General features: G+C 62.6%; 43 protein-coding genes, 1 pseudogene and 2 riboswitches. Of the genes and pseudogenes, 24 read left to right on the forward strand and 20 right to left on the reverse strand.

Translation table 11 applies throughout. The features are described 5' to 3' along the window. Window positions 1-132: 132 nt before the first annotated feature. A complete protein-coding gene (locus tag VI26_RS22360) occupies window positions 133-1,326 on the forward strand; it encodes a hypothetical protein (RefSeq protein WP_048411962.1) in 1,194 nt (397 codons plus the stop codon). 383 nt (window positions 1,327-1,709) lie between these two features. On the opposite strand, the gene VI26_RS22365 is transcribed toward VI26_RS22360, so the two are convergent. From VI26_RS22365 to VI26_RS22395, 7 genes are all read right to left on the reverse strand, one after another. Then, window positions 1,710-5,201: a hypothetical protein gene (locus tag VI26_RS22365; protein WP_048411963.1), complete on the reverse strand. Its 3,492-nt coding sequence runs from the start codon at window positions 5,199-5,201 to the stop codon at window positions 1,710-1,712. 576 nt (window positions 5,202-5,777) lie between these two features. Then, entirely contained in the window at window positions 5,778-6,215 is a 438-nt protein-coding gene (locus tag VI26_RS22370) for a hypothetical protein (RefSeq protein WP_048411964.1), read from the reverse strand. Window positions 6,216-6,651: 436 nt separating this feature from the next. Beyond that, window positions 6,652-6,819, reverse strand: a complete 168-nt coding sequence (locus VI26_RS24750; protein ID WP_156184004.1) for a hypothetical protein — start codon at window positions 6,817-6,819, stop codon at window positions 6,652-6,654. A 351-nt stretch (window positions 6,820-7,170) separates the two neighbouring features. Next, window positions 7,171-8,016 carry an aminoglycoside 6-adenylyltransferase gene (locus VI26_RS22380; protein WP_048411966.1) on the reverse strand — a complete coding sequence of 282 codons (846 nt, stop codon included), beginning with the start codon at window positions 8,014-8,016 and terminating at the stop codon, window positions 7,171-7,173. Between the two features lie 158 nt (window positions 8,017-8,174). After that, the gene (locus VI26_RS22385; RefSeq protein WP_231462594.1) at window positions 8,175-8,909 is read right to left on the reverse strand and encodes a trimeric intracellular cation channel family protein; all 735 of its coding nucleotides are present in this window, start codon (window positions 8,907-8,909) and stop codon (window positions 8,175-8,177) included. 199 nt (window positions 8,910-9,108) lie between these two features. After that, window positions 9,109-9,321: riboswitch (glycine riboswitch) on the reverse strand. A gap of 1 nt (window position 9,322) precedes the next feature. Then, a riboswitch (glycine riboswitch) is annotated at window positions 9,323-9,409 on the reverse strand. Between the two features lie 135 nt (window positions 9,410-9,544). Beyond that, window positions 9,545-12,028: a DUF3141 domain-containing protein gene (locus tag VI26_RS22390; RefSeq protein ID WP_082151214.1), complete on the reverse strand. Its 2,484-nt coding sequence runs from the start codon at window positions 12,026-12,028 to the stop codon at window positions 9,545-9,547. 149 nt (window positions 12,029-12,177) lie between these two features. Beyond that, window positions 12,178-13,104, reverse strand: coding sequence for a LysR substrate-binding domain-containing protein (locus tag VI26_RS22395; RefSeq protein WP_048411967.1), 927 nt, complete (start codon window positions 13,102-13,104; stop codon window positions 12,178-12,180). 109 nt (window positions 13,105-13,213) lie between these two features. Here VI26_RS22395 and VI26_RS22400 point away from each other — a divergent pair, with 109 nt between their 5' ends. Further along, the gene (locus tag VI26_RS22400) at window positions 13,214-13,822 is read left to right on the forward strand and encodes an FMN-dependent NADH-azoreductase (RefSeq protein WP_048411968.1); all 609 of its coding nucleotides are present in this window, start codon (window positions 13,214-13,216) and stop codon (window positions 13,820-13,822) included. 80 nt (window positions 13,823-13,902) lie between these two features. On the opposite strand, the gene VI26_RS22405 is transcribed toward VI26_RS22400, so the two are convergent. The 5 genes from VI26_RS22405 to VI26_RS22425 all read right to left on the reverse strand — a co-directional run bounded on the left by VI26_RS22405 (window position 13,903) and on the right by VI26_RS22425 (window position 18,667). Next, window positions 13,903-14,526 carry a histidine phosphatase family protein gene (locus tag VI26_RS22405; protein ID WP_048411969.1) on the reverse strand — a complete coding sequence of 208 codons (624 nt, stop codon included), beginning with the start codon at window positions 14,524-14,526 and terminating at the stop codon, window positions 13,903-13,905. 70 nt (window positions 14,527-14,596) lie between these two features. Further along, the gene (locus VI26_RS22410; RefSeq protein WP_048411970.1) at window positions 14,597-15,379 is read right to left on the reverse strand and encodes an ABC transporter substrate-binding protein; all 783 of its coding nucleotides are present in this window, start codon (window positions 15,377-15,379) and stop codon (window positions 14,597-14,599) included. Between the two features lie 81 nt (window positions 15,380-15,460). Next, window positions 15,461-16,246, reverse strand: a complete 786-nt coding sequence (locus VI26_RS22415; RefSeq protein ID WP_048411971.1) for an ABC transporter substrate-binding protein — start codon at window positions 16,244-16,246, stop codon at window positions 15,461-15,463. A 79-nt stretch (window positions 16,247-16,325) separates the two neighbouring features. Beyond that, window positions 16,326-17,813, reverse strand: a complete 1,488-nt coding sequence (locus VI26_RS22420) for an aldehyde dehydrogenase (RefSeq protein ID WP_048411972.1) — start codon at window positions 17,811-17,813, stop codon at window positions 16,326-16,328. Window positions 17,814-18,121: 308 nt separating this feature from the next. Continuing rightward, complete coding sequence (locus tag VI26_RS22425) at window positions 18,122-18,667, reverse strand: cupin domain-containing protein (RefSeq protein WP_048411999.1); 546 nt, start codon at window positions 18,665-18,667, stop codon at window positions 18,122-18,124. A gap of 211 nt (window positions 18,668-18,878) precedes the next feature. Here VI26_RS22425 and ald point away from each other — a divergent pair, with 211 nt between their 5' ends. The 11 genes from ald to VI26_RS22480 all read left to right on the forward strand — a co-directional run bounded on the left by ald (window position 18,879) and on the right by VI26_RS22480 (window position 31,359). Continuing rightward, on the forward strand, window positions 18,879-20,003 hold the full coding sequence (gene ald, locus VI26_RS22430) for an alanine dehydrogenase (protein WP_048411973.1): 1,125 nt from the start codon (window positions 18,879-18,881) through the stop codon (window positions 20,001-20,003). 19 nt (window positions 20,004-20,022) lie between these two features. Then, complete coding sequence (locus tag VI26_RS22435; protein WP_048411974.1) at window positions 20,023-20,817, forward strand: gamma-glutamyl-gamma-aminobutyrate hydrolase family protein; 795 nt, start codon at window positions 20,023-20,025, stop codon at window positions 20,815-20,817. A 23-nt stretch (window positions 20,818-20,840) separates the two neighbouring features. Further along, complete coding sequence (locus tag VI26_RS22440; RefSeq protein WP_048411975.1) at window positions 20,841-22,175, forward strand: glutamine synthetase family protein; 1,335 nt, start codon at window positions 20,841-20,843, stop codon at window positions 22,173-22,175. Window positions 22,176-22,314: 139 nt separating this feature from the next. Continuing rightward, on the forward strand, window positions 22,315-23,697 hold the full coding sequence (locus VI26_RS22445) for an aspartate aminotransferase family protein (RefSeq protein ID WP_048411976.1): 1,383 nt from the start codon (window positions 22,315-22,317) through the stop codon (window positions 23,695-23,697). 228 nt (window positions 23,698-23,925) lie between these two features. Next, on the forward strand, window positions 23,926-24,783 hold the full coding sequence (motA, locus tag VI26_RS22450; protein ID WP_048411977.1) for a flagellar motor stator protein MotA: 858 nt from the start codon (window positions 23,926-23,928) through the stop codon (window positions 24,781-24,783). A 14-nt stretch (window positions 24,784-24,797) separates the two neighbouring features. Next, window positions 24,798-25,727, forward strand: coding sequence for a flagellar motor protein MotB (motB, locus tag VI26_RS22455; RefSeq protein ID WP_048411978.1), 930 nt, complete (start codon window positions 24,798-24,800; stop codon window positions 25,725-25,727). A 10-nt stretch (window positions 25,728-25,737) separates the two neighbouring features. Continuing rightward, entirely contained in the window at window positions 25,738-26,487 is a 750-nt protein-coding gene (locus VI26_RS22460; protein WP_231581090.1) for a class I SAM-dependent methyltransferase, read from the forward strand. Then, on the forward strand, window positions 26,474-27,799 hold the full coding sequence (locus VI26_RS22465) for an HDOD domain-containing protein (protein ID WP_048411979.1): 1,326 nt from the start codon (window positions 26,474-26,476) through the stop codon (window positions 27,797-27,799). Before VI26_RS22460 ends, VI26_RS22465 begins: the two co-directional genes overlap by 14 nt. A 5-nt stretch (window positions 27,800-27,804) precedes the next feature. Continuing rightward, window positions 27,805-28,605 (forward strand): RNA methyltransferase, encoded by an 801-nt coding sequence (locus VI26_RS22470; RefSeq protein WP_048411980.1) that lies wholly within the window; start codon window positions 27,805-27,807, stop codon window positions 28,603-28,605. 123 nt (window positions 28,606-28,728) lie between these two features. After that, on the forward strand, window positions 28,729-29,283 hold the full coding sequence (locus VI26_RS22475) for a DUF2867 domain-containing protein (RefSeq protein ID WP_048411981.1): 555 nt from the start codon (window positions 28,729-28,731) through the stop codon (window positions 29,281-29,283). Window positions 29,284-29,376: 93 nt separating this feature from the next. Next, complete coding sequence (locus tag VI26_RS22480) at window positions 29,377-31,359, forward strand: rhomboid family intramembrane serine protease (protein ID WP_048411982.1); 1,983 nt, start codon at window positions 29,377-29,379, stop codon at window positions 31,357-31,359. 12 nt (window positions 31,360-31,371) lie between these two features. Here the strand turns inward: VI26_RS22480 and VI26_RS22485 are convergent, their stop codons facing one another. The 7 genes from VI26_RS22485 to trkA all read right to left on the reverse strand — a co-directional run bounded on the left by VI26_RS22485 (window position 31,372) and on the right by trkA (window position 40,087). After that, window positions 31,372-32,490: a 2-methylaconitate cis-trans isomerase PrpF family protein gene (locus VI26_RS22485; RefSeq protein ID WP_048411983.1), complete on the reverse strand. Its 1,119-nt coding sequence runs from the start codon at window positions 32,488-32,490 to the stop codon at window positions 31,372-31,374. 1 nt (window position 32,491) lies between these two features. Further along, entirely contained in the window at window positions 32,492-33,715 is a 1,224-nt protein-coding gene (locus tag VI26_RS22490; protein WP_048411984.1) for a multifunctional CCA addition/repair protein, read from the reverse strand. 15 nt (window positions 33,716-33,730) lie between these two features. Next, entirely contained in the window at window positions 33,731-34,678 is a 948-nt protein-coding gene (locus tag VI26_RS22495; RefSeq protein WP_048411985.1) for a complex I NDUFA9 subunit family protein, read from the reverse strand. A gap of 202 nt (window positions 34,679-34,880) precedes the next feature. Then, window positions 34,881-36,776, reverse strand: coding sequence for a lytic transglycosylase domain-containing protein (locus VI26_RS22500; protein WP_231581091.1), 1,896 nt, complete (start codon window positions 36,774-36,776; stop codon window positions 34,881-34,883). Between the two features lie 84 nt (window positions 36,777-36,860). Further along, entirely contained in the window at window positions 36,861-38,315 is a 1,455-nt protein-coding gene (locus tag VI26_RS22505; protein ID WP_197081572.1) for a TrkH family potassium uptake protein, read from the reverse strand. 3 nt (window positions 38,316-38,318) lie between these two features. Then, window positions 38,319-38,711: a VOC family protein gene (locus VI26_RS22510; protein ID WP_048411987.1), complete on the reverse strand. Its 393-nt coding sequence runs from the start codon at window positions 38,709-38,711 to the stop codon at window positions 38,319-38,321. Between the two features lie 2 nt (window positions 38,712-38,713). Beyond that, entirely contained in the window at window positions 38,714-40,087 is a 1,374-nt protein-coding gene (gene trkA / locus VI26_RS22515; protein ID WP_048411988.1) for a Trk system potassium transporter TrkA, read from the reverse strand. A 185-nt stretch (window positions 40,088-40,272) separates the two neighbouring features. On the opposite strand from trkA, the gene VI26_RS22520 reads away from it, so the two are divergent. The 3 genes from VI26_RS22520 (at window position 40,273) to VI26_RS22530 (ending at window position 43,438) form a co-directional block, all read left to right on the forward strand. Further along, the gene (locus tag VI26_RS22520) at window positions 40,273-41,004 is read left to right on the forward strand and encodes a glutathione peroxidase (RefSeq protein ID WP_048411989.1); all 732 of its coding nucleotides are present in this window, start codon (window positions 40,273-40,275) and stop codon (window positions 41,002-41,004) included. Window positions 41,005-41,153: 149 nt separating this feature from the next. After that, window positions 41,154-42,548 (forward strand): dihydrolipoyl dehydrogenase, encoded by a 1,395-nt coding sequence (locus VI26_RS22525; protein ID WP_048411990.1) that lies wholly within the window; start codon window positions 41,154-41,156, stop codon window positions 42,546-42,548. A 230-nt stretch (window positions 42,549-42,778) separates the two neighbouring features. Further along, window positions 42,779-43,438 (forward strand): hypothetical protein, encoded by a 660-nt coding sequence (locus tag VI26_RS22530; protein ID WP_156184005.1) that lies wholly within the window; start codon window positions 42,779-42,781, stop codon window positions 43,436-43,438. 97 nt (window positions 43,439-43,535) lie between these two features. Here the strand turns inward: VI26_RS22530 and VI26_RS22535 are convergent, their stop codons facing one another. Further along, window positions 43,536-44,879 (reverse strand): MFS transporter, encoded by a 1,344-nt coding sequence (locus VI26_RS22535; RefSeq protein ID WP_156184006.1) that lies wholly within the window; start codon window positions 44,877-44,879, stop codon window positions 43,536-43,538. A 62-nt stretch (window positions 44,880-44,941) separates the two neighbouring features. Here VI26_RS22535 and VI26_RS22540 point away from each other — a divergent pair, with 62 nt between their 5' ends. The 8 genes and pseudogenes from VI26_RS22540 to VI26_RS22575 all read left to right on the forward strand — a co-directional run. Further along, window positions 44,942-46,333, forward strand: coding sequence for a DUF3404 domain-containing protein (locus VI26_RS22540; RefSeq protein WP_048411992.1), 1,392 nt, complete (start codon window positions 44,942-44,944; stop codon window positions 46,331-46,333). Beyond that, complete coding sequence (locus tag VI26_RS22545) at window positions 46,311-46,955, forward strand: response regulator transcription factor (RefSeq protein WP_048411993.1); 645 nt, start codon at window positions 46,311-46,313, stop codon at window positions 46,953-46,955. Before VI26_RS22540 ends, VI26_RS22545 begins: the two co-directional genes overlap by 23 nt. Next, entirely contained in the window at window positions 46,955-47,734 is a 780-nt protein-coding gene (locus VI26_RS22550) for a DUF2861 family protein (protein WP_053074588.1), read from the forward strand. Before VI26_RS22545 ends, VI26_RS22550 begins: the two co-directional genes overlap by 1 nt. Window positions 47,735-47,819: 85 nt before the next feature. After that, entirely contained in the window at window positions 47,820-50,090 is a 2,271-nt protein-coding gene (locus VI26_RS22555; protein WP_048411994.1) for a glycoside hydrolase, read from the forward strand. A 412-nt stretch (window positions 50,091-50,502) separates the two neighbouring features. Then, window positions 50,503-53,094: a TonB-dependent receptor gene (locus VI26_RS22560; protein ID WP_082151217.1), complete on the forward strand. Its 2,592-nt coding sequence runs from the start codon at window positions 50,503-50,505 to the stop codon at window positions 53,092-53,094. A gap of 597 nt (window positions 53,095-53,691) precedes the next feature. Further along, window positions 53,692-56,289, forward strand: coding sequence for a TonB-dependent receptor (locus VI26_RS22565; protein ID WP_053074590.1), 2,598 nt, complete (start codon window positions 53,692-53,694; stop codon window positions 56,287-56,289). Window positions 56,290-56,386: 97 nt separating this feature from the next. After that, window positions 56,387-57,043: a hypothetical protein gene (locus tag VI26_RS22570; protein ID WP_048412005.1), complete on the forward strand. Its 657-nt coding sequence runs from the start codon at window positions 56,387-56,389 to the stop codon at window positions 57,041-57,043. A 49-nt stretch (window positions 57,044-57,092) separates the two neighbouring features. After that, window positions 57,093-57,376, forward strand: a pseudogene (locus VI26_RS22575) (MotA/TolQ/ExbB proton channel family protein); the annotation flags it as partial.

The raw sequence follows: 57,376 nt of genomic DNA on the forward strand, positions 1-57,376 counted from the left end.
GAGTGAGGGGGTAGGGGCGGAGCTGAGGGCAGAGGAGGTAGGTGCTGTCTACCTACTCTCCACCTGCTTGGCTGACTGAGTGTGCTGCGTCACAATATATCTTTATCATTCAAATGCCGTAGAGCCCCATGCATGGACACTCAGCCGGACTTCGAAAAAATCATTACCCTTCCCAAGCGTGTAAAGTTTGTTTTATTCATCCTCTCCATCTCCGTACTCATTTTTTTGCTTGGTTGGGCTGGTGATGCCGATACGGTCATCAAGGTTGCGGCCTATGTTCTTCTGCCCTTGCTTGAAGTATGCATTATTGATGTGCTTGTGTTTGAAAAAACGATAGTCAAAAAAGATGAGATAGTTATTAAGAGTGTCTTGTTCGAAAAGACAATAAAAACTGCTGATATCTGTGGGTATAGAGTCGAGAGGGTGAAACAAGAGGAACGTATAACTTTCTATGGGAGTGATGAGGGGGTGCCGCTTTTTTCATGGCCATATAAATATGTGGAAAAATACGCGCTTCATGATTTTCTCAATCAATACGCCAATCTCAAGTTTAATGATGAGAGGGCTATCCAAGATTTGATTGCATCCAATGCCGACTATGGTGCTAGCCCAGCGGAAAGAAGGAAAACGCTGCGAGTAATCAAGGCTGTTAACCTAGCTATATTGATTACACTTTTTGCTCTGACTCTGCTGTCCATATATCCATTGTACCCCTCGATATACTCAGCCATCGCCATCTTTGTTGGAGGTGGCGCTATTTTATTGCCGGCAATTTCTACAAAATTTTTCGGCGTGTCCCTGCTGGACAAAATGGAGCATGCAATCAAGATTAATTGCGCTGTCATTTTGTTGTTTTCGATTGCTATTCTATACCTGCTCTTGTCCTCGGCAGCCAGCGAGTACCACTATTTCTTGCCATCCTCTCCAGGGCGTTACATGGCAATATGGATTCTGTTGGCGGCACTCGCTTTTGCGCTGCTTCAGTTTATTTCAATAAGGAACAGACAGGGGCGCAGTAAAAGTTATTTCTTTGCCTTCGTCATTTTCACTTATGCCGCATTGACTGCCATCATGCTCAACGGTGTATTCGACCATGCGCCCTTCACTACCGATAAGTTCATCGTGCAGGATGTCCAGGTCACGTCAGGCAAGAGCGCAAGCTTTGCGCTACATACCAAATCCATTGACCCTCACAGCAAGGAAGAGCTTGTCATCCACGTCCCCTTGCGCGGCGACCTGAGCTTTTTCAAAGGCGATATTGTCTGCAGGGAACGGCATCAGGGCTGGCTCTCCATGGCCTGGGAATACCAGGGCGAATGCCGCTAACGCGACCAGTTCTCCGTGCGGTATGCAAGAACAGACGTCACACAAGTCCTGAGCTACAAATTCAGACCTGTATTGTGTATTGCCTTGTATGGCGAACTAGGCTGACTTCAACCATTGCTGCCAAAATCTATTCGCTTTGTCGTTATTGCGTATGTACAGCTCACGTCGTCGCGCATTTTTGCTAATTTGGGCATATCAGAAACTCGGTGTGAGCCGCCCGTTGGCTATCAGTCTGTCGAAAGTAGCTTTGGTGGGGTTGGTGTCTTCCTAGTGAAGATTTGGCAGGTAATCGGCCAGAGCTGTCGGTCATTTACTCGAAGGGAAATGGCTGGTTCTGGTTACAGACCGGCCATCCGTGCTTAGACGAGATCGACATCATAGTTTCACCTGTCTCTAATCAATTCAAGCACCTTCGTGATCGGTTCGAGTGGCAGGAAATGCCCCCTGCGCCATAGCTCCAGAAGCGTTCGCACTTTTTCTGTTGTTTTGGGATGCACCAATAAGACGGCATAGATCACCGGCCAGTTGTCTCCTGAGTGACGAAGGAGTTTCTCAGTCATCATACTCACTGCCTTAATCGTTCGGTTTTCCTCAAACCACGAATCAACAATTTGGCTCAGGAACTCGGCCATGACATTTATGTGAGATGGCCAGTCTGGGGTCTTTCCGCCGATGCAATTAGCCAGTTGGGAAAACTGCTCCAGAGACTCTGTTGTGTCGCCTTCAAATGCTGCCACAAGGGTAGCTGCGTCGACCGACACATATTCGTGCTGAAACGAAGCCAAAGAAGTGATAGCACCGGAGTATTCCATGCGAGTAATTATTTTGGCTTCTACCGCATACTTCAGAATAGCCTGAAGCCACGCATGGTGGAGATTGGGAAATATCAACCCGACCCATTGTCGATAGAACAGATCCTCAGATAGCAGCAAGTTATTTCCGCCCGCAGCAAGGTATGCCGCGTCAAAGATATGAGGAGACCTGACTGCGTCTATCATTTTTTGCACCAATGGAGCTGGCTTTTCCTTCCAATCCACCGGCACGACTTTGCATGCGTTGCACAACTCATCGATCCGCTGTCGAATAACTAGACCTTGCGTTTTCAATTGCTCAGGTGTGAAAGTGTCGCGATAGAACTGTCCATCTGCCCACCCCAAATACATGCGATCTGTGTCATGTGCAGCATCGAACTCAGAATGCAATTTCAGGAGTTGATCAACAACACTCCGCGGCACCGCCAATATTGGGAAAATACGGGCGAGTATTGGCAACATCCCGCTGCAAACAACCGACCATGCGGTGTATGTATCAAAGACTACGAGCTCAAAGTCAGAGACATCCAGCACCCTAATTGCTGACTCAAGATCACTAAGCCGCCCAGTATTAGAGATGATTGGATTGCCAGAATGCCGAATCCTGCTGGCGAGATTTAGGACATCAAGCCCCAATATCGATGCCACGACAGGCATTGGCAAGTGCTTTTCAAGATAGAGGTCGAGATTAGATCTGTCGCGCTCTGATTGCTCCTTAATAATGTCCAGCAAGCCAGAGATATCACCCTCGCTCTTACCAACCTTCACTGACCAAAGGCCGGGGTGATTGGGAAAACGACGTTCGTAGTTCTCCATCACGTCCTGCATAGCGCGAACGTGCTTGTCGAGGATTTGCTGGACTATCCATTGAATTGGTGAGCCAATTCTTCGCTCTTCCTTAAAAGACTCACCTGCACGGAGCCCCATTGCGCCAATGGCTAGCGGGTGGTCGAGTGACACCCGCTCATTACGATAGTCCGGCCCGTTATCATCGAGGCAGAATACAGCGGACCCCTGATCCTGATTTTCCAACCGAACCCAGCAACCCGGACCCACGACATCGGGCATGGGAATGACATCAGTTTCAGTGTTCAGAATAAGTCCCACGTATGTCAAATTGACTTTCGCGCTATCAACGGTAGAGCAGAGAACTCTATAGCCGAGCTTTATCCCATCGCGGGGCCGGCCGAATCTGACCAGCAGTTGCGCCAAGTGCATCTTTTCTAACGGGCTGCCCTCAACTGCATCAGCGTCTATTGTCTCCAGTAGTTTTTGAGTGGCCTCTCCGTTTTCTGCACGAAGATATGTTTGGGCAAGGGCAAGAATGCCATCTAGCAATCGGGGCGATGCTTCAAAAGCTTGTCGGAAATCTTTCTCTGCCAGTTCTAAGGCGCCTCTGTTGTAGTTCAACGTTCCGGCGAACAAAGCGTACCGGTGTTGCTTTAACAACCTGGGGGTAAGCGTCTTATAGAATTCAACACCTCGTGCACGGGGAGGCGTGATGTTGGCAAACGCCAGTGCCAACATATCGAGTTCCTCGCTGTCGTCCTCTACGGAAACGTACCCGTCCAGTAGGGCGACTACATTGTTCCAGTCACGTCGTACTGCGGCCTCGCGTGCGACCGTTGTACGGCCAGCGTAGTCGCTGTCTGGCGTCACCAGCGAGCTTGCCTTGTCATAGACCTCCGTACTCAACGATTCGAAGCCGGCGTTACGTGCCTTTCTCGCAATGAGAATAAGGGCTCGTTTGCTGTCACGGGTGAGAGGCAAGAGAGTGCGCAATTCATCTTCGCTGAAGCCTTGCTCTCTAACTTCGAGGCAAGACACAGCGGCCAACACGCGGCACCAGTCCTGCTCCGGCTCAGGAAAACCATTGATAACCTCTGGTTGTGTTGCTGCAATCGAAGCTATGTCCCCATCCAAAGCGGCAAGATGGAACTTGAGGAAAGCCAAGGTTGCCGAATTTTTGGCCTTGGCGAGCACCACCCGTGTAGTTGCGATATCTCCTGTTAGAAACGATAAACGTCCTACGTGTTCGAGAACCTCTGATGGGCAACGTGGGTTCGCCAGCGCCACCGCGGCGAATTGGCGAATGGAGTCGAAGTCGCGAAGCTGTAGGTATGCGGACAATAAGTTATGCCCGACCACTGCTTGATCAGGGCGCATCTTCTCATCAGTGCTTAAGCACTGTTGCCAGCGTTCTTTCAATACAGCTATTGCGGGTATAAGGCGCTCGTGCTGGCCAGCGGACAAGGCGTTTGTCCGCTTTAGCTGAGGGTCTCGGGAAGACTTATCCAGTGTCGCCAGTGCGGCGTCGTACTGAAGCGCCTCATCATCCTTGTACTGCTCTGCCCCTTCCCATGCTACCGCCCACCATTTTTCGTCAGAACCTCTTTTCTGCAAAAAATAGATATAGGCGGTCAACACCTCGGAAGACTTGCGCTGTTCTGGCGGAACAAGCTCAAGCGGATCTTCTACTTCTGGCAGATGTCCAGCGCACTGGACTAGGTATCCAGCCAGGGTCTCATTCTCAGGATAGAGTTTGAGCTGCTCCGTGCCGAACTTGAAGGCCGCCTTAACGTCACCACTCAGTACAAGACCAAGGACATTGTTCGCAATGGCCTTTGGTTCCTCTGGGGCTTGCAGATATGCATCACACAAGTAGCTGGCAGCCTTCTCGTCATTACCGAGCAGGTGATGGCAGATCCCAATGTTTGCCTTTATGCGAAAGCGTATGCGTCCCGATGCGGTAGAAGCAGTGCTGGCGTAGAGTTTTTCCAGCAGATCGAGAGCAACGCTCGGCTTCTTGCCTATGTAACTGCGTATGGCGTCGATCTGGCCATCAATCTGTTTCTCACTGTCGGCTCTCGCCGTTTGATCGCTCGGTAACTGGCGGGCAATTGACGCCTCTCCAGCACGGTACAACCCGTCGGTAATCCGATCAACGTGGGCATCAGTCAGCGTTACGTTCAGGTTTTGAGTAATGCAGACCGGAGCGTTGGCATCACCGGCGATGGCAATCGAACTGTTATTTGCGGATGCATTACCCGCAAAAAGCTTCATTAATCTGTCAATCAAGGGCGCAGCTGCCACAGGGTAAGCGCCAAGCCAAGGAAACTCGCGATACCACTCGCGATATTCCAGATTTTCCAGAAGAGGGAGTCAGAGGAGGGAGTTGCTGTAACATTGCTTGTGACCGATATGGGGGCGTTTGAGTCGCCGCCGACGGCAACACTTCCGTGATCGGCGGATACCTTCCTTGATGGCCGCCCCCATCGACCGATAGCTAGCCCGGCTACACCTCCGATCAGCAGCCCTAGTTCGAGTATCGCCATAGTCTCCTCCAATAAATCAGCCTTCATAAGAGGTGCAATTATAACCCGATGGGATATTGAATTGAACCAGCTTGGCTATTTTCCGACACTCGCTGCTTGGTCAGTCCTGCTCCCCATGGACATCGGGTTAGGTCGTTAGTACGCATTCGTCTACAATGAAATCGATCGTTGCCTGATGCTTGGCCGCGAAGGTCTACATTGCGCACAGAAGCTGACCTTTCAACGTACGACCTCCAATGACAGCTTTGGCCAACAAACCGCCCCCCATAACACCAAACCCCCGGTTCTCGCCGGGGGCCTCCCTTTACTTACTCTTTTTCAACACCCGTCGCTCCAGCAAGGAGCGCTCCACCTGTGCGTCCATTATCCGGTGCTGATGGTCGGTGTAGGCGTAGACATTCATCCGCTGTGCGCTGAGCGAGATCAGCCGCTCCAGATGGTTGAAGAAGCCCAACCAGTAGCCGCTCTGCTCGGTGAGAGTGAAGTCGATGTCGCGGGCGATGCGGCTGAGCAGGCCTTGGCTCACATAGGCCGGGTTGTCCTTGAACCATTGCAGCAGGTGGGCGGCGCATTCCCGGCCATAGGCGTAGGCTTCGGCGCGGCTGGATGGCGTGGGCGGCATTTGCCAGTAGTAGGGGTAGGTGCGTCCGGGAAGGCGGATGACGAAGGGTAGCAGGATTTCCTGGCTTTGCAGGGCCGGGGTACGGTAGCGCCGTCGGCGCGGGAAGAGAGATTGCGGCATGTCGTTACTCCTGCGATGAAACAAGATTAACAAGCTGCCTATCCGGTAGAGGATTTGGCAGGCGCGTGATGGGATTGGCATTACCGAGCCTCACGAACCCCGGTGAGCGCGTAGCGCTCTCCCACCATGCACCTGCCGTTAAAGCATGGCTAAGCGCAAGCATGCGCGTTGACGCGCATGCCTGGGTCGTGAGGCGCTTCGAGATGCCAATCTCGGTACCGCGTTTTTGCGGCACGCGGGGATTGTTGCCGACTATGCGGCCAGGGTCAAGGCGCGGTGGTCCTTGGTTTACGCTGGCGCGCGCCAGGCATGTGGAGATATGAAAGGCCTGGGACCAGAGTGCCTCTTCCCGGTCGTGGAGCATGCCCGCCGTGGCGGGGTGGCCTAGCCTTGCTGGCAGTGCGCCTGGTGGGACCGGGCCAACTCCGCTCTTGTTTTAATCGCCAGCGGCCTGCTCATCAGGGCGTGGCTGCTGCGGTGTCATCACCGGCTCAGCCTGCCGGCGCTCAACCTTCTCCGCCTCGTGCTGAGGCGACGATGCCTCTTTGTTCTCTCTCTTGAACATATCGGGCGGGTTTGGCATCCGCATCAGTTGTTGCTGCATGCGAAAACTCTCCGTCATGGCCTTGTGTATTTGGGTAAAAGCCGGGTGAGAGGGGGAGAATGAATCCGCGGAGGCTGCCGCGCTGTATAGCGCTAGCGGCAGTAGAAGGGCATGGATACGCATCTTGTTCCTGACAAAGTATCTGGCCGCGGGGGACGCGGCGCTTGGCTTGTATGGCTTGGCTGGCGCGCTTCCGCTGTGAGGGGGCGCGTGGCTGGACTGAAGACAGGCGGACGGAAGCGAACGCCTGAAAGATAGGGAATTCTATCTAACCATGCCCAAAGGTCAAGCCCACGGAAAATCCGCCGCCTGGCGCGGCGCGTGGGCAAGGGGCGTCGCGGGATCGTTGCTTTATGCAGGTGCGCGGATCAAGTCGCGGATGCCGGCTTCCACCGCTGCCGGGTAGTCGAAGCCGGCGCGGGCGGCCACTTCCCGTGCCACTTGGCTGTACAGCCGCAGCGTGGCGTGGAAGGCGCGTTCGGCGTCGGCGGCGTCGAAGTGGCCAAAGGCTTGATGCAGCGCCTGCCAGTGCTCCGGTTTGGCCCAGTGTTGTAGCCGGGTGCCGATATGCCAGCAGTCCGCCGCTGCGCCGGGGCGGCTATGGGCGTGCCATTCCAGCATTTCCAGCAGCAGTTCCTTCATGGTCCAGTCGCGGAATTTGACGACGAACAGCTCGCCGCGCGCCAGGTATTTGGGGATGTGAAAGGCCTCGAACCAGAACTCTTCCACCCGCTCGCGGAATACTTCCGCCGTGGGCAGGGCCGGCGCGGCGGGGCGGCCTTGTGGCGCGGGCAGGCCTTGGGCCGCGCCGGTTTTGTCCAGCAGCACGCGGTAGCCGCGCTGGTACAGCGGGTCCAGCCCCTGCTCGCGCATGGCTTGCAGCCGGGTGGGGCCGGCCAGGGTGAAGTCGATTTTGACGCCGTCGCCGTAGATGGCCAGGCGGGTGGGCCAGGCTTGGCCTTCGCCCAGGCGCAGCACGGTGAGCAGGGGGCTGATGTCGCGCAGCCAGCCGTCGTTCGCGGCCAGCGCCGCCGGGTTCGGGCCGATGATTTCCAAGTCCAGATCGGAGTGAATGTCGGCGCTGCCGTCGTCGCGGACAAAGGAGCCGGTGAGGATCAGCGCGTCCACGTCCGGGCGGCTGTGCGCCCAGACGATGGCGCTGTCCAAGCACTGGTTTTGCAGGACTGGGCTTGGCATGCGGGGCGCTCTCAGCGGGTGACGGGTTTGGGTAGGCCGCCGCCGGGCCGGGAAGTTCCGGCAGGCCGGCGGGCGCCTGCCGGTTTGGCTTGCTTGGCGCGATGAACAAACCCTGCTGTGTCGCGTCGGCGCGCCTTGTGATTTTTGTTAGCCGCTTTTTAATGCAGATCGTGCCGGTACATGAACACCGGCAGCCGCCATTCGCGCCAGATGGCGGCCAGGCGGATGGTGAGGCCGACGGCGAAGCTGGCCAGCACGTTGAGATCATGCGGCACGCCCAGCTTGATCAGGCCCAGGTAGAGCAGGGCCACGGCGAAGGAGACGCTGGCGTACAGTTCCTGGCGGAACACCACCGGCACGCGGTTGCACAGCACGTCGCGCAGGATGCCGCCGGCAATGCCGGTGATCATGCCGGCCATCACCACCACCACCGGGTGGTAGCCCATGGATTGGGCAACGCCGCAGCCTATGATGGTGAAGGCGATCAGGCCCAGCGCGTCCAGCACCAGGAACACGCGGCTCAGGCGTTTCATATAGCGGGCCACCAGCACGGCGGCCAGGCCGCCGGCAATCACCAGGCCGACGTATTCCGGGTGCTGGGTCCAGCCTATCGGGTAGCGGCCCAGCACGATGTCGCGCACGGTGCCGCCGCCCAGGGCGGTGAGGAAGGCGATGACGGTAACGCCGAAGATGTCCATATTGCGGCGGCCGGCCGCGAGCGCGCCAGTCATCGCTTCCGCGGTGATGGCGATCAGGTAGATCAGGGTAAGCATGTAGTCGCAGTGGTCAAACAGGCTGGCGCCGAGATGCGCGGCGAAGCCGGGTGGGAAAAGAGGTTGGCAATGGGCGGGCCATGCCAGGTGGCGCACAGCCTGGGCAAGAGTTTCGAACACGGGTTTTCCTTGAGAGCTGGTGCACGATCTGCTGCGCTGCGACGATACGGCGTTGAAAACATCTTCGAAATGCTCATGTACCACTTGTACATTCCGCTTTCTCAGCTGTTTTCGCCTTGTCTCGTCCTTGCTCGCGAGATCGTGAGCACGTTCTGAGCATGGCCGACGGGCCGCGCATGGGCGCGACGCTGCCGGCATTGCCTCTCCCCTTGTCCTTTTACCTGAGAGTTAGATGACGGGCGCGGCCTGTGTGCGGGCCTTGCCGGATGTCACTTGCCCCTTCGGTGGGCGGCTAAGGGCCGGTCACGTAATCTTGCGAGCAGGCAGCGAAGCCAAGCGGTTTTGACGCGCTGTCGCTGAAGCGTAGCAGATGATGAACGGGCGCTTAGGGCCTCTCTCCAATCGGCTGATATCCATGGGCTGCGGTACTGTTGCCTGAGCGATTATGGGAGTTTGCGTCTTCGGCGGGGGCGTTAGCCCCTCTCTCCCGCAGCAGATAAGGATATTAGCGTTTGCTGTATTGTTCAGTCAACGACTGTACCGATGGGCGGCGGCAAAAATGTTGCAGTGCGCCATCGGGATGAAAAATGCCCGGACGGCGTTAACCGTCCGGGCATTTGGACGCTTGGCGGTGCTCAGTTGCCCGGTGTTTTGGGTTTGCTGGCGCCGTTGCCGGCGGCGGGTTTGCGTGTGGCCGGGGTTTTGGCGGCGGGCGCTTTGGCGGTTTTGGTCGCGGCGGGCTTGCTGGGCGCGGCTTTGCTGACCGCGGGCTTGGCCGCCGGAGCGGGTTTGGCGGCGGTGTCGATCTTGGCCGGGGTTTTGGCTGGCGCTTTGACGGCTGCCTTGCGTGGCGCGGCGGCTTTCTTGGCGGGCGCGCTGGCCTTGGCAGTGGGGGCCGGAGCGGCCACGGCTGTTGCCACAGGGGGCTCGGCGGGCGGCAGGATGGCCGGCGCCGGGGCGTGGACGTCCAGTTGCAGCATGTGGGCCACTTGGTCCAGCCGTTGTTGTTGTTCCGGGATGATGTCGCCGCTGAGCGCCAGCAGTTCGCGCGCCAGTTGCCAGGCCTGACGGCGCAGGTGTTCTTGCGGCAGCAGCTTGGGCAGGCCGGCCAGCGCGCGGGCTTCGTCCAGCCGCACCAGGAAGACTTGCTTGCGGGCGATGTCTTTCAGCTGCATCAGGGTCATCGGGTATTCATGGCGGATGTCGCGCATGATGCGGCGGATGGCGTTGAATGGGCGCTCGTCTATGATGCCGCGGCCAATCGCCACGTAGATGAGCAGGCGCACGAAGCCATCGGCCAGGGTGCCGCTTTCGTAAGCGGGATCCAGCACTTGGCGCTTGAGCTGCAGGCGTTCCTGTTTGTCCCAGCTGTCACAGCGGGCGGCGCGGGTTTCGCGCGCGGGCTGGACGCCCACGACGGAGGCGAGCCACGGCGATTCGTACACGGCCTTGAAGCAGTGTTCGGTGGCGGCGTCGCGCAGGTCGCGGTAGTGGTTGAGGCCTTGCTCCATCCAGCCGGACCATTGCTCCTGCAACTGCCACAGCGGGTTGTCCGCGCTCACCGGCTGGCGGTGGGCGCGCACGTATTCGGCGGCGGGCTTGAGCCAGCTTAGCCAGGGGTTGAGCGGGGAGATCAGCGTGCGTTCCAGCCGCGCCGGGTTGAGCTGGCGCAGCAATTGGGCGCTGGCTTCGTTGCTGAGGGTTTGCAGCGCGGGGGAGACGAAGCGGTCGTACACGCCTTGGTTGATTTCGGAGACGCGGCGCACCACTTCGAAGGCGCGCTCGTCTTCGCGGCCGTCGTCCAGCGCCAGGATGTCGGCCACTTCGCGCGCTTCGAAACGGATGATGTAGCGGCCCTGGATGTATTCCTGGCCGGGGGTGTTGGGCGCCACGTCCTCAATGACGGCTTCGTAGAGGCCGGGGGCCAGCACGTCGATCAGGTCCAGCGCGCTGGCGAATTCGCTGTGTTCGCGGTTGGCGATGCCGGCGGAGACGAAGATGCCGAGGTGGCCCACTTTGTTGTGCAGGCAGTAGATGATGGTTTGTTCGTTGTCGCGGATGTCGTCGGCGCTGGCGTACAGGTCCGGTATCCAGTTCAGCGCTTGTTGCGGCGGGGTGATGTTGTCGCCCCAGGAGGCGAACACGATGATGGGGGAGCGGATGTTGCGCATGTCGACGCGGTATTGGTCGCTGCTGACGATCTTGCCTTCCACCAGGTGGTTGCCCACGAAGAGCTGCTGGGAGATCCATTCCATCTCCTGCTTGTTCAGCAGGTAGTGGCCGCCCCACCAGCGTTCGAAGCCCAGGTAGCGTTCGCGTTCGGTGTCCACCTTGGCGTACAGATTGTAGGGCTTCTTCCACAGGGTGTTGGCCGGGTCCAGTTTTTCGAAGTTGTTGACCAGGTGGGCGCCGTCGAACTTGCCGTTGCCCAGATCGCCGGCCAACGAGGCGGTCCAGGTGCCGCCCAGCATGCCGCCGGAGTAGCGCATCGGGTTTTTGCCGGCCACGCCGGCCCAGTAGGACAGTGGGGTGCCGGCCAGCAGGATGGGGCCGAACAGTTCCGGCGCGGCGGAGGCGAGCATGGCCAGCGCCCAGCCGCCCTGGCAGTTGCCAATGACGAAGGGCTTGCCGTCGCTGTCCGGGTGCAGTTCGTTGACCTTGCTGAGGAAGACGTATTCGGCGCGGCTGACGCTTTCTATGGTCTGGCTGGGCACCGGTTGCGGGAAGAACATGATGAAGTAGCAGGGGTGGCCCTGCTGCAGCGCGATGCCGATTTCGCTGTCCATCTTGAAGCCGCCGATGCCGGGGCCGTGGCCGGCGCGCGGGTCTATCACCACGAAGGGGCGCAGCGCCGGGTTGGTGGCCGGGCAGCCGGCCGGCGGCAGGATGGCGGTGAGCGCGTAGTTGGCCGGGTCCGGCAGGGTGCGGCCGTCCAGAATGATTTTGTAGTCGAACACCAGTACCGGCGGTTTGCCGCTTTGCACGTGCCGCAGGTAGTCGGCGCCGCGGTCATGCTGCACGTCCCAGTAGAGGATGGAACGCTCCCAGGCGTCGCGCCAGTAGCTGGCGACGGGGTTGGAGGAGAGGAGTTTTGACCAGACAGCTGTTTGCGACCACATACGGCACCTCTTTGCTTGGTATGACGGATAGCTGCCTACTCTACCTGGCTTTTGTTGCATTGCAATAGCTAGTGGTCGGAGCCCGGCGCGCGGAGGCGTCTAGCGTCGGTTGTTTGCAACAGGCCTGGCTGTTGGTTGAGGCCAGCCGCTCAGCTTGTGAGCAGGTAGACCGGGTGGTCCGGCGGGATCAGCTCGGTGGTGAGGAAGTCGATGAAGGCGCGCACCGCCGGCAGCAGGCCGCGGCGGGTGGGAAAGGCGGCGTGCAGAATGCCCCAGGGGATGTCGTAGTCCGGCAGCAGCCGCACAAGTTGGCCGGATTGCAGCGCTTCGTGGCAGACCAGCACCGGCAGCGCGGCCACGCCCAGGCCGGCGATGGCGGCGTCGCGCAGCACGACGAGGTCATCGGTCATCAGCCGGGGGCTGTCTATTTGTATGGTGTAGGCATGGCCGGCCTGGTCCAGCAGCGCCCATTGGCCGCGGCCGTCCGGGCGGCTCATGGTCAGCGCCGGCCAGCCGGCCATGTCGGCCGGGCTCTTGGGCGCCGGGCGTTCGGCCAGCAGCGCCGGGCTGGCCACCAGCGAGGTCTGGGTGGTGGCCAGCCGCCGCACCACCAGGTTGGCGCTGTCTTCTATCACGTTGCGCACGCGGATGGCGACGTCCACGCCTTCTTCTATCAGGTCCACGCGGCGGTTGCTGGAGTCCAGCTGCACGCGCAGCAGCGGATGACGGGCCATGAAGCGGGGCAGCGCCGGCGCCAGCAGGGTCTTGGACAGCAGTTCCGGGCAGCTGACCTTGATCAGTCCGCGCGGCTCGGCGCTGCTGCGGGCGATGGCTTCATCGGCGGCTTCGGCCTCCTCCAGCATGGCCTGGCAATGCTGGTAGTACTGTTGGCCGATCTCGGTCAAGGACAGCCGGCGGGTGGTTCTTTGCAGCAGGCGCACGCCCAGCCGCTGCTCCAGTTCCGCCACGCGGCGGGACAGCCGGGATTTGGGGATGCCCAGCACCCGGCCGGCGGCCATAAAGCCACCATGTTCAACCACTTTGGCGAAATACAGTAGATCGTTCAGGTCCTGCATGATTGTCTCACTGATGGAACAATGTTTCCGATTTTCACAGTCTAGTGCGGATTGGTTCGGAAAACTATCATGCAATCACTTTCCCCACCAAGACACGAAGGACCCGATCATGAAACTGTTGCATCTCGATTCCAGCATCCTCGCCGCTAATTCGGTTTCCCGCCAACTGAGCGCCGTTGTCGCCGACACCCTGCGTCAGCGCCACGCCAATGTGGAAACCTCTTACCGTGACCTGGCCAGCCAGCCCATCGCTCACCTGTCCGGTGAGATCATCGGCGCCAATTTCACCGCCGAGGCGGACTGGACCGCCACTCAGCGCAGCGAAGCCGCGCTGAGCAATGAGCTGATTGAAGAATTCCTGGCGGCGGATGTGGTGGTGATCGGCGCGCCGATGTACAACTTCTCGATTCCGTCGCAGCTGAAAGCCTGGGTGGACCGCGTGGCCGCCACCGGCCGCACTTTCAAATACACCGAGAACGGCCCGGTGGGCCTGGCCGGCGGCAAGAAGGTGATCGTGGTGTCCTCGCGCGGCGGCGTGTACAGCACCGAGCAGGGCCGGCTGATGGATTTCCAGGAGGATTACCTGAAGACGGTGATGGGTTTCCTGGGCGTGAACGATGTGGCTTTCGTCCGCGCGGAAGCGGTGAATATGGGCGAGGACAAGCGCGCCACCGCCATTCACGCGGCTAAAGAGGCCATCGCCCAACTGGCGCTGTAATCCTCGGCACCGTCAATGGCGACAGCCGGCTCCCTGTGGGGCCGGCTGTTTTGCATGGGTGGGCGGAGTATGGGGCGCGATCAGGGCAGCCAGCAGGTGGATGACAGCTTGTCCAGGCCTTGCTGTTCGCGGCGGAATTTCGCCTTGGGCGGGGTGTGGCTGTAGTCGACGGTGAGGATGAAGAGGCCGTCGAAGTCGTTCTTGTCCCATTTGGGCACCTGGCTGCCGCCGTTCTTGCCGCCGTATTGGTTCATGATGTTGGTGGCCATCACTTGCAGCAGCTTGTGTTCCCAGGCGATGAAGACCAGCTTGCCGTGGTGCAGCGGGTCGATCAGTTGCTGTTGCAGGCCGTCTATCGCCGCGGTTTCAAAATTGGTGTTGACCGGCAGGCCCTGGGAGATGGCGGTGGGTTCTATGGTGGCCAGCGGCCGGATGTAGTTGAAGGTGCCGGCCGGGTCGCTGGCTTGGCTGGAAGTGGATGGCGCGTAGATCTGGTCCGGTTTGCCGAAGCGCTGCGGCAGCACCTTGGCCAGGGCCAGCGAGCGGTTGAACCCCTTGCAGTCGAGCTGACCGTAGCCGCCTTCCGGCTTTTCGCCGTGGCGCATCATGACCAGGGTTTGCACTTTGCCGGCGTCGTCGGCGGCATGGGCGGGGAAAGCTGCCAGCAGCGGCAGCAGCAGGGCGAGGCGGTTCAAGGATTTCATCGGGCGCTCCCGTGGTGAGGACAGCGCAGTGTCGCGCGCGTTGGCGTGCGGCGGCAAGCTGGACCTAGGGTCAGGGCTGCATGCGGGCCACGCTGTCGGGACTGAGGTATTTGCCAAGGATTTTGCGCAAGCTGCCGTCCTTGATCATTTGCTGCAGTTGGGCTTGCCATTGCTCGGCCTGCTGCTGGCTGAAGTCGCTGTGGGCCAGCACCAGGCCGCCGGCCACGCGTTCCGAGGTGGGGAACAGGTCCAGCACCTCCACTTGGCCGGATAGGGCTGGGGAGTTGAGCCAGCGATCGTAGCTGAGCGGGAGGGCGAAAGCGGCGGTGATGATGCGCTGGGACAGCATGGCGTAGAGATCGCGCTCGTCGTTGGCCATCACGACTTTGCCGCGCTTGGCCAGCTGTTCCAGGAAGGCGTCCTGCTCCGGGCTGTGGCGGTAGCCGCGAATCACACCCCATTTGACGGCCGGGTCGATCAATAGCTGGTCCAGCGTGCGCGGGTTTACGTGGTGGGATAGCAGGATCATGTTCTTGCTGTAAAAGTAGGGATAGATCCAGGCGTATTTTTGGCGGTCGGCGGTGGGAATGGTGGAGGTGGCCAGGTTCAACTGGCCGTGTTCCACCATTTTCAGCACGCGGATGCGCGGATAGGCTTCTTCCTGCACGATCTTGCAGCCCAGCCGGCGCGCCAGTTCGTGCACTAGGTCGACATCGTAGCCGCGCCCTTCCTCGTAGGCGCCGCCCAATAGGTAGTAGCCCACTTTCAGCCCCGCCGCCGGGCAGGCGGTTTCGCCCAGCGCCGCCGGCGTGGCCAGGATGCCGCCCAGCAGTGCCGCCCACAGACCTTTCATGCCATTCTCCCTTGCCGCGTCTGTTTAGCTATAGCCGGGTTTGGCGGTTTTTGCCGCGCGTGGACGGATGGCGGGTGGCGCTTATTCCAGCATGCCGCGCACGCTGTCTTCGCTCAGGTATTTGCGCAGGATGCGGTGCAGGCTGCCGTCTTCGCGCATTTTGCCCAATTCATCGCGCCAGACGCGCATCTGGCGTTCGGTGAAGCCGCGGTGCGAGAGGACCAGGCCGTTTTCCAGGCTGCTGTCGCGAAACGGATCCATGACCTTGACCTTGAGCCTGGCGCGCGGTTGACCGTTGAGCCAGTGATCGTAGACCTGGGGCTGGGAGAAGGCGGCGGTAATGGAACCGCTGCGCAGCATGGCCAGCAGGTCTTCTTCATTGGCGGCGCAGATCAGCTTGTCGCGCTTGGCCATTTGTTGCAGGAAGTGGTCTTGCAGCGGGCTGTTGCGGTAGCCGATGACGGCGCCCCATTTGAGCTTGGGATCGTTCAGCCATTGTTCCGGTGTCTTGCTCTGCACCGCGGGGTTGAGCAGGGTCATGTTGCGGTCGCGGGTGTAGGGCAGCACCCAGGCGTAGCGCAGCCGTTTGTGCAGCGGGATGGTGGAGGTGGCGAGGTTGAGCTTGCCGTGCTGTACCAGCAGCAGCACGCGCAGCCGCGGGTATTCGCGCTCTTCACGGATCTTGCAGTCCAGCCGGCGCGCTAGTTCGTGAACCAGGTCCACGTCGTAGCCCTTGCCGCCTTCATAGGCGGTGGCTGTCGGGTAATAACCCACCTTCAGCCCTTCCGCCGGACAGGCGGGCGCCGTGGCGCCCGCCATGGCCGTGGCGGCGTGCAGGCAGAGGAGGGCGGAGAGGCGCTTGATCATGTCACGGTCCTTGCTGGGCGGGGTGGAAACAAAACAGGCTGCCGGAAGGGCAGCCTGTCGGCGGCGCTGTAAACGCGGTTTACAGCTTGATCAGCGTGCTCTTCAACTCGGTGTATTTTTCCAGCGCATGCAGCGATTTGTCACGGCCGTTGCCGGACTGCTTGAAGCCGCCGAACGGGAAGTTCATGTCTCCGCCTTCATCATAGCAATTCACCCACACCGTGCCGGCGCGCAGGCGGCGCGACACTTGGTGCGCGGTGCTGAGGTTGGAGGTCCAGACCGCGGCGGCCAGGCCGTATTCGGTGTCGTTGGCGATGCGGATGGCTTCTTCAACGTCGTCGAAGGTGATCACCGACAGCACCGGGCCGAAGATTTCCTCGCGGCAGATGGTCAGGTCGGCGCTGGGGCAATCAAACGCGGTGGGTTCAATGAACAGGCCGGTGTCGGTATGGGCCGCTTTGCCGCCGAACAGCTTCTTGGCGCCCTCGCTATCGCCTTTGCCGATATAGGACAGCACTTTGTCGTACTGGATGCGGTCCACGATGGCGCCCATATTGGTGGCCGGGTCCAGCGGGTCTTGCGGATAGTAGCGGGTGGCGGCGGCTTCCAGTTCCTGCAGGAAGCGCTGTTTGATGTCGCGATGCACCAGCACGCGGGAGCCGGCGGTGCAGACTTCGCCCATATTGTAGAAGATGCCGCCGGCGGCGGCGCGCGCCGCCTGGGCGAGGTCCGGGCAGTCCGGCAGGATGATGTTGGGCGATTTGCCGCCCAGTTCCAGCCAGACGCGCTTGAGGTTGGACTGCGCCGCGTAGCCGGCGATCAGCTTCCCCACGCCGGTGGAGCCGGTGAAGGCGACGCAGTCCACGTCCATGTGCAGCGCCAGCAGCTTGCCCACGTCGCCGGCGCCGGGCAGCACTTGGAACACGCCATCGGGAATGCCGGCTTCCTTGGCCAGCGCGGCCAGGCGGATGGCGGTGAGCGGGGATTTTTCCGATGGCTTGATGATGACCGGGTTGCCGGCGGCCAGCGCCGGGCCAAACTTCCAGCTGGCCATCATGATGGGGTAGTTCCACGGCACGATGGCGGCCACCACGCCTATGGCTTCGCGGGTGACCAGGCCCACCACCTTGGGATCCACCGGCGCCACTTCGCCGCCTATCTTGTCGATGGCCTCGGCGAACCATTCCACACAGTAGGCGCTGCCGGGCAGGTCCACGCTGAGGGTGTCGCTGATGGGCTTGCCCACGTCCAGGGTTTCCAGCAGGGCCAATTCATCGCCGTGATCGTGGATCAGCGCGGCGAAGCGCTTGAGGATGCGGCCGCGCTCGCGCGGAGCCAGGCCGGACCAGGCGCCAGAGTCGAAGGCGCGACGCGCGGCGCTGACCGCGCGCTCCACGTCGGCTTCGCCGCACCAGGCCACGTCGGCCAGCTTCTCGCCATTGGCGGGGTTGTTGCAGACAAAACTTTTGCCGTCTTGCGCGGCGCAGTACTCGCCGGCGATGAAGGCGCGCCCTTCGATCTTCAGTTGAGCGGCGAATTGCTTCCATTCGGCATGCGTTCTAGCCATTTCTCTCTCCTTTGATGATCTGGCGCCGCCTGGCTGTGGCGGCGCCGGTATCGCTTCACTCGGGTTTGACTACCATGCTGTCTGTCCTGGCGTTTGGAGCGGGGGCATTGGCTAAAGCTCCCCTGCCTGGCCTTATTGTCTGTTCGGGCTATTGCTGCGCCAGCGTTTTAGAACCTGTTTACGATCTGCTGCGCGTCGGCGATACCGCGTTGAAACCGAGCTCAGTGCTCATGTACCACCTGTACATTCCGCTTTTTCTCTCGTTTCCGCCTTGTCTCGCTCTTGCTCGCGAGACTTTGAACAAGTTCTTAGAAAGTCGGCGGCGAACTGGCGCTGACCACTTCACAAATTTCCGCGCCGGCATTGCGAAAACGGTGCGGCAGCCGGCTGTCGAAATAATAAGCATCACCCGGGCCCAGGACCCGGCTCTCGTTGTTGACCGTGACTTCTATACTGCCCTTGATGATCACGCCGCCTTCCTGGCCGTCGTGCGTCAGCATGTCCGGCCCGGTGTCGGCGCCGGCCTCGTAGACCTCGCGCAGGATGGCGATGTCGCGCTTGTCGTGGGCGGTGCCCACCAGCAGCAGCCGAATCTGCTCATTGCCCAGATTGGGTAATTCGTGAGCCTGGTAGAACACGCGCGCCTGTTCCGGGTCGGAGTCGAAGGTGAAGAAATCCGCCAGCGTCATCGGCAGTCCCTCAAGCACTTTTTTCAGCGAGCTGACCGAGGGGCTGACCCGATTCTGTTCTATCAGCGAGATGGTGCCGTTAGTGACCCCGGCACGTTTGGCCAGTTCCCGTTGCGACAACCCGAAACGGTCCCTGACCATGCGTAATCTTGCGCCAACGTCCATGGATTCCTGCTCCATCAGTATGTTAATAATTTTAGACGCTTTATGATAATTATTTTGCACGGACTCTGCACTACTTGCTGCGACGCAAAATCGAATATCTTTGCATCGTTGGGGGTTTATAGTCAGAATCAGAAACAAGGAGCAAGCATATTGTGAATTTTCTTAAACGCTTGTGCGGCCCCGACAACAACAAATCAGTGAGGAGAGCGACATGCTGATCGGTGTTCCCAAGGAGATCAAGAACCACGAGTATCGTGTTGGCCTGACCCCGTCTGGAGTCCGGGAGTTAGTCGCCAACGCACACAAGGTTTTGGTCCAGACCCAGGCCGGCCTCGCCATCGGTTTCACCGATGAGCAGTATATCCAGGCTGGCGCTTCCATTGCCTCCAGCGCCGAGGAAACCTTCGAACGCAGCGACATGATCGTCAAGGTCAAAGAGCCGCAGCCGGTGGAATGCCGCATGCTGCGCCGTGACCAGATCCTGTTCACCTATCTGCACCTGGCGCCGGATCCGGAGCAGACCAAATTATTGCTGGAATCGGATGCCATTGCCATAGCATACGAAACCGTCACCGACGAGCGCGGCGGCCTGCCATTGCTGGCGCCGATGTCCGAGGTGGCTGGCCGCATGGCGATCCAGGCCGGCGCCCACGCGCTGGAGAAAGCCCAGGGCGGCCGCGGCGTGCTGCTGGGCGGCGTGCCCGGCGTGGCCCCGGCGCGGGTGGTGGTGATAGGCGGCGGAGTGGTGGGGCTGAACGCGGCGCGCATGGCCATGGGCGCCGGCGCCGAGGTCACCATCCTGGACAAATCGCTGCCGCGGCTGAAGGAAATCGACATGGTGTTCGGCGGCCGCATCAAGACGCTAGTGTCCAACTCCGCCAATATCGAAGATTGCCTGCGCGAGGCGGACCTGGTGATCGGCGCGGTGCTGATCCCCGGCGCGGCGGCGCCCAAGCTGGTGACGCGGCCGATGCTGAAGATCATGAAGCCCGGCGCGGTGCTGGTGGATGTGGCGATAGACCAGGGCGGCTGTTTCGAGACCAGCCGGCCCACCACGCACCAAGATCCCATTTACGTGGTGGACGGCATCGTCCACTACTGCGTGGCCAATATGCCCGGCGGCGTGGCGCGCACCTCCACCCAGGCGCTGACCAACGCCACGCTGCCGTACACGCTGGAACTGGCCAACAAGGGCTGGCGCCAGGCGCTGCTGGACAATGCCCATCTGCGCAACGGCCTCAATGTCTGCCGCGGGCGGCTGACTTACCCGGCGGTGGCGCAGGCGCTGGGCCTGCCTTTCATCGATCCCATCGAAGCCGTCAAGACGGCGTCGTAACCCGTTTCAAGGACCAGAAATGTTGCAAGCTATCATCGGCATACCCTGTGACATCAAGATGGTAGGCCTGTTGCCCTTCCACGCGGTGGGTGAAAAATACATCGCCGCGGCGGCCGGCGGCGCCGGCGGCGTGCCGGTCTTGCTGCCGGCGCTGGGCGACAAGACCGCGCTGCGGGAGGTGTTGGAGTTGGTGGATGGCGTGTTGCTGCCCGGTTCGCCGTCCAATGTCGAGCCGCATCATTACGGCGGCGCGCCCAGCCGGGCGGGAACCATGCACGACCCGATGCGCGACGCCACCACGCTGCCGCTGATCCAGCAAGTGCTGGAGCAGGGCGTTCCGCTGCTGGGCATCTGCCGCGGTTTTCAGGAAATCAACGTGGCGATGGGCGGCGAGCTGTATCAGCACGTGCAGGAAGAAGAGGGGCGGCGCGACCACCGCGAGCCGGACACCCCCGACCTGGACGCGATGTACGCGCTGTCCCATCCGGTGCGCTTCGCCGAGGACAGCCTGCTGCGGCAATGGACCGGCCAGGAGTCCGCCATGGTCAATTCCCTGCATCAGCAGGGCATCAAGCGGCTGTCGGATCGCCTGATCTGCGAGGCCGTCGCCGACGACGGCCTGGTGGAGGCCTACCGCGTGCGCGACGCCAAGGGCTTCGCCTTCGCCGCGCAATGGCATCCGGAGTGGAAATACTGGGACAACCCGCTGTCCATGGCCATCTTCAAGGCATTTGGCGATGCCTGCCGCCAACGCCGCGAGCAGCGGCAACGTGGGCCGCAATTAACCGAGACCTTGTGTCACCACTCGGAATAACACACACAGAGGAAGAGAACATCATGACCCATCAGATCAATGAATGGCTGCGAGAGCACCGGATCACTGAAGTCGAGTGTATCGTTCCCGACATGACCGGCGTGGCGCGCGGCAAGATCGTGCCCAAGGACAAGTTCGTGTCCGACCCGGAAATGCGTCTGCCCGAAGTCGTGCTGATCCAGACCGTGACCGGGGACTACCCCGACGACAGCATGCTGGACCTGACCGACCCGGACATGGTGCTGGCGCCGGACCCGAACACCCTGCGCTTCGTGCCCTGGGCCGTCGATCCCACCGCGCAATTGATCTACGACTGCCTGCGTGCCGACGGCAGCCCGGTGGACGTGGCGCCGCGCAATGTGCTCAAGCGCGTGATCGGCCTGTTCGACGAGATGGGTCTGGAGCCGGTGCTGGCTCCGGAAATGGAATTCTATCTGCTGTCCCCCAACCCGGACCCGGACATCCCGCTGGCCGCGCCGGTGGGGCGCACCGGCCGCGCCGAGTTCGGCCGCCGCTCGTATTCCATCGACGCGGTCAACGAGTTCGACCCGCTGTTCGAGGACATCTACGACTACTGCCACGCGCAGAATCTGGAAGTGGACACCCTGATTCACGAAGTGGGCACCGCGCAGATGGAAATCAACTTCCTGCACGGCAATCCGCTGGAGCTGGCCGACCAGGTGTTCCTGTTCAAGCGCACCGTGCGCGAGGCGGCGTTCCGCCACAATATGTACGCCACCTTCATGGCCAAGCCGATGGAGAACGAGCCGGGCTCCGCCATGCACATGCACCAGAGCCTGGTGGACAAGAACACCGGTCGCAATGTGTTCACCAATGAGGACGGCAGCCCGTCCGAGCTGTTCTTCCACTACATCGCCGGCCTGCAGAAGTACGTGCCCAAGTCCATGCCGCTGTTCGCGCCCTATGTGAACTCATTCCGCCGTTTGTCGCGCTATACCGCGGCGCCGACCAACGTCGAATGGGGTTACGACAACCGCACCGTGGGCCTGCGCGTGCCGCATTCCTCGCCGGCCGCGCGCCGCATCGAAAACCGGGTGCCGGGCGTGGACGTCAATCCCTATATCGCGATGGCGGCGACGCTGGCCTGCGGCTACCTGGGCATCGTCAACAAGCTGCAGCCGAGCGAGCCGCGCCAGACCGACGCCTACGAGCTGCCTTACCAGTTCCCCAACTCCTCGGAGGAATCGCTGCAGCAGCTGGCTTCCTGCAAGGAAATGGCCGAGGTGTTGGGCGAGCGTTTCGTCAGCATGTACGTGGGCATGAAGGAGAAGGAGTTCTCCGAATATTTCCGCGTGATCAGCCCGTGGGAGCGCAAGTTCCTGCTGCTGCACGTGTGAGCGAGGTATGACAATGGGCTGGTTCATCCGTTAGAATCAGCCCGGACAGCCAGGAAAAGCACTGAAAACACGCCAAAGGCGAAGGAGGGGCGGATGCCGTGCCGGTCTGCCCCGTTGGAGAATACTGGAAGGAAGTCCTATGCAGAACCAACAACGCACGACCGAACAATGGCGCCAGCTGGATGCTTCTCACCACCTGCATCCGTTTACCGATACCCAATCGTTGAACCAGCAAGGCGCGCGGGTGATGACTCGCGGCGAGGGCATCTATCTGTGGGATTCGGACGGCAACAAGATCATCGACGGCATGGCCGGCCTGTGGTGCGTGAATATCGGCTATGGCCGCAAGGAGCTGTCCGACGTGGCCAAGCGCCAGATGGACGAGCTGGCCTTCTACAACACCTTCTTCAAGACTACCCATCCGGCGGTGGTTGAACTGTCCCACCTGCTGGCCCAGGTGACGCCGGCCGGCTACGAGCATGTGTTCTACACCAACTCCGGCTCGGAATCGGTGGACACCATGATACGCATGGTGCGCCATTACTGGGATGTGCAGGGCAAGAAGGACAAGAAGACGCTGATCGGCCGCTGGAACGGTTATCACGGCTCCACCATCGGCGGCTCCAGCCTGGGTGGCATGAAGTATATGCACGAGCAGGGCGACCTGCCGATTCCGGGCATGGCCCATGTCGAACAGCCGTGGTGGTACAAGTACGGCAAGGATTTGAGCCCGGACGAGTTCGGCGTGGTGGCCGCGCGCTGGGTGGAAGAGAAGATCCTGGAAATCGGGCCGGAAAAGGTGGCGGCCTTTGTCGGCGAGCCTATCCAGGGCGCCGGCGGCGTGATCATCCCGCCGGCCACCTACTGGCCGGAAGTGGAACGCATCTGCCGTAAATACGATGTGCTGCTGGTGGCCGATGAAGTAATCTGCGGCTTTGGTCGCACCGGCGAATGGTTCGGCTTCGAGCACTTCGGCTTCCGTCCCGACATCTTCACCACGGCCAAGGGCTTGTCCTCCGGTTATCTGCCCATCGGCGCGGTCTTCGTCGGCGAGCGCGTGGCCCAGGGTCTGATCGCCGGCGGCGATTTCAACCACGGCTTCACCTACTCCGGCCACCCAGTGGCCAGCGCGGTGGCGCGCGCCAACGTGGAACTGCTGCGCGACGAAGGCATCATCGATCGCGTCAAGCACGAAACCGGCCCCTATATGCAGCAGCGCTGGCGCGAAACCTTCAGCCAGTTCGAGCATGTGGACGATGTGCGCGGCGTCGGCCTGATCCAGGCGTTCACCCTGGTCAAGGACAAGAGCAAGCGCGAGCTGTTCCCGAATTTTGGCGACGTAGGCCTGATGTGCCGCGACATCTTCTTCCGCAACAATCTGATCATGCGCGCCTGCGGCGACCATATCGTGGCCTCGCCGCCGCTGGTGATCACCAAGGCGGAGATCGATGAAATGCTGGGCGTGGCCGCGCGCTGCATGGAGACGTTCGAGCGCAAGTTGAAGGAAAGCGGCCTGGCCTGAACGGAGGTTTTTGAAGCGTCAAGCTGGCGTCGCTGCGACAAATACGTGGCGGCGTGGGCTTGGCCACGTCATTTTTCAGCGCTGGTGAATATCACCTTCCATGTTTTTTGCAGCTGGGAAAGCGGGTTGATACAATTCAATCCGCTTTTTCTATTATGAATAGAATAAAAGTCGTGCTGTAATGGAAAACGCAGCGATCCGAAAAATCACAAAGACAGGACTTGACGCATGTTCGTCGGAATCGGCTACCTCATTATTCTGGGCTCCGTGCTGGGGGGATTCGTCGCTGCGGGGGGGCATCTCGCCGCGTTGATGCAGCCGCTGGAGGTGGTGATGATCGCCGGCGCCGCGCTCGGCGCCTTCGTGGTGGCCAACGGCGGCGCGCCGCTGAAGGCGACCATGAAAGCCTTCCCCACCGTGTTCAAGGGCTCGCCTTACGGCAAGGCCTTCTACATGGAACTGTTCTCGCTGCTGTTCGAGATTCTGACCAAGGTGCGCAAGGAAGGCCTGATGTCCATCGAGGCCGATGTCGAGAACCCGGAAGCCAGCCCTGTCTTTTCCAAATACACCACGGTCTTGCATGACCATCACGTGGTGGAATTCATCTGCGACTATCTGCGCCTGATGGTGGGCGGCAACCTCAACGCCTTCGAAATCGAGAACCTGATGGATGTGGAAATCGAAACCCACCATCACGAGGGCGAGGTGCCGGTCAACGCGGTCAAGGGCCTGGCCGACGGTCTGCCGGCCTTCGGTATCGTGGCGGCGGTGATGGGGGTGGTGCATACCATGGAGTCGGTGGGCGCGCCGCCGTCGGAACTGGGCATGCTGATCGCCCACGCGCTGGTGGGCACCTTCCTCGGTATCTTGCTGGCTTACGGCTTTGTCGGCCCGCTGGCCACCATTCTCGAGCACAAGCTGGGTGACGGCACCCGGGTCTACCAAACCATCAAGGTCACCATCCTGGCCAGCCTCAACGGCTATGCGCCGCAAGTGGCGGTGGAATTCGGCCGCAAGGTGCTGGCTTCGCATGATCGTCCGTCCTTCAAGGAACTGGAAGACCATGTGAAACAGGCCAAGAAATAAGCGACGGGGACATCATGGCTGACGAATCGCAACGGCCCATCATCGTCAAACGCATCAAGAAGGGCGGCCACGGCCACCATGGCGGCGCCTGGAAAATCGCCTATGCCGACTTCGTGACCGCGATGATGGCGTTCTTCCTGTTGATGTGGCTGCTGGGCTCGGCCTCGCAGGGCACGCTCAACGGCATCGCCGAGTACTTCAAGACGCCGCTGAAGGTGGCGCTGTCCGGCGGCGCCGGCGCCGGCGACGCCACTTCGGTGATCAAGGGCGGCGGCAATGATTTGACCAAGCAGACCGGTCAGGTCAACAAATCCGGCTCGCCGCAGGACGAGATCATGCGCAAGCAGCGTGAGCAAGCGTCGATGGAGCAGTTGCAGAACAAGATTCAGAGCACGGTGGATCACAGCGAACTGCTCAAGGAATACAAGAACCAGCTCAAGCTGGAAATCACGCCGGATGGCTTGAAGATACAGATCGTCGATGAGCAGAACCGCTCGATGTTCGATTCCGGCAGTTCGCGCATGCTGCCGCATACCCGCGTGCTGCTGCAGCAGCTGGCCAAGGAGTTGAACATGATGCCGAACAAGATCAGCATCTCCGGCCATACCGATGCCAAGCCCTTTGGCAGCGGCCAGGGCGGCTACAGCAACTGGGAGTTGTCCGCCGACCGCGCCAACGCGGCGCGGCGCGAGCTGGTGGCCGGCGGTCTGCAGGACAACAAGGTGCTGCGCGTGGTGGGCCTGGCCTCGGCCAATCCGCTGGTCAAGACCAATGTGTTCAGCCCGGAAAACCGCCGTATCGCCATCGTGGTGCTGAACAAGGAAGCGGAAAGCAATATCCTCAACGACGGCTATAAGCCGCAGATGAATCAGGAAGTCATCGGCGGTCCGACCGAGGGCGAAGCCGAACCGGCCGCTACGCCGGCGGAAGCTCCGGCCAAATGAAGCGGGAGGCTTGGGCTTGCTGAGCCGGCTGCGCCATCTCGGCTTGCAGTTGCTGGCGGCGGTTGTGGCCATGTATTTCGTCGCGCCGGCGGCGCAGCCGCTGGGCTGGGCGATATTGCAGGGCTTGTGCGCGGCGGCCTTGGCCATTTTCATGCGTCTGCCCGGTTGGCAGCGTTTATTGCACGGCCTGTTCGTGCCGGCGTTGGCGCTGATGCAGCAGGCGGCCTTGCCGTCCTGGGTGTATTTGCTGGGCCTGGCGCTGACCTTCGCGCTGGGCCGCAACGCGGTGCTGGAACGCGTGCCCTTGTACCGCTCGTCGGCGCAGGCCGCGGAACGGCTGGCAGGCCTGCTGCCGGAGCGCGCGGCGCTGCTGGAGGCCGGTTGCGGTGATGGCAGGCTGGCGGTGCGGCTGAACCGGCTGCGGCCGGATTTGCGGGTGAGGGCGCTGGAAAACGCTTGGGGCAGCTGGGCGCTGGCGCGCGCGCGCTGGTGGCTGGAGCAGCGTCCGCAAGGGGTGGAGTTCGCCTGCGGCAGTTTCTGGCGCGAGCCTTGGGGCGCTTATGATGCGGTATACGTGTTTCTGTCCCCGGAGCCGATGGCGCGCGTCTGGCGCAAGTTCCTGGCCGAAGGCCGGCCAGGCAGCCTGCTGGTCAGCAATACCTTCGCCGTTCCCGATGTAGAACCCGATGAACGCATCCCGCTGGGAGGCGCTTTGCAAACCGAACTACTGATCTGGCGCCACCCACATGGAGCTTGCTAACTGGATCAAGTCCATCGCCGAACGGCGCTGGCCGATTCTGCCCGATACGTTGGGCGAGCTGAAAGATATTTGCGCTCGCCACAGCGATCTGATCAATTTCACTGATCTTGCCAATCTTTGCCTGTCCGACCCCTTCCTGCTGCTGGATCTGGCGCGGGTGGTCGGCGGTTCGCGCGCGTTGCAGCGTAATGAAAGCATTCCCTCGGTGGAGCAGACACTGCTGCTGATGGGGCTGGAGGCGGTGACCAACCGCTTTGGCCGCGTCGCCGCGTTGGAGGCGGAGCCGGGCAAGCTGGACGAAGAGGTGCTGGAAGCGGTGGGCGACTGGCTGGGGCGCTCGCGCGTGGCGGCCTTGCTGGTCAAGGAGTGGCTGTCCCTGATGGGCGATCACAAGGTGGAGGACTGCTTCGTCGCCGCCTTGCTGTACAATCTGCCCGCCTGCCTGTTCATGATGCAGCGCAATCAGCTGCCCTATCGTCCGCTGTTGCAGGAAGTGTCGGATACCTTCCAGTGCGATTACGCTCAGGTGCTGGAGCAATTCATCAAGCTGATGCCGCTGCCGGTGGGGCTGAACGCGCTGCTGGGGCCGGGCAGCCCGACCAAGCGCCGCCAGCTGCTGCGCCTGGCGATGGCCACCGCCAACTCCTTGGAGCAGGGCTGCTGGCGCAGTACTTGGCAGGTGGGCGTGGACGCCGCGGCCAAGTTGATAGGCTGCGCGCCGCAGCTGGCCTACCAGGCGGTGGTGCACGCGGCGCTGTCGGTGGCGCGCCATCCGCGGGCGGTGGGCTATAGGTATCCGGTGCGCAGCCTGTTGATGCTGGAGGGGGAGTACAAGCGGCCCTCGTTGCAGAAAACCGCGGCGCTGAGCGATGCCGAGCAGATGGAGAAGGCGATACGCGAATCCATCCGCCACCTGGCCAATGATCTCAAGTTCGAGCGCGTGCTGTATTACCGCTACGATCAAGACGCGCATGCGCTCAAGCTGCGCTATCAACTAGGCTTGAGCGAGGGACATCCGCTGCGCAAGCTGCCTTTGGCGCTGGAGCCGGGCTCCTTCTTCGCGCTGTTGACCAGCAAGGCGCAGAGCTTCCACGCGCCGGCCTCGGTGCGCCAGCAACTGGAGCGGCGCTATGAGGACCTGTTTTTCGAACAGATCGGGGATAGTGAGTTCGCCCTGATCACTCTGTTTGTCGGGCATGCATTGTCTGGCGTGTTCTATGTCGACAACGGCCATAGCGGCCAGGTGATCGACGAGGACAGTTATCACCGATTCAAGGATTTAGTGGCGCGCCTGACCATGCTGCCGCAATAGCACACATGTCGTACATCAGCAAAATCATCACCTCGGCGCATAACGACGAGATCAAGCAATTGGCGCGCCTGGCGCAAAACCCGCGCGAGCGCCGCAAGCAGCAGCTGATGCTGTTGGAAGGCATCCACCTGACCGAGTCCTGCCTGGAGGCCGGCATCGTTCCTGAGCGGGTGTATCTGAACGAGGCGGCGCAGGCGCACGCGGAGGTGGGCGCGCTGCTGCAGCGGCTGCATGCGCCGACCACGGTGGTCACGGTGCCGGAAGCGGTGCTGGCCAAGGCCACCGCGCTGGCCAGCGCCGGGGAGCTGCTGGCCTTGTGCCCGCGGCCGCAGCCGCGGCCCAGCCCGGCCGCCGCGCCGCGGGTAATGCTGGAAGACATCCAGGATCCGGGCAATCTCGGCACCATTCTGCGCTGCGCCGCGGCGGCCGGGGTCCGCGAGGTGATGTTGTCCAAGGGCTGCGTCGATGTCTATTCCCCCAAGGTGCTACGCGCCGGCATGGGCGCGCACTTCGTGCTGAATATCCATGAACAGGTCGATCTGTGCGCCGAGCTGGCGGGTTATGAGGGCCGCAAGCTGGTCACTCACCTGGAAGGATCGACTTCCTTGTACACACAGGATTTGCGCGGGCCGGTGGCCTTTGTTTTCGGCAACGAGGGCGCCGGCGTCAGCGCGGAGGCGCTGGCGCTGGCCGACGCGCGGGTGCGGATCCCGATGCCCGGGCATGCCGAATCGCTGAATGTGGCGATGGCGGCGACGGTGTGTTTGTTTGAGCGGGTGAGGCAGTTGGAATTAGGCTCATCCTGAGCATTGTGAACGTGTTTACGCTCTCGCGGGCTAGGGCGAGACAAGGCCTGCTCACCGTGTGGCATTCCACGACGCGTGGCAGATCGTAAACAGGTTCTGAGAACGTTGGACTAGGGGGAAGATATGACCAGGTTCGCGCTGGCGGAGCGCATCCTGCCCAACTATCAGTTTGTCGAGACGCATTCCCGCATTTTGGCGGCGGATGAGGCCTCGGTGCTGGACGCGGTGCAGCGCGTCGCGCCGGCGGACGACCCATGGGCGCGGCGTTTCATGGCGTTGCGCGAGCTGCCAGGCCGCTTGAGCGGCGCCTTGCCGGGCAATCGCCCGCCATTTGGCATGCACAGCTTCACGCCGCTGGCGCGTGACGGTGACAATGAGCTGACGCTGGGCCTGGTGGGCGAGTTCTGGCGCGCCGATTTCGGCTTGCGCGAGATCGGTGGCCTGGATGATTTTGTCGCCTTTCGCGAGCCGGGAGTCGTGCGGCTATTGCTGAGCTTTCATTGCGAAGCGGTCGACCGCGGCACGCGGCTTTCCACGCAGACCCGGGTGCATTGTCCGGATGCCGCTTCTCGTCTGCGCTTCGCGCCGTACTGGTATCTGATTCGGCCGGTCAGCGGCCTGATCCGTCGGCGCATGCTGCGTCAGGTGGAACAAGCGCTGCGCAGCGCCGCGGCATGATTTGATAGCGTCCAGTTTTTATTTTTGTCGAATTGCTTTATCATGCGTTCCGGATATTGAATCGGCAAGTTTAAGAACAGGACAATGGCACGCATGACTGAAGCTGCGCTCGACCCTTCCCAGTCCCGCTACGGCGGGATTTCTTCTATTCTGCGCCAGCATTGGGCCACCATCGGCCTGGTGCTCGCCAATCTGATCGTTTATGTCTGGATGGGTGCTAGCGGCGTGTCCTGGACCGAGCCCGACCCCGAACAATTGGTGGAGTGGGGCGCCAACCTGGCACCGTTCACCTTGAGCGGCGACAGCTGGCGCCTGTTCAGCAGCATGTTCGTGCATGGCGGCGCGGTGCATCTGCTGCTCAATATGTATATGTTGCTGCTGATCGGTCCCTTGGCGCAGAAACGCTTCGGCGGCATCGGCTTCCTGGCGATTTATCTCGCCACCGGTCTGGCTGCGGGCCTGACCAGCGCCTGGTGGCATGGCACCCATCCAGTGACCAATCTGCTGATGCAGAGCAGCATCCGCCTGGTGGCCAGCGTGGGCGCATCCGGCGCCTTGATGGGCCTGGCCGGCGCTCTGTGCGTGGCCGGCCTCAGCGACGCCGACATGGGCGGTTCGCGGGGCAAGGCCTTGGCGCAAGTGGTGTTGCTGAACCTGGGCATGGGCTTCATGGTGTCCGGCGTGGACCAGGCCTGCCATATCGGCGGTCTTCTGACGGGCTTGCCGCTGGGGACGCTGGGCTGGCTGAACTTGCGCCCGCTGCGGCGGCATGTGATGTTCGCCGCCTTGGCTGGCGCGGCCGTGGCCGGAGCGCAGCCGGCGAGCCGGGCGCTGGGCTCCGATGAACTGAGTGAAATGGCGGTCAAGATACGCCAGCAGCGGCAGGAGGAATTGGAGCAGGCGCGGCTGGAGGCGGAGAAAGCCCAGCGCGTGGAGTTGGCGCGCAGCGAGCGGGCGGCGCGGCCCAAGCCGGTGAGCAAGGAGCAGGCGGCCGGCGTGGAGATTCCGCTGAGTCTGAGCGGGGTGTACGGTTCTGCGGTATTGAGCGCGGACGGCGCCCGCCTGTATCTGGCCGACACCGAGCAAAACAGCCTGGAGGTGGTGGATCTGCGGCAGCAGCGGCTGGAGCGCAGCATAGCCGGCCCCAAACTGCCGGTGCCCAAGAACGCCATTTGCGGCCAGAATCTGTGCCGCGGCATCGGCGCGTGGTCGGTGGCGCTGAGTCCGGACGAACGCTGGGCCTTGGTGCCGGGGATGGCGAACGACGCGGTGGCCTTGGTGGATTTGCGGACGGGCGGCATCGTTCACCGTTTCGCCACCGGCAGATTGCCGAGTCAGGCGCTGTTCAGCCGCGATGGTCAGCGCGCCTATGTGATCAATGCCGGCGACAATACCTTGAGCACTCTGGACTTGGCGCAGCGCCGTGTCATCGGCCAGCCCGTGCGCTTGGGCGAGCCCAGCCAGGAAGTGGGCGCGCGCTTCAACAGGCCGTTGCTGCGCCTGAACGCCGCCGGCGACAAGCTGCTGTTGAGCGATGCGCGCCTGGATACGCTGCAGCTATTGGACCTGCGCTCGATGCAGCCTAGCGGCAAGCCGCTGACCTTGCCCTCGGACGCGCTGGATGACTGGGCGGCGGATCCGGCCGGCAATCTGTGGTGGCCGACGCGCGGCAATGTGATGTGGCAGTATCAAGGCGAGCCGCTGGCGGCGCGCCAGGCCTGGCTGCATTGTGAGGCCGAGGGTTGGCAGAAGCTGGCGGCGAGCGCGGACGGCGCCTGGCTGGCCAGCTACAAGGACAGCGGCGGCGTGATCCGCTTGTTGAGCCGCCGCAGCCTGAGCACGGTCGGCGTGTTCCCGGTGGACTCCATACCGCGTCGGCTCTTGTTCAGCCGTGATGGCAAGACCTTGCTGAGCGTGCATGAACATGGAGTGACTCTGTTCGCCTTGGACAAGAGCATGGATGCGGCGGCCTATGTCGCCGAGAATGAAGAGGCGTATTGCAATGTGCGCACGCCGCAGCAGATGGCCGCCGCGAAAGAGCGCCTGCGGCAGTCCGGCTGGCCCATGCTGCCTTGACGCGCAGGCCCGCTACTCCAGCGGGATGTAGACTTCGCCGCGCATCAGCGGCCTGGCGGTGCGGGTCATCACCACTTCGCTGATGTTCCAGCCGTATTCGACGGAGTGTCCCAGTACCGCTTCCACGGTTTGCTTGCCGCTGGCGTGGCTGAAGCTCAGCGGCATGCCACGCACCGGCGCGCCGGCCATTTGTTGCGGCAGCGTGCCTTCCGTGGCGCAGGCGCAGGCCAGCGCGATGGCGCCGGTGCCGGTGAAGGCATGGTGCAAAGAGCGGCTGGAGGTCATGATGCGCGCGTTGATCTGGCAATCGTCGTCCCGGCTTTCCGACACCAGGCTGATCCGCGGCGTGCCCGGCCGTTCGCGCCGGGCGGCGAAGATGTCGGGCGCCAGGCCCATGACCACGGCGGCGATTTCACGCGCCCATTCCAGCCGGTGGCGGGTGTTGTCCGGCAGCGCCGCCATGTCTTCGTCGCCCTTGAGGCCGAAATCGCGCGCGCGCACGAATACCGTGGGATTGCCGGCATCCACCAGCGTGGCTTCAAGATGGCTGCCATCCGGCAGCGCCAGTTCGTCTATCAATCTGCCGGTGGGAAACAGCTCGCCGGAGCTGCCGCCAGCCGGGTCGAGGAAGCGCAGCCGGATCGGCGCGCCGGGGAAGGCTACGCCGTCGATGTGGTAGTCCCCCTGCCAGACCGGCTGGCCGTGCATGATTTCCAGTTCGGCGACGATGCGCTTGCCGACATTGGCCTGCCAGATGCCGATGGCGGCGACGCCGTCGCGTGGTTCCACCAGCTTTTCCATCACCGCGAACAGCGGCACCGCGGCGCTGAGATTGCCGCAGTTGCCGGACCAATCGATCATCGCGTCTTCAATCGACACATGGCCGAACAGGCAATCGACATCGCAATCGTCGCGCCGCGACGGGCTGAGTATCATCACCTTGCTGGTACTGGCCCGGCCGGTGCCCAGGCCGTCGATCTGCTTGCCGTGCGGGTCCGGGCTGCCTATCGCGCGCAACAACATGCGTTCCCAGGTGGAGGTGTCCTCCGGCAGCGCGTCGGAGCGGATGAACAGACCCTTGCTGGTGCCTCCGCGCATCAGCGTGGACGGCAGACGGTAGATCGAGGCCATGTCAGTGCGTCTCCAGTTGCTCCTTGCGGCTGGCGATGGCGCGGGTCCGGGCGCGATCTATCGCTTCCGGCAGCGTGCGCTTGTCTTCCCACTGGCGGGCGATGCCGCCGGCGTCCACCGCCAGCGCCGCGTCCAGCAGCGCGGACAGGTAGTCCGCCTGCGGATAGGGCCGGTCGTGGAAACCCAGGCGTCCGCGCGCGTCCGCGCGGCAGGCGTCCAGCATCAGCAAGAAGCGTTCCGGTCGCCGCAAGGCGTCGGTTTGTTTGAACAATCTCAATATTGTGCTTGGCTTCAATTCGAAAGCACAGTGTACTTTGGTATGGCTCAATAGCGTGATGCGCGCCAGGTCGCGGCAGTCTGCCGGCACCCGCAAGCGCTGGCACAGCGCCAGCAGCGGCGCTTCGCCGGCGGCCTCGTGACCGATGTGGCGTGGCAGAATGTCCGCCGGCGTCAGCGCCTTGCCCAGGTCGTGGGTCAGCGCGGCGAAGCGCGCCGCCAGTGGCAGGCCTTGCTCGGCGGCGCAGTCCAGCACCCGCATCACGTGGTCGCCGGTGTCGATTTCCGGGTGATGGTCGGCGCGCTGCGGCACGCCGAACAGCGCGTCCAGTTCCGGCAGCACGCGGGCGAGCGCGCCGCAGGCGCGCAGCGCCAGGAACATGCGCGATGGCTTATCCTCCAGCAGGCCCTTGGCCAGTTCCTGCCACACTCGCTCCGCCACCAGCGCGTCGGCTTCGCCGGCTTCTACCATTTGCCGCATCAGCGCCATGGTGTCCTCGGCCACGCTGAAGCCGAAGCGGGCGGCGAAGCGCGCCAGCCGCAGGATGCGCACTGGATCTTCGGCGAAGGCGGGGCTGACGTGGCGCAGGACGCCGGCCTCGAGATCGCGCTGGCCGTGGTAGGGGTCGATCAGGCTGCCGTCCGCCGCCTCGGCGATGGCGTTGATGGTCAGGTCGCGCCGGGCCAGGTCCTGTTCCAGCGTCACGTCCGGCGCGGCGTAGACGGCGAAGCCGTGGTAGCCCTTGCCGGTTTTGCGCTCGGTGCGCGCCAGCGCGTATTCCTCATGGGTGTCCGGGTGCAGGAACACCGGAAAGTCCTTGCCCACCGGCTTATAGCCCAGCGCCAGCATTTCTTGCGGGCTGGCGCCCACCACCACCCAGTCGCGGTCTTTCACCGGCAGTTGCAGCAGGCGGTCGCGCACGGCGCCGCCGACGATATAGCATTGCATCTATCCGTTTCCCATTCAGCGCGCGATCTGGCGGCGGTAGGTGGACATTTGCAGATTGAACTCCTCCGCGCCCAGTTGCGCGGGGATCAGCGCTTCCAGCGCCGTGGGGCTGAAGCCCAACAAGGCGGCGGGGAAGGGCTGGTCGCTGACATTGTCCACGCTCAGCGAGCGCACATTGTCGCGGCTGATCAGCGCCGGCCCGGGCAGGCATTCCATCAATGCGGCCTGCAGCATCGCCAGGCTCTGCGGCAGCGCGATCACCGGGCGCGGCTTGCCGATGTGGCGGCCCACCAGGCGCACCAGTTCGGCCAGCGTGTAAACGCGGGGGCCGGCCAGGTCCAGGCTTTGGCCTATGGCGGCGCGGCGAGACAGGCAGGCCGCCACCGCGTGGGCGACATCGCCGGCCCAGATCGGCGCGAAGCGGGTGTCGGCGCCGGCCAGCGGCAGCAACGGTGCTTTGCGCAGCAGGCTGGCGAACATATTGAGGAAGCTGTCGCCGTGGCCGAACACCACCGACGGACGCAAGAGGGTCCACTCCAGACCGCTCTCGCGCACGCGCGCCTCGGCGCGGCCCTTGCTTTGCTGGTACAGGCTGGGGCCGCGTTCGTCGGCGCCCAGCGCGCTGATGTGGATCAGCCGGCGCACGCCCTGTTTGCGGCAGGCCGCGATCACTTTTTCGGTCAATTGCACATGGGCTTTGTCGAACTGCGCGGCGCTGCCATGCAGGATGCCCACCATATTGATCACCGCGTCGTGGCCGGAAACCAGTTGCTCCAGCGCTTCCGGATGGTGGATGTCCGCGTCGACCAACTGCGCGCCGGGCAGCACCAGCAGCGAGGCCTTGGCGCGTTCGCGCCGGCGGGTGGCGATGGTCAGCTGACAGCCTTGTTCGGTCAGCCGTTCCGCGATATAGCCGCCGATGAAGCCGCTACCGCCGATGATGCAGATGCGTTGATAAGTCATGGGGTCCCTTTCTTTAGAGTCTGTTCAATGTCTGCTGCGCGTGGTGGAGCCTTGTACGGCGAGTAGCGTTTCGGAATGCTCGTGTGTGGTATGAGCATTCCCTTGCCCCGGCCATTACCTTGTTTCGAGCCAGCTCGACAGCCTTTGAACAGTCCATATAGTGGTTGCGGGAGAGCGCGCCGCCGTGGGGTGGCGCTCGGTTTTAGCGCGCCGGCACCACGCCCATCCGGTTCTTCAGCGAGATATTGGCGTGGCCGAAGGTGCTGGAGTAATAGGCGGCGTTGGCCATTACCTTTTGCACATAGTCGCGCGTTTCGGTGAAGGGAATGGTTTCGGCGTAGATGGTGCCGTCCAGCGTGCGGTCCGTCTGCCAGGCGCGCGCGCGGCCGGGGCCGGCGTTGTAGGCGGCGGTGGCCATCACCTCATTGCTGGACAGGCTGTCCAGCACATAGCGCAGATACCAGGTGCCCAATTGCACATTGGTTTCGATGTCGTTGACCGCGTACTGGCCCAGGCCGATTTTCTTGGCCACCCATTTGGCGGTGGCCGGCATCAGCTGCATCAGGCCGGAAGCGCCGACGCCGGAACGCGCCATGGTGATGAAACGGCTTTCCTGGCGGATCAGGCCGTAGACCCAGGCGTCATCGATGTCCAGTTGCTTGGCGTAACGCTGAGTGACGTCGCGGTAGGGCGTCAGGTAGCGCAGCGAGTAATCGTGTTCTTCTTTGGTCCGTTCGGCGCTGTAGATGGCCATATCGTAGAAGCTGGCGCGGCGGCCCACTTCGGCGGCGGCCAGCAGCTCGATATCGCTGCGGTTGCGCATCGCCCAGCGCCATTCGCGCTGCGCGTCGGCGCGGAATTCGGGTTTGGCATAGCGTTCGGCCAGGTCCAGCAGCGCCAGCGAGCGCTTGATCGCCGGCTCTTCGCTCATTTGCTTGATGTCGTCCTTGGCCGGCCCGCTCTTGTTGGCCGGGGTGGACAGGCTGTTGCCAAGCTCTTCCAGCGATAGCAGCGCGTAATAATTGTGACCGATGCTGGCCTGGCTGAACAGCGGCGTGGCTTCGTTGGGGCGGCCCAGCTGTTGCAGCGAGCGGCCGCGCCAATAGCGCCAGGCCGGCTTGGCGGCAACGGTGGCGGGCATGGAGCGGATGATCTTGTCCAGCTGGGTCCATTGTTCCAGGCGCAGCGCGGAACGCGCCCACCATTCCCACTGCTCGGCGGTCAGCTGATCGGCATCGGCCTTGTCAAACCATTGCAGCGCCTGCGCCGACTGTTGCTTGCGCGCGGACAGCAGCGCCAGTTGGCCCCAGGCGAAGCCGGCGCGTTCCTTGCTCAGGGCTGGTTCGTGTTCCAGCAGCTTGCTAAGGCCGTTGTTGATATTGGCCTTGCCCTTGATCACGATGTCGTAAATCGCGGCTTCCTGGCCGCCGGGGGTAGCCAGATTGGCGTTGGCCGGCTTGCTGAGCGCGGCGTTGTCCAGCGGCAGGCCGGTGCCGGCTGCCAGTTGCCGCGCCTGGGTCAGGTAGTTGCCGGCCAGGAGCAGACGCGCGCGCTGCCACAGCCAATCGCGTTTCAGCACGCCGCGGCGCGCGGCGTCTTCTATCAGACGGTTGCAGCCTTCCGGCGCCGGGCGGCTTTCCAGGAAGCGATCCAGATCGGTGGGCGCCTTGCCCTGGTTCAGCTCGAACAATTGGCCGTAACAGGTGGATTCGTCGTCACGCCCTTCCGGCGGTAGCTTCTTCCATTCCGTGGCGAAGCGGCTCCAATTTTCGCGCGCCGCCAGTTTTTTCAGCCATTCATTGCGCACCCGCTCGGGCATCAGGCCTTCGTTGACCCGATTCAGAAAGGTTTGGGCCGGGCCGTCGTCGTCGCCGTCCAGCGATTTGAGCGCCAGCCAGTAAGCCGGATAGTCCTTCAGCGGGTAGTTGGACGGCATGCCGCCCGCCAGGCTGGCCAGCTGTCCCAGCTTATTGCCGCGGAAGGCGTCGCGCGCGGCGATCAGCTCGTCGTCGGCGCCAGCGAAGGCGGGCAGGGCTGCGGTCAGCGCCAGGCTGAGGGCGAGCATGCGGCTTGGGGCGGTGAATGTCATAGGGTTCATGATCCGGTTTCGTTTTTTTATCCGGCGCGTGGCGCCGTCGTCGTCGTGGTCGGGCCCGCGGACGGACCCTTTGTTGTTTTCGTCCTATTTGCGCCAGAACGATGGCGTAAACAGGATCAGCAGGGTAAATACTTCCAGCCGGCCCAAGAGCATGGCCAGGCTGCAAATCCATATTTGGAGGTCGCTTAGCGACGCATAGTTCGATGCCGGGCCGACCACGCCTAGCCCGGGGCCGGCATTGTTGATCGAGGCGATCACCGCGGTGAAGGCGCTGAGAAAATCCAGGCCGCTGGCGATCAGCGCAAAGCTTAATATCACTATGCACATGCAGTAGACAAATATGAAGCCCATTACCGACAGCATGACGCTTTCCGGCACGAGCTTGCCGCCGATCTTCACCGGCCGAACCGCCGCCGGGTGCAGCAGCCGCGTCATCTCGTTGACGCTCTGCTTGCTCAACATCAGGGTGCGCACCATCTTGATGCCGCCGCCGGTGGAGCCGGAGCAGGCGGTGATGCTGGACAGGAACAGCATCCACAAGGGCACGAAGATGGGCCAGCGCGCGTAATCCACGCTGGCGAAGCCGCTGTCGGTGGCGATGGAGATCAGGTTGAAGCTGACGTGGCGTAGCGCGGTGGGGAAGTCGTAGACATGGTGCGCCCATAAATACACGCTCATCGCCAGGATGCTGCCCAGCAGCAGCCACAGCATGGCCTTGGCTTCCGGGTCGCGCAGATAGGCGCGTAGCGAGCGCTGGCGCAGCGCCAGAAAGTGGGTGGCGAAGTTCATCGCGCCTATGATCATGCCGAAGCTCAGGATCAGTTCCACCGGCAGCGAGTCGAAAGCACCGACGCTGTTGTCCCGGGTGGAGAAGCCGCCCAGCGACAGCGCGGCGAAGGCGTGGCACGCCGCGTCCAGCCAGCTCAGGCCGGCGGCTTTCAGCGCCAGCGCCACGGCCAGCGTCCAGCCGCTGTAGACCAGCCACAGGTTCTTGGCGGTTTCGGTGATGCGCGGCGCCAGCTTGCTGTCCTTCATCGGCCCCGGCGTTTCCGCCTTGTACAGCTGCATGCCGCCGATGCCGAGGATGGGCAGTATCGCCACCGCCAATACGATGATGCCCATGCCGCCCATCCAGTTGAGGAAGTGGCGCCAGAAATTGAGCGAGGCCGGCAAGGTGTCCAGGCCGCTGATCACGGTGGAGCCGGTGGTGGTGAGGCCGGACATCGCTTCGAAAAAGGCGTGGCTGAACGGCATGTCCGGCCGCGCCAGCATGAAGGGGAAGGAGGCGGTGATGGCGAAGCCCACCCACAGCGTGGTGACCAGAATGAAACCGTCGCGCGGCTTCAGTTCGCGCTGGTAGCGGCGGGTGGCCGACCACAGCGCAAGGCCGATGGCCAGGCCGGCCACGGCGGCGGTGACGAAGGTGTCCAGCGCGCCGTCGCGGTACAGGATGGACACCAGAGCCGGCGCGAGGAAGGTGCAGGAGAACAGCATGATCAGCTTGGACAGCACATAGAGGATGGCGAGTATCTTGCGCATGTCTCAGTCCCGCGGCTGGTAGAACTCGAGCGGCAAGCCGTCCGGGTCCGCGCAGAAGAAAAAGCGCGCGCCGGTGTACTCGTCCACGCGGAGGTCTTCCACCGCCACGCCCTCGGCCAGCAGGTTTTGACGGCAGGCGGCCACGTCGGCGCAGGCGAAGGCCAGGTGGCGCAGGCCGCAGGCTTCCGGCCGCGTGGGGCGCGGCGGCGGCGCTGGAAAGCTGAACAGTTCCAGCTGGCCGCCGCCCGGCACCGCCAGGTCCAGCTTCCAGGATTGGCGTTCGGCGCGCCAGTGCTCGGCCAGTATCGGCAGACCCAGGATGCGGTGGTAGAAGTCGCGCGAGCGCTGATAGTCGGCGGCGATGATCGCCACATGGTGCAGGCCGGTCAGATGCATGGTCACAGAAAGCCCAGTTTGACCTGAATGAGTTTTTCCACCTGTCGCACCACCCGGCGGCGCGACAGGAAGATGATCAGATGATCGCCGTTTTCCACCACCAGATCGTGATGCGCCATCAGCACCTGTTCGCCGCGGATGGCGGCGACGATGTGGCTGCCGTGCGGCATGTCGATCTGTTCGATGCGGCGGCCGGTCAGCCGCGATTGCTGCGCGTCGCCATGAATCACCACCTCCATCGCTTCGGACGCGCCGCGACGCAGCGGGTGCACCGCCTCCACGTCGCCCTGGCGGATATGCGCCAGGATGGAGCCTATGGTGGACAGATGCGGTGAAATCACGATGTCGATGCGATGGCCTTCCAGCAGATCCACATAGCTGGTGCGGTTGACCAGGGCCACCACCCGGCGCGCGCCCATGCGCTTGGCCAGCAGCGTGGACATGATGTTGTCCTCGTCGTCGTTGGTCAGCGCGCAGAACACGTCCATCTCGTCCACGTTCTCGGCGTCCAGCAGCTCTTCGTCGGTGGCCTCGCCGCGCAGCACCAGCGCGTGCTCCAGCCGTTCCGCCAGCCATTGCGCGCGCTCCGGCCGCGCTTCTATCACCTTGACGCTGAAATCGTTCTCCAGCAGCTTGGCCAGCCGATAGCCGATATTGCCGCCGCCGGCGATCATGATGCGCCGCAAGGGCCGCTCGCTAAAGCGCAACTCCTTGAGCATGGCCTGCACATGCTCGCGCGCGGCAACAAAGAATACCTCGTCGCCTTCCTCCAGCACGGTGTCGCCGTCCGGCACCAGCAGCTTGTCCTGGCGGTGGATGGCACAGACGCGGCAGTCCGCGTCCGGCATGTGCTCGCGGATGCGGCGCAGCGGCAGGCCCAGCAGTTTGCCGCCGGAATGGGCGCGGGAAACCACCAGTTGCAGCTTGCCGTCGGCGAAGTCCAGCACCTGTAGCGCGCCGGGATAGGCGAATAGCTGATAGATGTGATCGGTGACGATCTGTTCCGGGCAAATGGCGGACTCGATGCCGAAGTGGGCAAGCGGATCGCCGTGCTCGGATGCCAGATAATCACTGGAACGGATGCGGGCGATGCGGGTGGGGATGTTGAAACAGGCCTCGGCCATTTTGCAGGCCACCAGATTGGTTTCGTCGTCGCGGGTCAGCGCCAGCACCATATCGCTGTCCGCCGCGCCGGCATCGGCCAGCACCTGCGGGTGGGCGGCGTTGCCGGCCACGGTGCGGATGTCCAGGCGGTCCTGCAATTGCTTGAGCCGCGCCGAATCCTGATCCACCACCGTGATGTCGTTATTTTCCGAAAGCAGGTTCTCCGCCACATTGGCGCCCACCTGTCCGCCGCCGAGAATCAGAATCTTCACCGTCTAGCCTGGCCGTTTGAGTCGTTTATGCAATTTTAACGGTTACTGCGACCACTTGCTTAACGATTAAAAAAGCAAATCACTCGGCTTGGCACAATCAATTAGACGAATTTGCGCATGGCTATCACAATACGTCCATCGATTTAGCAAAACTGTTACCGAATCAACACACGAGGAATCTAGCCATGTTGCAAAACCGTGAAGGCCAACGCGTACCGAATGTCACTTTCCGTGTCCGCGACAATAACGACTGGAAAGACGTCAGCACCGCCGAACTGTTCGACGGCAAGACCGTGGCGGTGTTCTCGCTGCCGGGCGCATTCACCCCCACGTGCTCGTCCACCCACCTGCCGCGCTTCAATGAATTGGCGCCGGCTTTCTTCGCCAACGGCGTGGACGCCATCCTGTGCGTATCGGTCAACGACACCTTCGTGATGAACGAATGGGCCAAGGATCAGGAAGCGCAGAACCTGGTGATGATTCCGGACGGCAACGGCGATTTCACCGAAGGCATGGGCATGCTGGTGGACAAGCAGGACCTGGGCTTCGGCAAGCGCAGCTGGCGCTATTCCATGCTGGTGAAGGACGGCGTGGTGGACAAGATGTTCATCGAGCCGCAAGAGCCGGGCGATCCGTTCAAGGTGTCCGACGCCGACACCCTGCTGGACTACGTCAACCCCAGCGCCAAGAAGCCGGACCAAGTGGTGGTGTTCTCCAAGACGGGTTGCCCGCACTGCGCGCGTGCCAAGGCGGTGCTGAGCGAAAACGGCTACGACTTCGTCGAAGTGCCGCTGGACAACAAGGTGCGCGGCAAGGTGCTGGGCGCCGTGGCCGGCAAGATGACCGCGCCGCAGGTGTTCATCAATGGCCAACTGATAGGCTCCGCCGACGAAGTGGAAAAATACTTCTCCAAGTAAGTCTCAACCGTGTTCGTCCCCGATGGCTCGGGCCCTGATGCCATCGGAGTTGTTGCGGGCCGGGTGCTCCATCCGGCCCTTTTTTTTACCGGGATACGAGACGGCATGCGCGGCGTGCCGTGCCGTATCCCGATACCGAAAGGAATGAAATGCATACCTTGAACATCGATGTCGCCGTGATTGGCGCCGGCACCGCCGGCCTCGCCGCCTACCGCGCAGCCAAGGCTCGCGGCGCCAGCGCCGTGGTGATTGAAGGCGGCCCTTACGGCACCACTTGCGCCCGTGTCGGCTGCATGCCGTCCAAGCTGCTGATCGCCGCCGCCGAGGCCGCGCACGCGCTGAGCCACAGCGCGCCTTTCGGCGTGCATCTCGATGGCGAAGTGCGTATCGACGGCTGCGAGGTGATGGACCGCGTCAAGCGCGAGCGTGATCGTTTCGTCGGCTTCGTGCTCAAGGGCGTGGAAAGCATTCCGCCGCAAGATCGGCTGCGCGGCTACGCCCGCTTCATCGACAACACCACCTTGCAAGTGGACGAGCACACGCTGGTGCGGGCGCGCCGCGTGGTGATCGCCACTGGCTCCGTGCCGCTGATCCCGCCACCGTTCCAGGTGTTTGGCGACAGATTGATCATCAACGACGATGTGTTCAACTGGGACACGCTGCCGGACAGCGTGGCGGTGTTCGGCCCCGGCGTCATCGGCCTGGAGCTGGGCCAGGCGCTATCCCGCCTTGGCGTCAAGGTGCGCGTATTCGGCCGCGGCGGTGGCGTTGGCCCGCTGTCGGACCCCGCTGTGCGCGATTACGCCTGCCAGGCGCTGGGCCGGGAGTTCTACCTTGACCCGGACGCCAAGGTTTTGGAAATGGGCCTGGTCGACGGCAAGGCGCAGATCCGCTATGTCAATCTGGACGGCGAGGAAGTCTGCGAGCGTTTCGATTACGTGCTGGCCGCTACCGGTCGCGCGCCCAATGTGCGCGGTCTGGCGCTGGAAAACGCCGGCCTGGAACTGGACGCGGGCGGGGTGCCCAAGTTTGATCCGCGGACGCTGCAATGCGGAGATTCACCGATTTTCATCGCCGGCGACGCCAACAACATCCTGCCGCTGCTGCACGAGGCCGCCGACGAAGGCAAGACCGCCGGCGACAACGCCGCCCTGTATCCGGCGGTGCAAGCCGGTCTGCGCCGCTCCAGCATCGCCGTGGTGTTTTCCGATCCGCAGATGATGATGGTGGGCAGCCGCTTCGCCGATTTGCCGGCGGATGGCTTCGTGGTGGGCGAGGTCAGCTTCGAAGACCAGGGCCGAAGCCGGGTGATGGGCGTCAACCAGGGCCTGCTGCATGTATACGCCGAGCGCGGCAGCGGCCGCTTCCTGGGCGCGGAAATGATAGGACCGCGCGCCGAGAACCTGGCCCATCTGCTGGCCTGGAGCCATCAGCAAGGGCTGACGATCGCCCAGATGCTGGAGATGCCGTTCTACCACCCGGTGATAGAAGAAGGCTTGCGCACCGCGCTGCGCGATGCCGCCGCCGGGCTGGCGCAAGAGTAAAGCCCTGGATCAGGAATGCCCGCCATTGCGAGTGTTCCATGTTCGCAAACCCGCTGTTGGCTGCCGCCACGGCGGGTTTTTCATATGGGGCCACTGTGCTTGTTTCTCATTGCCCGCGGTTTTGGCGGGTGGAAGGGGTTTGAACCGGCATGAGATATCTGGGCGCTGCGTTATTTTATGCGCCGCCGGGTTGGGCGCCTCTTCAATGACGGCTTGATGGAATAGGGTGATTGAGCAAGGTATTGATTGATGTGGTTTTTTTAGGACTAATCCTATTGAGCTTGTCTTTGCATTGCACGCACTATCATTGCTGTTTTCTGAAAGAAAAATCAGGTGGGCGGCCGTTTTCGACCGGCAGTGACTTGCATGCTTTACAGCGGGAAAGGCAAGCTATGGATGATGTTTTTTATGGTTTAACGGCATATTTATTGGGATTCTTTTCTTGTTACTTTTTGATTAAGCTGGTGATGGCTGATAAGCGGAAGAAGCGGGCGCGCGCATTTTCCATTGCCGCGGCATCCGATGCTGAAAATCAATCCATGTCGCTATCTAGGCTGATTGAACCGTTCTATTACGACTACGTTAGCCAGGCATTGTCGGTGGCGAAGAGGGATATCTTGAATGAGGCTGTTGGAAAGGTGGATGCCATTTGGGCGCGGCAGGCTTTGGAGGGAAAGAATAGCCTACAGCTTAAGGTGTTTGACGGCGCAGAATATTATGCCTTGGAAGGCCATCTTTGTATTCCGCAGAGCCTTCATCAAGAAATCCTGGGTATTTACCGGCAAAAAGGGTTTGCCGTTGAGTATAGGGTTGAAGCCGGGGCCGACTGCGCGGTGATGACTTTCAAGCCGCGAGAGCAAACCCGCACAGCAGAGCGAGCAGGGGTTTGAGCCGCGGCCCGCTGCGCCTGCGGTGGCGGATGAGCGAAGAGAGCATTCGCCATCGCCGAGCGCCAGCCGCAGAGGCGCCGCTGCTGGCAATAGATATTCACCCCCGCAACGCGCGCAGCCAGTCCATTCGCTGGCGCCAGATCACCGGCGCGGCGCTCAGCAGGTGCAGGGTGGCCAGGATGTTGAGCGCGGCGGTGGCCAGCAGCAGGATGGCGATGCTGTCGTAAAACTTCAGCGCCAGCGCGCTGCCGATGGCGGCGGCCACCATATAGAAGCCGTTGGCGATATTGTTGGCGGCCACGGCCTGGGAGCGGAAGTCGTCCGGGCTGGCGGTTTGCAGCCAGGTGTACAGCGGCACGGTGAAGAAGCCGCCAAAGAAGCCCAGCAGCGCCACATCTATCATATTGCGCCAGCTACCGGCGCGGGCCAGGAAATCGGCCAGGCCGATCAGCTCTCCGCGGTAGTGCGGCAGCGCCGACAGCGCCAGATCGCCGCCAAACAGCGTCATGCCCACGCTGCCCACCAGCACCATGCCCAGCTGCAGCCTGCCCTGCGACAGCTTGGCGCACACCACCGAACCCAGACCGATGCCGATGGAGAACAGCGCCAGCAGCAGGGTGTAGACGCCGGCGTCTCCACCCAGGTGCAAGCGGGTGAAGGTGGGCAGCTGGGTGGTGTAGACCGCGCCCATCAGCCAGAACCAGGAAATGCCGAGGATGGCGCAGCGCACGTCGCGGATGCGCCAGGCGTCGCGCATCAACAGCACCGAATCCTTGAGAAAGTTGAAGGACAACTTCAGCTCCGGCGCGCCGGGTTGGGCCGGCGGCATCGCGCGGCTGGCGCCGTAGCCGAGCACGGCGGTGGCCAGCAGGGTGGCGGTGATCAGCAAGGGGCCGCCGGTGGTCAGCATGCTGCCGCCGATCTGACCGATCAGGATGGCGAGAAAGGTGCCCATCTCGATCAGGCCGTTGCCGCCCACCAACTCGTTTTCCTTCAGATATTGCGGCAGCACCGAATACTTGAGCGGTCCGAAGAAGGCGGAGTGGGCGCCCATCAGGAATAGCGCGGAAAGCAACAGGCCGGCGGAGTGCAGGAAGAAGCCGGCGCCGGCCAGCAGCATGATGGCGATCTCGGCGAGCTTGATCCAGCGAGCGATGACGGCCTTGTCATAGCGCTCCGACAGTTTGCCGGCGGTGGCGGAAAACAGGAAGAAGGGCAGGATGAACACGCCGGCGGCCAGATTGACCAACTGCTCCGGCGGCAGGCCGGCCAAGCTGAGGCCGTGGAAGCTGATCAGCACCACGATGGCGGTCTTCAGCAGATTGTCGTTGAACGCGCCCAGAAACTGAGTGCCGAACAGCGGGAAGAAGCGCCGGGTGGCGAAGAAGGAGAAGCCTGCTTTCACGTGGGAGCCGATCTGGTCAATGAGCTGGAAACGCATGCTAGCGGATTCGTGGCGGGCTGTCAGCCGAACGGCGGCGGGTTTTCCGTATAATGCGCTGCATGTTCCGAGCCATCTGCTATTGCCTGCTGTGCGGCCATGCCGCCATCGCCGCGGCCGGCGAGCTGTCGGCGCGCCTGGAGGCCGCGCTGGCCGAGGCGCGTCCGGCGCAGTCCTTGGCGGTGGCGCGGGTGCAGGCGCTGGACGAGGCCTTGATCGATCCGGCCTCATTGCAGCCGGCTTGGGCCCGTCATGATTTGCGCGCCTTGCGGCAGTTGGCCGCTTACGAGCGGGACTGCGCCGGCGATTTGTCCGCGGTGAGCGCTCCGTGGCGCGATTTCGAGCGCGCCCGCTGCGGGCTGCGAGCCTTGCCGGCGGGCTGGTTCCGTCTGTATCCGGTCCATCCGCTGGGTGGCAGCAGCGCCTGGCATTGGCGGCAGCGCCAGCCGCTGCCGGAGCTTGCGCGCTGGCTGCATGTGCGCGAGCGCGGCGACGAACTGGGCCAGTTGGGCGCCTTGTCCGACGATAATCTGGATGCCTTGCTGGCCGGTGAGCACTGGTTGTGGCAGGACGGCGCGCTGTGGCGTCAGGACGGAACGGCCTGGCGCCGCTATGAGGCGGCCGTCTGGCGGCCGCTGGCGCGAGCGGCCGGGCTGGACGTGGCGGCCGCTTCCGGCGGCGTTTGCGCGGAAAAGCTGGGCGGCTTGTGCCTGAACCCGGCCGCGCAAGCATCGCCATGGCGCGTGGCCTTGCCTGGCGCGGCGCTATTGTTGTTGCTTGGCGGGCTGGCCCTGTGGTGGCAGCGGCGGCGGCTGCAGCGGGAGCGCCGCTTCGCGCTGCAAATGCTGACCCATGAGCTGCGCACGCCCATCGCCGGGCTGGCCGGGGTGGTGGAGGGCTTGCGTCGCGACTTCGACCGCTTGCCGGAATCGGCGCAGGACCGTTTCGGCGATTTGGCCGGCGGCGTCAGCCGCCTGCGCCAATTGGCCGAGGCCAGCCGCCATTATCTGTCCGCCGAGCGCCTGGATCTGCGCCGGCAGCCGCTGCGGCTGTCCACCTGGCTGGCGGATGTCGCCGAGCGCCACCAGGCGGTGTTTTGCCTGAGCGGCGACGCGGTGCTGTCGCTGCCGGGCTATTGGCTGACGGTATGCCTGGACAATCTGCTGGCCAATGCGCGCCGCCATGGCCGCCCGCCGCTGCGCTTGTACGCGGAGTGGGACGGCCGACGGCTGCGGCTGGACGTCGTCGATGGCGGCGATCTGGCCGATTACCGCTTGCGCCGGCTGTTGCTGCGCGGTGGCGGCGACCAGGGCATGGGTTTGGGGCTGGCCATCGTTCGACGAGTACTGGCGCGAATGGGCGGCCGGCTGCGGCTGTCCGGCCCGCCCACCACTTTTAGTCTGCAATTGCCGGCCCAACCGGCGCGAGAACATGAACACGCTGCTATTGATTGAAGACGATGCGCTGCTGGGCGCGGGCCTGCGCGATTTCCTCGTCGACGAAGGCTATCGCTGCCTGTGGCTGCGGCAGGCCGACGCGGTGGCGGCACAATGGCATTGCGCCGATCTGGTCATTCTGGACCGCGCCTTGCCGGACGGCGACAGCCTGCGTCATCTGCCTGGCTGGCTGGCCTTGAAGGCCTTGCCGGTCATCGTGCTGACGGCGCGAGTGGAAGTCAGCGACCGGGTGGCAGGCCTGGAAGCCGGCGCCCGCGACTACCTGAGCAAGCCCTTCGCCCATGCCGAGCTGCTGGCGCGCATCCGCGCGCAGTTGCGTCAGCTGGGCGACGGCAGCCTGCGGCTGGGGGCCTTGTGCTTGTTCCCGGCGCGGCGGCAGGCGGACTGGCAAGGCCGCGAGGTAGCCTTGACGCATACCGAGTTCGAGCTGCTGGCCTTGCTGGCGCGCATGGCCGGGCGGGTGATGAGCCGCGAGGAGTTGCTGAACCAAGTGTGGGGTTACGACAGCTTTCCCTCCACCCGCACCGTGGACACCCATATCCTGCAGTTGCGGCAGAAGCTGCCCGGCATCGCCATCGAGACCGTGCGCGGCGTCGGCTATCGGCTGGAGCGGCCCTGATGCGGCGCTTGGGTGTCTGGGCATGGTGGCTGGCGGCGCCGGTTTGGGCCGGCAATCCGCTGGCCGGCGTCAACCACGCCTTGCTGAACGGGGACGATCCGGCCGCCTGGCGGGCGCTGGCCGACAGCTGGCCCAATTTGAGCAGCCAGGCCCAGCGCGAGGCCTGGCTGCAGGCGCTGGAGAGCCTGAGCCGCGAGCATTGCGGCAAGGATGCGCCGCTGAGCTTGCCGGCCTGGCTGCCGGAGTTGACGCTGGAACTGGCGCAGCGCGACATGCCGCTGGCGCGCAATTACCGGGTGGTGTTGAGCGGTCGCGGCGCCTTGCTGGACGCGCGGCTGCAGGATGGCGCCGGCCGCGACCTGCTGCGCGGAGGCCTGCTGGAGCAGGAGGAGGGTCAGCGTTTCCGCCTGGAGAGCGCGGACTTGAGCCAGCCGCTGGCGGCGGGCGTCTATCGGCTGCAATTGAACGCCGCCGGCCGGCAATGGCAGGCGGAGCTGGCCCTGCCGGAAGTGGCCAATCTGTCCTGGCTGTCGCGCAGCCCGCTGGCGGTGGCCAGCCTGCCGGCGGCGCGGCCCGCTTGCGCGCGTCCGTGGCTGGAGCAATCGCTGCTGCGGCGCGACGACTACAGCTTTGTCTGGTGGCGCCGCCGCGAACTCGGGCAGGCGTTGAACTGGCCGCCGCGTCAGGGCGAGCTGTGGCAGAGCGTGGCGCTGGTGCGCGCCGAGGCGCGCGGCCAACTGGTGCTGCGCGTGGTGCATAGGCAGTCCGGGCCGCGTTGAATTAAATCCTGACATTGGCCTGACAATCTCGACGGCCATTGCTTTTCTAATACTCCCATCCTGATCCAAGCATGGGAGTTTCCTTATGTCGTTTCCCTTTCATCGCGCCGCCTTGATCGCGGCCATCCTGAGCCTGCCCGCTTCCGCCTGGGCGGCGGTACTGCTGCAAAACGCGCAATGGCGGATTGAACTGGAGCCGGCCACCCTGGCGTTGACGGCGACGCCGGCCGGCCAGGCGGCCTTGCCGTTGTCATCCGGCCTGACGCCGCGCTCGGTGTCCGGTTTGAAGTCCGATGCGCAAGCCGCAAGCTGGCAATGGGAGGACGGCCGGTTTCAATTGAGCGCGAAGCTGGACGGTGCGGACTTGGGCTTGACGATAGCGGCCCGCGAGCCGGCCACGTTGGAATTGCTGCGCCAGCCGGCGGCGGCGATGGGGCGCGGCCTGCTGCTGCCCTTGGCCGAAGGCAGCTATGTGCCGGCCGGCGATCCGCTGTGGCTGGATTTTCTGCCACGCTTCGCCGCTGACGGGCTGAACACCTCGGAGAACCTGAGCCTGCCGCTGTGGGGCATGGACCATGGCGCGTCCAGCCTGCACTGGCTATTGCTCAATCCCTTCAACAACACGCTGCGCATCCGCCGCGACGGCGAGGGACTGGCCTTGACGCTGAGCCATCAGTTCAATGCGTTGAACCTGGCGCAGCCGATGCGCTTGTCGCTGCACCTGGCGGGCGGCGATGCGCTGGCCGGCGCCAAGCGCTACCGCCAATGGCTGCAGCAACAGGGGCGTTTCGAGAGCCTGGCCGACAAGATGCGCGCGCAGCCGCAAACGGCCAAGCTGATAGGCGCCAGCCACGTTTATCTGTGGGGCAATGATTTGCTGGGCCAGGCCGATGTGCGCGACTGGGCCTTGTGGCTGGAGCGGCTGCGCGGCGACAGCGCGCTGGCGCGCCGCCTGCGCGCCAGCTTCGACAGCGAGGCCGCCGCGGTGTTGCGGGCCGCGCCGGCGCGGCCGGATGCGTATCAGCGGCGGACGCTGCTGGCGGCCTTCAATCAGGCCTTGACCGCCGAGGCGCGCGCCGGCTGGTTGAGCGCCAAGCCGGACTGGAGCCGGCTGGCCGCGCCATACCGGCGGCTGCGCGCTGAAGTGCTGCGGGTGTTCGGCGCGGCCTTGGGCCAGCCGGACAGTTGGGGCGGCGGCCTGTCGACCAAGACACTGCGGGCCTTGCGCGCGGCCGGCCTGTCCCGGCTGTGGCTGGGCGTGGATAACTGGGAAGGCGGCTTGTGGCAGCCCCAGGCGGTGGCGGCGGGCGTGCGCGCCGGCTATCTGATGGCGGCCTATGACTCCTATGAGACCACCTTGCCGCCGGGGCAACGCGAGGACTGGCTGACCGCGCAGCAGGGCGCCGCCGCGTATCGCGACTGCGGCGTCACTTTGGCCAACGGCCGACGCAAGAGCGGCTTCCAGCAGTCCGGTTACTACACCAACCCAGAGTGCGTGCGGCCTATCTTGCAGCAGCGCACTCAGGCCTTGCACCGGGCGCTGGGCTTCAATAGCTGGTTCCTGGACGCCTACGCCACCGGCATGGTGTTCGATGACTACACGCCGGGGCGGCGCGCCGGCCAGGCGCAACTGGCCGCCGGCAATGAGCGCAGCATGGCCTGGGTGCGCGATCGCTTTGCCGTGCCTGTGGGCTCGGAGAACGGCAATGCCGCCACCGCGCGCGGCATCGCTTTCGCGCATGGCATGCAGGTGCCGGTGTTGGGCTGGGGCGATGCGGATTTACAGAAGAACCCCAAGTCGCCGTACTTTCTGGGGCGCTGGTTTCCTGCGGATCAGCCCGAGACCTTTTTCAAGACCGTGCCGTTGAAGCAGCCCTATCGGGATATTTACTACCGGCCGCAATACCGGCTGCCCTTGTACCAGGCGGTGTTCCACGATTCCATCGTCACCAGCAATCACTGGCTGTACGACAATCTCAAGTTCAGCAATGCCTATGAAGACAATCTGCTAGCCCAGTGGCTGTACAACGTGCCGCCGCTATGGCATTTGAGCGCGGCCAGCCTGGAGCGGCGGCTGTCGCTGATGCGCTGCGTGGATCGGGTGTTCCAGCCCTTGCACCGGCGCCTGGCGACGCAGCCGCTGTCCGGTTTCGCCTGGCTGACGTCGGATCGGCAGGTGCAGCAGACTCGCTTTGCCGATGGCAGCCGGCTGACGGTGAACTTCAGCGGCCAGCCGCGAGAAGTCGAGGGCCGGCCATTGGCGGCCAGGGCGATGCGGGTGCAATTGGCGGGCGAGCTTGAACGCACGGTATTGGCAAGCGACTGCGCGCCGCCGACGACGATACCAGGGGGGTGATGCCTGGGGTGATGATTGCCGCTATGAGTTAAATGCATTGATTTCGTTCCAATTCTGGTTTTTACGCATGGCAAGGACTCGAGTGGGTTGGATGGTGCATTGGCACAAAGACAACGCTGTCGCGTGCTAGCCATCGAGGCGGGGCGTAGGCCGCGGCAGTGCGGCAAATCTTTGCCTGGCAATCTTTTTGCAATATTGCGGCCGTCGCGGTTTGCTGGGCCCAGGCAGGTATTTTGTGTTGTGACGATTCATGACTGTATGTGATTAACCATGATGTTTATTGACCTTGTGTAATTCATGCTTCAAGCATCGTATCGAGCCGTATGACAAATAGTCTGCGGTTGGATGATCCGACGGAGACGCGCCCAACAGAAGCGCGCCCGGCGGGTTTCGATACATGACTGGAGAGATCATGAGAACTAGCAAGACGCAGTTGGCGCTCGCCCTGGCCCTGGCAGGCCTGGGCAGCCAAGCGCTGCCGGCCTGGGCGGATGAGCCGAGCAGCGGGACATTGGACCGGGTGGAGATTACCGGCTCCAATATCAAACGCAGCATCAAGCAGGAAAAAGCGCTGCCGGTGACGGTGGTGCGCACCGAGGAAATGAGCAAGCAAGGCTTTACCACGGTGGAGCAGGTGGTGAACTCGCTGGCCAGCAACCAGTCGGCGACGGTGGGCGCCTCGTCGGTGCAGACCGTGTCGGGCGGCGCGTCTTATGCCAGCTTGCGCGGCCTGGGTTCGCAGTACACGCTGGTGTTGCTGGACGGCCGTCGCGTCGCCAGCCAGGCGATAGGCGGCTACGCCACCGATCTGAACGCGATACCGCTGTCGGCGATCGAGCGCATCGAAGTGCTGCGCGACGGGGCATCGGCCATCTATGGCACCGATGCCATCGGCGGCGTGATCAACTTCATCACCAAGAAGAGCTACCAGGGTGTGACGGTCAGCGGCGAGCTGCTGTCCACCGAACACAAGGGCGGCAATACCGGCAGCGCCAGCATCACCGCCGGCATCGGTGACCTGGCCAAGGACGGCTACAATGTTTACGGCTCGCTGAGCTACCAGAAACTGGACCCCATCACCACGCTGAACCGTTCCTTCGCCAATAAATACCTGAGCGCGGACAATCTGAGCGGTCGAGTGTTTCCGTCCAACTTCACTTACAAGGGCAATGCCTACAACCCGGCGGCGCCCAATTGCAAACCGCCGTACGCCTTGCCGCTGGACGCCAATTCCTGCGGCGAGAACGCGACGCTCTACATGGATCTGACGCCGGAGGTGGAGCAACTGACCGCATTCGCCAAGGGCACCAAGCAACTGGGCGAGCACACGCTGTCGCTGCAATACATGGGGGCGCGCAACGTCAGCACCACGCGCATCTCGCCGGCGCCGCTGACCAAGATCGCCACCTTGAAGGCCGGCGACAAGTATTATCCAACCCACTTGCCGGACGGCACCCCCACCGACGGCAGCCCGGTGGTGATCAACTCGCGCTCGGTGCCGCTGGGACCGCGCGTGACCGAGAGCCTGTCCACCACGCAGCGGCTGGCCTTCAACGCCGAAGGCCTGCTGGCCGGTTGGGACTACCGCGGCGGCGTCGGTTACTCGGAGAACAAGACCACCATCAATTACAAGTCCGGCTATGTGAACGGCGACAAGGTGGCCGCCGCCTTCCAGAACGGCACTATCAACCCGTTCGGCCCTTCGGCGCCCGGCGCCTGGGAGAGTACTTCCTTGAATGGCGACGGCTGGGTGGCCAAATTCCAGACCATCATGGCGGACTTCAAGGTCAGCAAGGAAGTGCTGCAACTGCCGGCCGGCATGATGGCGACGGCTTTCGGCGTGGAAACCCGGCGTGAAAAGCTGGACAGCCAAATCCAGGACATCGCCCAGTTCGCCTTGGGTTCCGGCATCGCCGACTCCAAGTCCACCAGCGGCAGCCGTGGCGTGACCGCGGCCTATGTCGAGGCGGATATTCCCATCTTCAAAAATTTCGACGCTCAGCTGGCCGCGCGTTATGACCGCTATACCGACTTTGGCAGTTCCTTCAATCCCAAGATCGCGGTGAAATACCAGCCGATTCCGCAGCTACTGATCCGTTCCTCGGCCAGCAAGGGTTTCCGCGCGCCCACGCTGTACGATGTGTTCACGCCTAACAGCAAGACCTATACCGCCAACAAGTTCAACGACCCGCTGCGCTGCCCGGGCGGCACGCCGGCCAATGGCGGCAACAAGGTAGACGATTGCAATACCCAGTTCGAGGCCCTGCAGGGCGGCAACAACAATTTGTCGCCGGAGAAGGCCAGCTCGCTGACCTTCGGCGTGGTGATCGAGCCGATCAAGGAAATCACCGCCAGCGCGGACTTCTGGTGGACCACGGTGAAGGACACCATAGGCGCGCTGGATCCGGGGGTGATTTTCGGCGATCCGGTCAAATACGCCGACAAGTTCGTGCGCAACCCCGATGGTTCGCTCAACCACGTGATCACCACCACCCAGAACCTGGGCACCTTGAGCGCGGCCGGCGTGGACATCAGCCTGGCTTTCCGCCTGCCCAAAACCGCCTGGGGCAATTTCGGCATCAATCTGGACGGCACTTACACCTCCAAGTACCAGCAGCAGCTGGAACCCAAAGGACCGTATCTGAGCCCGCTGGGAGGTTGGTATCAGAACGTGCTGCCGCCGGTGCTGCGCTGGAAGCACAGCCTGGCGTTCAATTGGGCGCAGGGGCCGTGGAGCGGGATTCTGGTGCAGAATTATTCGTCCGGCTATACCGACTTGAACCCGAATCAGGAAGGTCACAATGTGCGTCCTTACTCCAACTGGAACCTGTCCGGCAGCTATGTGTGGGACAAGAAGCTGACCATCACCGCCGGCATCCGCAATCTGTTCGACCAGGAGCCGCCGTTCAGCAATCAGACCAAGAGCTTTCAGTACGGCTTTGATCCGGTCGTCGCCGATCCGGTGGGCCGTGCTTACTTCCTGAAAGCCAGCTACAAACTCTAAGAAGCGGTTCATGCCTTCCCGTCTTGCTCGCGAGACTTTGAGCCGGTTCTAAGTTCTGCCAAGGCATTGAGAACGCCCCGTCGCGCCATTCGGCACGGCGGGGCTTTATGTTTTTGGAATGAATTTGCCTGGCAGGAAGGGGGTAAGTTGTTAAGGGTGAAATTGATATGGGATGATTTTTTACATGGCAGCCATTAAAAAAATGAATGCATAAGTTTTTACAAAATTAGCTTAATCTAAAATTCTTGTACAAAAACGTCGTAAAAATGCAAAAAAGCAACAGGAGATGCGGGCTTGTCTCACAAAAAATGACAGGAAACTAGCGGGGTCATTCAAAAGTCGCTGGCAAAAATGAGGGGCTTAGTCTATTGATTTTTCAGCCCTAACATGATTTTTCCGCATTCCTGCCGCCGAGGTCTCCGCCGCGCTGTCCGCTCCGGCGTCATAAACAGGCGTTAACAATTATTGACTGAGGGCAACAATCCTTAACACACTCGAAACATGGTCATGACGTTCGATTGTCTACGGCCTGCTGTATCCAGCAAGCACTCCACAGAAGCGCTGCTGGTTTCCGTGTGCAGTTAAGGAGAAAACAAGTTGAGAAGTCAAAAGAAGCAGCTGGTGCTTGCCCTGGCCTTGGCCGGCTTGGCAAGCCATGCGCCATTCGCATTCGCCGCTGAGGCGAACTCCGGTCAACTGGATCGGGTAGAGGTCACCGGGTCCAATATCAAGCGCAGCATCAAGCAAGAAAAGGCGCTGCCGGTCACCATTCTCAAGACCGAGGATCTGGCCAAGCAAGGCCTGACCACGGTGGAGCAGGTGGTCAACAGCATCGCCGCCAACCAGTCCTCGCAAGGCGCCAGCGCCTCGGTTGGCGCCTCTTCCGGCGGCGGCTCCTTCGCCAGCCTGCGCGGCCTGGGCAATCAATACACTCTGGTGTTGCTGGACGGCCGCCGCATGGCCAATCAGGCGATCGACGGCACTTCCGCCGACCTGAACGCCATCCCGCTGTCCGCCATTGATCGCGTGGAAGTATTGCTGGATGGCGCGTCCGCCATTTACGGCACCGACGCCATCGGCGGCGTGATGAACTTCATCACCAAGAAAAGCCTGAAGGGTTTCAGCATCGGCGGCAGCCTGGCCAATCCGCAGCATGGCGGCGGCGATGAAAAGCGCATCAATGCCTCCTACGGCATTGGCGATCTGGGCCAGGACGGTTTCAATGTCTACGGCGCCATCGACTACATGAAGCAAGACATGGTGATGGCGGGACAGCGCGACTACGCCCACCAGGTCAATAAATTCACCGGCACCAGTTCCAGTGCATGGCCGGGCAACTACATTGATGGCAGCACCGGCAAGTGGGTGGCGCCGTCCGCTCCGAATTGCCGCCCGCCGTTTTCCCAATACGTCAGTGACTCTAAGCTGGGTAACCGATGCTTGGAGTATTATTCCCTATACCCCAGCATTATCCCGCAGGTGGAGCAGATTTCCGGTCTGGTCAAGGCCACCAAGCGCATAGGCGACAATCACGAGCTTTCGCTGCAATACACGCGCACCGAGACCATCACCACCGCACAGAACGCGCCGTTGCCAACTGCTGGCGACATCACCCGCGTCAACGCGGTGGACCCGACCAAGCTCGACAAGCTCTATGTGCGCACCATTCCGCTGGGCAATCGCGAGACCGAGGCCAACTCGGTCACGCAGCGGCTGATGCTGAATATGGAAGGCCTGATCGCCGGCTGGGACTATCGCGCCGGTATCGGTCGGTCCGAAAACCTGATCAAGGAAAACCTGACCTCGGGTTACGTCAGCAAGAGCAAGATGCAGTCCGCGGTCAACAGCGGCGCGCTGGATCCGTTCGACCTGTCCGGCAATAATCTCGCCGCTTGGCGCTCGGTGGGCATGACCGGTCAGACCAAGGAAGCCAAGTCCACCATCGATATGGCCGACATCAAGGTCAGCCGTGAAGTGTTCCAGTTGCCGGCCGGCATGATGGCTGTCGCTTTTGGCGCGGAAGTGCGCCGCGAATCGCTGAGCACCATCTATAACAAGGCGGTGACTCGCGATGCGTTGAGCACCGGCCAGGACAAGACCGAAGACTCCAGCGGCAGCCGTTCCGCCTATGCCTTCTATGGCGAAGCGGAAATCCCGGTGCTGAAGAACCTGGACGTGCAACTGGCCGCGCGTTACGACCACTACAGCGATACCGACAGCTCGTTGAACCCGAAAGTGGCGTTCAAGTTCCAGCCCAGTTCGCAAGTGCTGTTCCGCGGCTCGGCCAGCACTGGTTTCCGCGCGCCCTCGCTGTACAACATCTATCGTCCTAACCAGTTGCAGCTGACCAGCGGCAGTTATGTCGATTACGGCGCTTGTCCAGACGGCGTGAACCCGGCGCCTGGGGCTGATGGTTCTGCTTGCACCAAGATGCAGCGTAATAAGCGCATCGCCGGCAACAAGAAGCTGGAACCGGAGAAGTCGTCCTCGCTGTCCTTCGGCATGGTGATCGAGCCGGTCAAGGACTTCACCGCCAGCGCCGATTTCTGGTGGACCATGATCAAGGGCCAGATCAGTTTCCTGGACGAAACCGCCATCTTCGCCGACCCGTCCAAGTACGCGAATCGCTTTGTACGTGATGGCAGCGGCAATCTGTCCTACATCATCGACGACTACGACAACCTGGGCAATCTGAGCGCGGCCGGCGTTGACATCAAACTGAACTGGGTATTGCCCAAGACTTCGGTCGGCACCTTCACCGCTACGCTGGACGGCACCTATCTGTCCAAGTACTCCTATCAGACTGAGAAGAATGGCCCGTATTACAGCAACCTGGGCACCTTCCTGGATGGTGGCCCCACCTTCCGCTGGCAGCACAACCTGACCCTGGGCTGGTCCTACGGCGCGTGGAGCACGATCCTGGCGCAGAACTACAAGTCGGGCTACACCGACTCCAACCCCTATCTGAAGCAGGGACAGCCGTTCCATCAGGTAAGACCGTACTCCACCTGGAATCTGTCCGGTTCCTACGCCTGGAACAAGCAGCTGACCGTGACCGCCGGCATCAAGAACCTGTTCGATCAAGAGCCGCCGTACTCCAATCAGATGACGCGTACCACACAGCAGAACTACGATCCGCGCTTTACCGATCCGATGGGCCGCTCCTTCTTCCTCAAGGCCAATTACAAGCTCTGAGCACGTAGGCAGCAGGGCGGGGCGGAGATGATCCGCCCCGTTCGAGGGCCCGGCGGCGTTCCGCCGCCGGGCGAATCAGCAGACAGTGGATATGAACATGACGAGCATCACAGCCAGAGGAGTCGGCGGTCCCCCGCCCAAGCGCCGCATCGCGGGCTTGGTCGGCGTGGTCGTCTTCCATGCACTGTTGATCTACGCGCTGGTGTCGGGCCTGGCCCAGGGCGTGGTCAAAGTGATCCAGCAAAAGGTCGAAGTGGCGGTCATCAGCGAACCGCCGCCACCGCCCCCCCCGCCGCCGCCCAAGATAGAGAAGGTGGTGCAGCCCACCGCGGCGCCCAAACCGCAGGCCTATGTGCCGCCGGTGGTCAATCCGCCGCCGGTCACCTCCACGGCCAACGCGATCCAGTCCACCACCTCGGACCCGGCGCCGCAGCCGGCGCCCACCCCGGCCCCGGCGGTGGAAGCGCCCAAGGGCCCGGTGTCGGCCAAGGCCAACTGCAGCCATCTGCAAGCGCCGGAGTACCCGAGCAAGGCGCAGCAGGACGAGATCCAGGGCGTGGTGCGCGTGGCCTTCCAAGTGGGCGACAACGGCAAATTCAGCACTATCGCCAATATCTCGTTCGACGGCGGCATTCCGCCGCGCTACCGCAGCGGTTTCCAGTCGGCGATCACCGCCGCGCTGCAAGGCTACAGCTGCAAACCCAACAGCCTGCTGAGCCAGGAATTCGGCTTCAAACTCGATTCCGGCGAATGAGCGCGAGCGCGCCGCGACCGGAGCAAGCAATTCTTAGGAGAAACAGAACATGAGCAAAATCACCCGCATCGCCTTCACCGCCGTGGCCCTGTTGAGCAGCCTGACCGTTCAGGCCGCCGAAACCGCCCACGTGACCAGCAACCCGTACGGCATCGACGCCCTGTGGGCGCAAGGCGACATCGTCGCGCGCGGCACCCTGATCATCCTGCTGATCATGTCGGCGGCCACCTGGTATGTCGGCATCGTCAAGCTGCTGGAACAGCGCCGCCTGCTGAAGCAAGGCCGCGAGCTGCTGGCGGTGCACGGCGCGGAGCTGCAAAAGCGCGCCAGCGA

The sequence above is a fragment of the Chromobacterium sp. LK1 genome, from assembly GCF_001043555.1.
Classification (GTDB): domain Bacteria; phylum Pseudomonadota; class Gammaproteobacteria; order Burkholderiales; family Chromobacteriaceae; genus Chromobacterium; species Chromobacterium aquaticum.

What these genes read in the sequence shown, in the direction of transcription:
- motB (WP_048411978.1), top strand. Translation starts at nt 24,798, where the DNA reads ATGGCTGACGAATCGCAACGGCCCATCATCGTCAAACGCATCAAGAAG.
- VI26_RS22390 (WP_082151214.1), bottom strand. Translation starts at nt 12,028, where the DNA reads ATGTGGTCGCAAACAGCTGTCTGGTCAAAACTCCTCTCCTCCAACCCC.
- VI26_RS24750 (WP_156184004.1), bottom strand. Translation starts at nt 6,819, where the DNA reads ATGCAGCAACAACTGATGCGGATGCCAAACCCGCCCGATATGTTCAAG.
- VI26_RS22555 (WP_048411994.1), top strand. Translation starts at nt 47,820, where the DNA reads ATGTCGTTTCCCTTTCATCGCGCCGCCTTGATCGCGGCCATCCTGAGC.
- VI26_RS22550 (WP_053074588.1), top strand. Translation starts at nt 46,955, where the DNA reads ATGCGGCGCTTGGGTGTCTGGGCATGGTGGCTGGCGGCGCCGGTTTGG.
- VI26_RS22435 (WP_048411974.1), top strand. Translation starts at nt 20,023, where the DNA reads ATGTTGCAAGCTATCATCGGCATACCCTGTGACATCAAGATGGTAGGC.
- VI26_RS22545 (WP_048411993.1), top strand. Translation starts at nt 46,311, where the DNA reads ATGAACACGCTGCTATTGATTGAAGACGATGCGCTGCTGGGCGCGGGC.
- VI26_RS22410 (WP_048411970.1), bottom strand. Translation starts at nt 15,379, where the DNA reads ATGAAAGGTCTGTGGGCGGCACTGCTGGGCGGCATCCTGGCCACGCCG.
- VI26_RS22425 (WP_048411999.1), bottom strand. Translation starts at nt 18,667, where the DNA reads ATGGACGTTGGCGCAAGATTACGCATGGTCAGGGACCGTTTCGGGTTG.
- VI26_RS22535 (WP_156184006.1), bottom strand. Translation starts at nt 44,879, where the DNA reads ATGCGTTTCCAGCTCATTGACCAGATCGGCTCCCACGTGAAAGCAGGC.
- VI26_RS22570 (WP_048412005.1), top strand. Translation starts at nt 56,387, where the DNA reads ATGACGAGCATCACAGCCAGAGGAGTCGGCGGTCCCCCGCCCAAGCGC.
- VI26_RS22520 (WP_048411989.1), top strand. Translation starts at nt 40,273, where the DNA reads ATGTTGCAAAACCGTGAAGGCCAACGCGTACCGAATGTCACTTTCCGT.
- VI26_RS22470 (WP_048411980.1), top strand. Translation starts at nt 27,805, where the DNA reads ATGTCGTACATCAGCAAAATCATCACCTCGGCGCATAACGACGAGATC.
- VI26_RS22405 (WP_048411969.1), bottom strand. Translation starts at nt 14,526, where the DNA reads ATGAAATCCTTGAACCGCCTCGCCCTGCTGCTGCCGCTGCTGGCAGCT.
- motA (WP_048411977.1), top strand. Translation starts at nt 23,926, where the DNA reads ATGTTCGTCGGAATCGGCTACCTCATTATTCTGGGCTCCGTGCTGGGG.
- VI26_RS22540 (WP_048411992.1), top strand. Translation starts at nt 44,942, where the DNA reads ATGTTCCGAGCCATCTGCTATTGCCTGCTGTGCGGCCATGCCGCCATC.
- VI26_RS22500 (WP_231581091.1), bottom strand. Translation starts at nt 36,776, where the DNA reads ATGAACCCTATGACATTCACCGCCCCAAGCCGCATGCTCGCCCTCAGC.
- VI26_RS22380 (WP_048411966.1), bottom strand. Translation starts at nt 8,016, where the DNA reads ATGCCAAGCCCAGTCCTGCAAAACCAGTGCTTGGACAGCGCCATCGTC.
- ald (WP_048411973.1), top strand. Translation starts at nt 18,879, where the DNA reads ATGCTGATCGGTGTTCCCAAGGAGATCAAGAACCACGAGTATCGTGTT.
- VI26_RS22560 (WP_082151217.1), top strand. Translation starts at nt 50,503, where the DNA reads ATGAGAACTAGCAAGACGCAGTTGGCGCTCGCCCTGGCCCTGGCAGGC.
- VI26_RS22485 (WP_048411983.1), bottom strand. Translation starts at nt 32,490, where the DNA reads ATGGCCTCGATCTACCGTCTGCCGTCCACGCTGATGCGCGGAGGCACC.
- VI26_RS22360 (WP_048411962.1), top strand. Translation starts at nt 133, where the DNA reads ATGGACACTCAGCCGGACTTCGAAAAAATCATTACCCTTCCCAAGCGT.
- VI26_RS22370 (WP_048411964.1), bottom strand. Translation starts at nt 6,215, where the DNA reads ATGCCGCAATCTCTCTTCCCGCGCCGACGGCGCTACCGTACCCCGGCC.
- VI26_RS22465 (WP_048411979.1), top strand. Translation starts at nt 26,474, where the DNA reads ATGGAGCTTGCTAACTGGATCAAGTCCATCGCCGAACGGCGCTGGCCG.
- VI26_RS22440 (WP_048411975.1), top strand. Translation starts at nt 20,841, where the DNA reads ATGACCCATCAGATCAATGAATGGCTGCGAGAGCACCGGATCACTGAA.
- VI26_RS22475 (WP_048411981.1), top strand. Translation starts at nt 28,729, where the DNA reads ATGACCAGGTTCGCGCTGGCGGAGCGCATCCTGCCCAACTATCAGTTT.
- VI26_RS22415 (WP_048411971.1), bottom strand. Translation starts at nt 16,246, where the DNA reads ATGATCAAGCGCCTCTCCGCCCTCCTCTGCCTGCACGCCGCCACGGCC.
- VI26_RS22510 (WP_048411987.1), bottom strand. Translation starts at nt 38,711, where the DNA reads ATGCATCTGACCGGCCTGCACCATGTGGCGATCATCGCCGCCGACTAT.
- VI26_RS22525 (WP_048411990.1), top strand. Translation starts at nt 41,154, where the DNA reads ATGCATACCTTGAACATCGATGTCGCCGTGATTGGCGCCGGCACCGCC.
- VI26_RS22490 (WP_048411984.1), bottom strand. Translation starts at nt 33,715, where the DNA reads ATGCAATGCTATATCGTCGGCGGCGCCGTGCGCGACCGCCTGCTGCAA.
- VI26_RS22395 (WP_048411967.1), bottom strand. Translation starts at nt 13,104, where the DNA reads ATGCAGGACCTGAACGATCTACTGTATTTCGCCAAAGTGGTTGAACAT.
- VI26_RS22495 (WP_048411985.1), bottom strand. Translation starts at nt 34,678, where the DNA reads ATGACTTATCAACGCATCTGCATCATCGGCGGTAGCGGCTTCATCGGC.
- VI26_RS22480 (WP_048411982.1), top strand. Translation starts at nt 29,377, where the DNA reads ATGACTGAAGCTGCGCTCGACCCTTCCCAGTCCCGCTACGGCGGGATT.
- VI26_RS22505 (WP_197081572.1), bottom strand. Translation starts at nt 38,315, where the DNA reads ATGCGCAAGATACTCGCCATCCTCTATGTGCTGTCCAAGCTGATCATG.
- VI26_RS22365 (WP_048411963.1), bottom strand. Translation starts at nt 5,201, where the DNA reads ATGAAGCTTTTTGCGGGTAATGCATCCGCAAATAACAGTTCGATTGCC.
- VI26_RS22400 (WP_048411968.1), top strand. Translation starts at nt 13,214, where the DNA reads ATGAAACTGTTGCATCTCGATTCCAGCATCCTCGCCGCTAATTCGGTT.
- VI26_RS22445 (WP_048411976.1), top strand. Translation starts at nt 22,315, where the DNA reads ATGCAGAACCAACAACGCACGACCGAACAATGGCGCCAGCTGGATGCT.
- VI26_RS22420 (WP_048411972.1), bottom strand. Translation starts at nt 17,813, where the DNA reads ATGGCTAGAACGCATGCCGAATGGAAGCAATTCGCCGCTCAACTGAAG.